The organism is Streptomyces sp. NPDC046197, from assembly GCF_040646295.1.
Taxonomy (GTDB): domain Bacteria; phylum Actinomycetota; class Actinomycetes; order Streptomycetales; family Streptomycetaceae; genus Streptomyces.
This window is the reverse complement of sequence record NZ_JBEYZY010000008.1, coordinates 57,138-113,533: the sequence shown is the minus strand read 5'-3', so window position 1 is coordinate 113,533 and position 56,396 is coordinate 57,138. Positions and strand designations below refer to the sequence as shown.

General features: G+C 72.9%; 46 protein-coding genes and 3 pseudogenes (1 of these 49 only partly in view). 20 read left to right on the top strand and 29 right to left on the bottom strand.

From position 1 onward, the window contains the following. Together AB0A61_RS13885 and AB0A61_RS13880 are read right to left on the bottom strand one after the other, a co-directional pair. A protein-coding gene (locus tag AB0A61_RS13885; protein ID WP_361291539.1) for a zinc ribbon domain-containing protein crosses the window boundary here: on the bottom strand, window positions 1-75 show its beginning. It extends 339 nt beyond the left edge of the window; 75 of the gene's 414 nt are visible here — the first part of the coding sequence; its start codon is at window positions 73-75; its stop codon lies beyond the left edge, outside the window. Window positions 76-260: 185 nt separating this feature from the next. Continuing rightward, a complete protein-coding gene (locus AB0A61_RS13880; protein WP_361291107.1) occupies window positions 261-998 on the bottom strand; it encodes a TetR family transcriptional regulator in 738 nt (245 codons plus the stop codon). 143 nt (window positions 999-1,141) lie between these two features. Here AB0A61_RS13880 and AB0A61_RS13875 point away from each other — a divergent pair, with 143 nt between their 5' ends. From AB0A61_RS13875 to AB0A61_RS13865, 3 genes are all read left to right on the top strand, one after another. Continuing rightward, window positions 1,142-1,975 carry a hypothetical protein gene (locus AB0A61_RS13875; protein WP_361291104.1) on the top strand — a complete coding sequence of 278 codons (834 nt, stop codon included), beginning with the start codon at window positions 1,142-1,144 and terminating at the stop codon, window positions 1,973-1,975. An 87-nt stretch (window positions 1,976-2,062) separates the two neighbouring features. Continuing rightward, window positions 2,063-2,818, top strand: coding sequence for a peptidoglycan-binding protein (locus AB0A61_RS13870; RefSeq protein WP_361291101.1), 756 nt, complete (start codon window positions 2,063-2,065; stop codon window positions 2,816-2,818). A gap of 80 nt (window positions 2,819-2,898) precedes the next feature. Further along, window positions 2,899-3,390 carry a flavin reductase family protein gene (locus tag AB0A61_RS13865; protein ID WP_361291098.1) on the top strand — a complete coding sequence of 164 codons (492 nt, stop codon included), beginning with the start codon at window positions 2,899-2,901 and terminating at the stop codon, window positions 3,388-3,390. Between the two features lie 384 nt (window positions 3,391-3,774). Here the strand turns inward: AB0A61_RS13865 and AB0A61_RS13860 are convergent, their stop codons facing one another. From AB0A61_RS13860 to AB0A61_RS13845, 4 genes are all read right to left on the bottom strand, one after another. Then, complete coding sequence (locus tag AB0A61_RS13860; protein WP_361291537.1) at window positions 3,775-6,144, bottom strand: SpoIIE family protein phosphatase; 2,370 nt, start codon at window positions 6,142-6,144, stop codon at window positions 3,775-3,777. 169 nt (window positions 6,145-6,313) lie between these two features. Beyond that, window positions 6,314-6,880 (bottom strand): antibiotic biosynthesis monooxygenase, encoded by a 567-nt coding sequence (locus tag AB0A61_RS13855; RefSeq protein ID WP_361291095.1) that lies wholly within the window; start codon window positions 6,878-6,880, stop codon window positions 6,314-6,316. A gap of 189 nt (window positions 6,881-7,069) precedes the next feature. Beyond that, a complete protein-coding gene (locus AB0A61_RS13850; RefSeq protein WP_361291092.1) occupies window positions 7,070-7,450 on the bottom strand; it encodes a hypothetical protein in 381 nt (126 codons plus the stop codon). 430 nt (window positions 7,451-7,880) lie between these two features. Further along, window positions 7,881-8,804 (bottom strand): MurR/RpiR family transcriptional regulator, encoded by a 924-nt coding sequence (locus tag AB0A61_RS13845; RefSeq protein WP_361291089.1) that lies wholly within the window; start codon window positions 8,802-8,804, stop codon window positions 7,881-7,883. A 304-nt stretch (window positions 8,805-9,108) separates the two neighbouring features. Between AB0A61_RS13845 and AB0A61_RS13840 the strand changes: the two genes are divergently transcribed. Further along, on the top strand, window positions 9,109-9,507 hold the full coding sequence (locus AB0A61_RS13840; RefSeq protein WP_361291087.1) for a DUF3662 domain-containing protein: 399 nt from the start codon (window positions 9,109-9,111) through the stop codon (window positions 9,505-9,507). Window positions 9,508-9,522: 15 nt separating this feature from the next. Here the strand turns inward: AB0A61_RS13840 and AB0A61_RS13835 are convergent, their stop codons facing one another. Then, window positions 9,523-11,244, bottom strand: a complete 1,722-nt coding sequence (locus AB0A61_RS13835; protein WP_361291535.1) for a phospholipid carrier-dependent glycosyltransferase — start codon at window positions 11,242-11,244, stop codon at window positions 9,523-9,525. 285 nt (window positions 11,245-11,529) lie between these two features. Between AB0A61_RS13835 and AB0A61_RS13830 the strand changes: the two are divergent. Beyond that, a pseudogene (locus AB0A61_RS13830) lies at window positions 11,530-12,213 on the top strand (hypothetical protein); the annotation flags it as partial. Between the two features lie 3 nt (window positions 12,214-12,216). On the opposite strand, the gene AB0A61_RS13825 reads toward AB0A61_RS13830, so the two are convergent. Continuing rightward, window positions 12,217-12,900: a nucleoside/nucleotide kinase family protein gene (locus AB0A61_RS13825; RefSeq protein WP_361291084.1), complete on the bottom strand. Its 684-nt coding sequence runs from the start codon at window positions 12,898-12,900 to the stop codon at window positions 12,217-12,219. A 182-nt stretch (window positions 12,901-13,082) separates the two neighbouring features. On the opposite strand from AB0A61_RS13825, the gene AB0A61_RS13820 reads away from it, so the two are divergent. Both AB0A61_RS13820 and AB0A61_RS13815 read left to right on the top strand, forming a co-directional pair. Then, entirely contained in the window at window positions 13,083-13,838 is a 756-nt protein-coding gene (locus tag AB0A61_RS13820) for a beta-phosphoglucomutase family hydrolase (protein WP_361291081.1), read from the top strand. Then, on the top strand, window positions 13,835-16,177 hold the full coding sequence (locus AB0A61_RS13815) for a glycosyl hydrolase family 65 protein (protein ID WP_361291078.1): 2,343 nt from the start codon (window positions 13,835-13,837) through the stop codon (window positions 16,175-16,177). The genes AB0A61_RS13820 and AB0A61_RS13815 overlap by 4 nt, the downstream gene beginning before the upstream one ends. Window positions 16,178-16,225: 48 nt before the next feature. Here AB0A61_RS13815 and AB0A61_RS13810 read toward each other — a convergent pair whose 3' ends face one another. After that, window positions 16,226-17,119: a M56 family metallopeptidase gene (locus AB0A61_RS13810; RefSeq protein WP_361291075.1), complete on the bottom strand. Its 894-nt coding sequence runs from the start codon at window positions 17,117-17,119 to the stop codon at window positions 16,226-16,228. Next, entirely contained in the window at window positions 17,116-17,499 is a 384-nt protein-coding gene (locus AB0A61_RS13805; protein WP_361291072.1) for a BlaI/MecI/CopY family transcriptional regulator, read from the bottom strand. The genes AB0A61_RS13810 and AB0A61_RS13805 overlap by 4 nt, the downstream gene beginning before the upstream one ends. 221 nt (window positions 17,500-17,720) lie before the next feature. On the opposite strand from AB0A61_RS13805, the gene AB0A61_RS13800 reads away from it, so the two are divergent. After that, entirely contained in the window at window positions 17,721-19,295 is a 1,575-nt protein-coding gene (locus AB0A61_RS13800) for a hypothetical protein (RefSeq protein ID WP_361291069.1), read from the top strand. Here AB0A61_RS13800 and AB0A61_RS13795 read toward each other — a convergent pair. From AB0A61_RS13795 to AB0A61_RS13785, 3 genes are read right to left on the bottom strand one after another with little or no spacing between them, the layout of a single operon-like run. Continuing rightward, a complete protein-coding gene (locus tag AB0A61_RS13795) occupies window positions 19,281-20,009 on the bottom strand; it encodes a phosphatase PAP2 family protein (RefSeq protein WP_361291066.1) in 729 nt (242 codons plus the stop codon). The genes AB0A61_RS13800 and AB0A61_RS13795 overlap by 15 nt on opposite strands. Further along, window positions 20,006-20,161 (bottom strand): hypothetical protein, encoded by a 156-nt coding sequence (locus tag AB0A61_RS13790; protein ID WP_361291064.1) that lies wholly within the window; start codon window positions 20,159-20,161, stop codon window positions 20,006-20,008. Before AB0A61_RS13790 ends, AB0A61_RS13795 begins: the two co-directional genes overlap by 4 nt. Further along, complete coding sequence (locus AB0A61_RS13785; protein WP_361291062.1) at window positions 20,158-20,826, bottom strand: DedA family protein; 669 nt, start codon at window positions 20,824-20,826, stop codon at window positions 20,158-20,160. Before AB0A61_RS13785 ends, AB0A61_RS13790 begins: the two co-directional genes overlap by 4 nt. Before the next feature lie 341 nt (window positions 20,827-21,167). On the opposite strand from AB0A61_RS13785, the gene efeU reads away from it, so the two are divergent. Continuing rightward, window positions 21,168-23,273, top strand: coding sequence for an iron uptake transporter permease EfeU (efeU, locus tag AB0A61_RS13780; RefSeq protein ID WP_361291059.1), 2,106 nt, complete (start codon window positions 21,168-21,170; stop codon window positions 23,271-23,273). A 62-nt stretch (window positions 23,274-23,335) separates the two neighbouring features. Further along, window positions 23,336-24,616 (top strand): iron uptake transporter deferrochelatase/peroxidase subunit, encoded by a 1,281-nt coding sequence (gene efeB / locus AB0A61_RS13775; protein WP_361291533.1) that lies wholly within the window; start codon window positions 23,336-23,338, stop codon window positions 24,614-24,616. Between the two features lie 349 nt (window positions 24,617-24,965). Here efeB and AB0A61_RS13770 read toward each other — a convergent pair whose 3' ends face one another. Both AB0A61_RS13770 and AB0A61_RS13765 read right to left on the bottom strand, forming a co-directional pair. Beyond that, the gene (locus AB0A61_RS13770) at window positions 24,966-25,925 is read right to left on the bottom strand and encodes a hypothetical protein (protein ID WP_361291056.1); all 960 of its coding nucleotides are present in this window, start codon (window positions 25,923-25,925) and stop codon (window positions 24,966-24,968) included. Window positions 25,926-25,936: 11 nt separating this feature from the next. Beyond that, window positions 25,937-27,409 carry an APC family permease gene (locus AB0A61_RS13765; RefSeq protein ID WP_361291053.1) on the bottom strand — a complete coding sequence of 491 codons (1,473 nt, stop codon included), beginning with the start codon at window positions 27,407-27,409 and terminating at the stop codon, window positions 25,937-25,939. A 311-nt stretch (window positions 27,410-27,720) separates the two neighbouring features. Between AB0A61_RS13765 and AB0A61_RS13760 the strand changes: the two are divergent. Next, window positions 27,721-27,975 (top strand): annotated as a pseudogene (locus AB0A61_RS13760) (DUF5709 domain-containing protein); the annotation flags it as partial. A 42-nt stretch (window positions 27,976-28,017) separates the two neighbouring features. On the opposite strand, the gene sthA reads toward AB0A61_RS13760, so the two are convergent. Further along, window positions 28,018-29,421, bottom strand: coding sequence for a Si-specific NAD(P)(+) transhydrogenase (gene sthA, locus AB0A61_RS13755; protein ID WP_361291050.1), 1,404 nt, complete (start codon window positions 29,419-29,421; stop codon window positions 28,018-28,020). Between the two features lie 391 nt (window positions 29,422-29,812). Further along, on the bottom strand, window positions 29,813-30,016 hold the full coding sequence (locus AB0A61_RS13750; protein WP_361291047.1) for a hypothetical protein: 204 nt from the start codon (window positions 30,014-30,016) through the stop codon (window positions 29,813-29,815). A 253-nt stretch (window positions 30,017-30,269) separates the two neighbouring features. On the opposite strand from AB0A61_RS13750, the gene AB0A61_RS13745 reads away from it, so the two are divergent. Both AB0A61_RS13745 and AB0A61_RS13740 read left to right on the top strand, forming a co-directional pair. Continuing rightward, window positions 30,270-32,114 (top strand): glycoside hydrolase family 15 protein, encoded by a 1,845-nt coding sequence (locus AB0A61_RS13745; RefSeq protein WP_361291044.1) that lies wholly within the window; start codon window positions 30,270-30,272, stop codon window positions 32,112-32,114. A 120-nt stretch (window positions 32,115-32,234) separates the two neighbouring features. Beyond that, complete coding sequence (locus AB0A61_RS13740) at window positions 32,235-32,471, top strand: hypothetical protein (RefSeq protein WP_361291041.1); 237 nt, start codon at window positions 32,235-32,237, stop codon at window positions 32,469-32,471. Window positions 32,472-32,568: 97 nt separating this feature from the next. Here the strand turns inward: AB0A61_RS13740 and AB0A61_RS13735 are convergent, their stop codons facing one another. From AB0A61_RS13735 to AB0A61_RS13720, 4 genes are all read right to left on the bottom strand, one after another. Next, complete coding sequence (locus AB0A61_RS13735) at window positions 32,569-33,411, bottom strand: chitosanase (RefSeq protein ID WP_361291038.1); 843 nt, start codon at window positions 33,409-33,411, stop codon at window positions 32,569-32,571. 152 nt (window positions 33,412-33,563) lie between these two features. Beyond that, a complete protein-coding gene (locus AB0A61_RS13730; RefSeq protein WP_361291035.1) occupies window positions 33,564-36,323 on the bottom strand; it encodes a SpoIIE family protein phosphatase in 2,760 nt (919 codons plus the stop codon). A gap of 95 nt (window positions 36,324-36,418) precedes the next feature. Beyond that, a complete protein-coding gene (locus AB0A61_RS13725; protein ID WP_361291032.1) occupies window positions 36,419-38,959 on the bottom strand; it encodes a SpoIIE family protein phosphatase in 2,541 nt (846 codons plus the stop codon). 148 nt (window positions 38,960-39,107) lie between these two features. Next, entirely contained in the window at window positions 39,108-39,800 is a 693-nt protein-coding gene (locus AB0A61_RS13720) for a GAF and ANTAR domain-containing protein (RefSeq protein ID WP_361291029.1), read from the bottom strand. Between the two features lie 457 nt (window positions 39,801-40,257). On the opposite strand from AB0A61_RS13720, the gene AB0A61_RS13715 reads away from it, so the two are divergent. Both AB0A61_RS13715 and AB0A61_RS13710 read left to right on the top strand, forming a co-directional pair. After that, entirely contained in the window at window positions 40,258-41,685 is a 1,428-nt protein-coding gene (locus AB0A61_RS13715) for an alkaline phosphatase family protein (protein ID WP_361291026.1), read from the top strand. 272 nt (window positions 41,686-41,957) lie between these two features. Then, on the top strand, window positions 41,958-42,491 hold the full coding sequence (locus tag AB0A61_RS13710) for an SRPBCC family protein (RefSeq protein WP_361291023.1): 534 nt from the start codon (window positions 41,958-41,960) through the stop codon (window positions 42,489-42,491). A gap of 40 nt (window positions 42,492-42,531) precedes the next feature. Here the strand turns inward: AB0A61_RS13710 and AB0A61_RS13705 are convergent, their stop codons facing one another. Both AB0A61_RS13705 and AB0A61_RS13700 read right to left on the bottom strand, forming a co-directional pair. Then, window positions 42,532-43,365, bottom strand: a complete 834-nt coding sequence (locus AB0A61_RS13705; protein ID WP_361291020.1) for a fructosamine kinase family protein — start codon at window positions 43,363-43,365, stop codon at window positions 42,532-42,534. Between the two features lie 41 nt (window positions 43,366-43,406). Beyond that, window positions 43,407-43,871, bottom strand: a complete 465-nt coding sequence (locus tag AB0A61_RS13700; protein WP_361291017.1) for a low molecular weight protein-tyrosine-phosphatase — start codon at window positions 43,869-43,871, stop codon at window positions 43,407-43,409. Between the two features lie 228 nt (window positions 43,872-44,099). Here AB0A61_RS13700 and AB0A61_RS13695 point away from each other — a divergent pair, with 228 nt between their 5' ends. Continuing rightward, window positions 44,100-44,912 carry a VC0807 family protein gene (locus tag AB0A61_RS13695; RefSeq protein ID WP_361291531.1) on the top strand — a complete coding sequence of 271 codons (813 nt, stop codon included), beginning with the start codon at window positions 44,100-44,102 and terminating at the stop codon, window positions 44,910-44,912. On the opposite strand, the pseudogene AB0A61_RS13690 reads toward AB0A61_RS13695, so the two are convergent. After that, window positions 44,852-45,683 (bottom strand): annotated as a pseudogene (locus AB0A61_RS13690) (lysylphosphatidylglycerol synthase transmembrane domain-containing protein); the annotation flags it as partial. The gene AB0A61_RS13695 and the pseudogene AB0A61_RS13690 sit on opposite strands and share 61 nt — an antisense overlap. Before the next feature lie 385 nt (window positions 45,684-46,068). Continuing rightward, the gene (locus AB0A61_RS13685) at window positions 46,069-46,833 is read right to left on the bottom strand and encodes a metallophosphoesterase (protein ID WP_361291014.1); all 765 of its coding nucleotides are present in this window, start codon (window positions 46,831-46,833) and stop codon (window positions 46,069-46,071) included. Window positions 46,834-46,994: 161 nt separating this feature from the next. Between AB0A61_RS13685 and AB0A61_RS13680 the strand changes: the two genes are divergently transcribed. Then, a complete protein-coding gene (locus AB0A61_RS13680; protein ID WP_361291011.1) occupies window positions 46,995-49,292 on the top strand; it encodes a catalase in 2,298 nt (765 codons plus the stop codon). Window positions 49,293-49,505: 213 nt separating this feature from the next. Next, on the top strand, window positions 49,506-50,033 hold the full coding sequence (locus AB0A61_RS13675; RefSeq protein ID WP_361291008.1) for a hypothetical protein: 528 nt from the start codon (window positions 49,506-49,508) through the stop codon (window positions 50,031-50,033). Between the two features lie 134 nt (window positions 50,034-50,167). On the opposite strand, the gene AB0A61_RS13670 is transcribed toward AB0A61_RS13675, so the two are convergent. Both AB0A61_RS13670 and AB0A61_RS13665 read right to left on the bottom strand, forming a co-directional pair. After that, window positions 50,168-51,766, bottom strand: coding sequence for a glycerol-3-phosphate dehydrogenase/oxidase (locus tag AB0A61_RS13670; protein WP_361291005.1), 1,599 nt, complete (start codon window positions 51,764-51,766; stop codon window positions 50,168-50,170). Continuing rightward, window positions 51,763-52,389, bottom strand: a complete 627-nt coding sequence (locus AB0A61_RS13665) for a helix-turn-helix domain-containing protein (protein WP_361291002.1) — start codon at window positions 52,387-52,389, stop codon at window positions 51,763-51,765. The genes AB0A61_RS13670 and AB0A61_RS13665 overlap by 4 nt, the downstream gene beginning before the upstream one ends. Window positions 52,390-52,484: 95 nt before the next feature. Here AB0A61_RS13665 and AB0A61_RS13660 point away from each other — a divergent pair, with 95 nt between their 5' ends. Beyond that, the gene (locus AB0A61_RS13660) at window positions 52,485-54,080 is read left to right on the top strand and encodes an FAD-binding oxidoreductase (RefSeq protein ID WP_361290999.1); all 1,596 of its coding nucleotides are present in this window, start codon (window positions 52,485-52,487) and stop codon (window positions 54,078-54,080) included. Window positions 54,081-54,128: 48 nt separating this feature from the next. Continuing rightward, a complete protein-coding gene (locus AB0A61_RS13655; RefSeq protein ID WP_361290996.1) occupies window positions 54,129-55,010 on the top strand; it encodes a YegS/Rv2252/BmrU family lipid kinase in 882 nt (293 codons plus the stop codon). Between the two features lie 69 nt (window positions 55,011-55,079). Here the strand turns inward: AB0A61_RS13655 and AB0A61_RS13650 are convergent, their stop codons facing one another. Together AB0A61_RS13650 and AB0A61_RS13645 are read right to left on the bottom strand one after the other, a co-directional pair. Further along, a complete protein-coding gene (locus AB0A61_RS13650) occupies window positions 55,080-55,733 on the bottom strand; it encodes an alpha/beta hydrolase (protein ID WP_361290993.1) in 654 nt (217 codons plus the stop codon). Window positions 55,734-55,987: 254 nt separating this feature from the next. Beyond that, window positions 55,988-56,353 carry a transglycosylase family protein gene (locus AB0A61_RS13645; RefSeq protein WP_361290990.1) on the bottom strand — a complete coding sequence of 122 codons (366 nt, stop codon included), beginning with the start codon at window positions 56,351-56,353 and terminating at the stop codon, window positions 55,988-55,990. Window positions 56,354-56,396: the final 43 nt, after the last annotated feature.

Here is a 56,396-nt window from a genome sequence, read left to right as displayed (position 1 = left end):
GCGGGCCTCGGGCTCCAGGAGGCCCGTGGCGGACCCGGCTGCCGGATGAGCGGCGATTCCTGAGTAGTGGTACACGCTGGTCAACTCCCTGCGCTCGGCCGGAATGCCGCGTGCGCGGTCACCCGTGCACGCACGTGCGCGGCTCACCGTGCCGCCGTGCACGGCCACAGCGTATGGCACTCAGTGCCACTCGTAAAGGCACTCCGTACCCTCAATTTTCGGGCCGGGTACCGGGCTCCGCCGCGAGGTCGTCCCTGCGGTCAGCCGTTGCCCAGGGCCGACTCGATCTCCTGCACGACCCGCCACAGGGGCGCCCCGCGTCGCGAGACGATCACCACCACGTCCTCCTCGGGCCGCCCGCCGGCGGGAGCCGCGGGGGAGTGGCCGAAGGCGGCCTGCACATGCCCGAGCGCGTGGTCGACCGCCGCCGACGCGTCGCCCTGGCCGTCCGAACGAAGCCAGGAGCGCAGCGCGTTGTTGTGCGCCGCGACCACGGCGGCCGCGACCACGTCGGCCTGAAGGGTCCCGTCGCGCCGCCCGGCGAACCGGCGCCGCAGGTACTCGGCGAGGGCGCGCTCATAGCGCCACACCACCGACAGCTCGTACGCCCGCAGCCCCGGTACCTTCTTGGTGAGCCGGTAGCGCTGCACGGAGAACGTCGGGTTCTCGGCGTACATCCGCAGCACCAGCCGGGCCGCGTCGCAGACCCGCTGCACGGGATCCTCCTCCTCGCCGCCGGAGGCGAGGAAGGCGGTCATGTCGGCCAGGCACCGCTCGTGGTCGGGGAAGACCACGTCCTCCTTCGACGGGAAGTAGCGGAAGAACGACCGCCGTCCGACTCCGGCGAGCGCCACGATGTCGTCGACGGTGGTCTGCTCGTACCCCCGTTCCAGGAACAGCTGGAACGCCGCCGCCACCAGGGCGTCCCGCATGGGCGGCTTGGTGGTCGCCGCCTCCGCCTTCTCGCCGCGACGGGACGCCGCCCTCCTTGAGCTCATGGACGCGAACGTAGCATCCGACCAGCACGGATGGCACTCAGTGCAGCGATCCGGGGAACGGAGTGCCCACGGTGGGGTTCCCGGCCGGGCGAAGTAGTCTTTCCCGACCCGTCGCGCCCCGCACCCAGGCCCAGGAGCTCCGTATGCCGCCCGCCCGTCCCCGCCTCCTCTACGTCACCGACCTGGCGTACCCGGCGCGCGGACGCCGCTACTGCGACGAGGACATCCAGCTGACCGCCCGCCTCCGCGAGGACTTCGACCTGGCCCTGTGCCACCCGCGGGACGCGGCCGCCCTGATGGACGCCTTCGACGCCGTCGTCGTCCGCAACAGCGGACCCGTCCTGGAGTACCGGGCCGAGTACGACGACTTCCGGGCGCGGGCCCTGGATGCCGGGGTGCGCGTGTACAACCCGCTCACCGGCAGGGCGGACATGGCCGGCAAGCAGTACCTGCTGGACCTGACCGCCGCCGGACACCCGGTCATACCCACGGTCGACCGGCACGAGGACCTGCACCGCCTGCCCGCGGTGGACCGGTACGTGGTCAAACCCGAACTGGGCGCCGACTCCATCGGCCTGCGGATCGTTCCGGCCGACCGGCTTCCCGGCCTCGTCGACGGCACCGTCCTGGTCCAGCCGTACATCGACTTCGCGTACGAGGTCTCGTTCTACTTCGTCGACCACGACTTCCAGTACGCCCTGTACGCGCCCGACCGTGACCGGCGCTGGCAGCTCGAGCCCTACCGGCCCACCGGCGACGACCTGGAATTCGCCCGGCGCTTCGTGCACTGGAACGGACTGGCCCACGGCATCCAGCGGGTCGACGCCTGCCGTGCCCCCGACGGCGGCCTGCTGCTGGTCGAACTGGAGGACCTCAACCCGTACCTGTCCCTGGACGCCCTCGACGGCCCGCGCAGGGAGGCCTTCGTCGCCGCCCTGAAGGCCTCCCTGCACCGCTTCCTCGCCTGCGCGCCCTGAGCCGCACCCGCCGCTGAACCCGCGAGCCCTTTCCCACGTATCACTTCCCGGGATGGGCACGTGCGCAGGGACGCAAAGGAGTGCAGTGTGTCTACACCGCCCGGACACGAGCAGCCGCACGGCGGGCCGCCCCTGGAACCGATCCGCGTCATCCGGCCCCGCCGGACCGACGCCCTGGCGGAGCTCATGAGGGAGTTCCGCGGCGACACCGCCGACCACGAGTCCGTGGAATGGCCGGCCCGCGCCGGAGGGGCGGACGACGCGACACAGGAGTTGCCGCCCGTAGCCGCCGCCGGGTCCCTCCGCCGGCCGCCGTCACCGCCCCGGGACGCCCACGCCACCGGTCCGGGCGTGCGCCGGGCCGCCCTGGCGATCGCCGTCGCCGCGGCCGCGCTGGCCGGTTTCGCGGGCGCCCTGCTGCTGCCCGGCAGGGGCGAGGCCGACGAGGCGCGGGCACCCCACCCGACCGCGAGTTCCGGCTCCGCCGCGACACCCGCCCCGTCCGGCACCCCACCTGGCACCGGCGCACCTGCCGCGACCGGCACCCGAGCGGGGACCGGCGCCCCCGCCACGACGGGCGCCCCCACCGGGAGTGCGGCGGTCGATCCGGACGGCCCCGGCACCCTGCGCGAGGGCGACTTCGGCCCGGAGGTCACCGAACTGCAGGAACGCCTGCTGCGTATCCCGGACATCTACCGCAACGGCTCGACCAGCGGCCGCTACGACGCCGATCTCAAGGCGGCCGTGGCGCGCTACCAGCTCTGGTACGGAATCAGCGGCGACGAGACCGGCGTCTACGGTGACGACACCCGCCGCTCGCTGGAATCCCGGTACGACGGTTGACGGCGGGTGAAACGGGCAGACGCCGACGTGATGTGCTGAGCTGGTGCCGCCGACGGGAGCGGTGGAAGGAGCGTGCGGGCATGTCGGAGGCGGACGCGTTCATCGGCCTGCTCGATCCCGCCATGTACGTGGTCACCGCCGCGGCGGGCGGCGAACGGGCGGGCTGCCTGGTGGGGTTCGGATCGCAGTGCTCCATCCGTCCCGTGCGGTTCGTGGTGTGGCTCTCCAAGGCCAACCGGACCTTCCGGGTGGCCGAGCGCGCGGACCACCTCGCCGTGCATCTGCTGACCCGGGACCAGCACACGCTGGCCGAGCTGTTCGGCGGCCGGACCGGCGACGACGGCCTGGACAAGTTCGCGCACGTCCGCTGGACGGAGCGGCCCGAGGGGGCCCTCGTCCTGCAGGACGCGCCGGCCTGGTTCGTCGGCCGGGTCGTGCTCCGCACCGACGCCGGGGACCACGTGGGCTTCGTGCTCGACCCGGTGGCGGCGGGCCGACGGGAGGGCGCCAAGGGGCCGTTGCTGCGCCTGGCCGACGCCCTCGGGATCTCGCCGGGGCATCCCGCGGGCTGAGCCGACCGCGCGGCACTCGAACGCAGCGCACGACGGGGGGAAAACTCTGGTGCCGGTGGCCCCGATGGGCCACCATGGCGCGCACGGCCGCCGCAGCCGCGGTGCCACCGGGCCCCGGCCCCGCACGTCCGCACCGAACCGAAGGCCATGCCGATGAACGGCTCCCGCGTCCCGGGCCTGGTACTGCCCGCCGTCTTCCTCGTCGCCCTCGTGGTGGGTGTCGTGTGGTACCTGCGCCACCGGAACGACGAGTAGCAATGAGCAACGGTGAACAATGGTGAACAACGATGAATAGCGGCGAATGACGATAGCGACGAACAGCGACGAATGACGACGGACGGGGCGCCATCGGAACGCCGTCCGCCCGGTGCCGACGGGCTACGGCTACCCCTGCTCCGTCGGCACCCGGATGTCCAGGACGCAGACGTCGTCCCGGCGTTCGCCCTCCAGCATCGAGGACAGCAGTGGCCCGAGGGAGCCGGGCGCGTCGGCGCGGTGGGCCGTGGCGGCCCGGGCGAGTCGGTCCAAGCCCCGCTCGATCACCTCGCCGGGCCGCTCGACCAGGCCGTCGGTGTACAGCACCAGCCGGTCGCCCGGCACCAGGCGACAGTCCGCCTCCTCGTACACCGGGGTGCCGGTCGCGCCGAGGAGCACACCGCGCGGGCGGTCGAGATAGCGGGGCTCGCCGTGGCGCAGCAGCAGCGGCGGCGGATGGCCCGCCTGCGCCCAGACCAGCCGGTGCTCGTCCGGCTTGTAGCGGGCCAGCACCATGGTGGCCGTGCCATGGGTGTCTCGGGAGTGCAGCAGCAGCGTGTTGAGTCGCGAGAGCGCCCCGGTCAGCGACGAACCCGTGATGATCATGCCCTTGGCGGTGAACCTGAGCTGGGCCATGGTGGCCACCGCGTCGATGCCGTGACCCGCGACGTCGCCCACGACGAACAGCGCGTCTCCGTCGGGCAGTTCGATCGCGCTGAACCAGTCGCCGCCGACGTGGATCCCGGACTGGGCGGGCAGATAGGCGACGTCCACCCGCAGCCCGGCCCGCCGCAGGGGATGTCGGGGCAGGGGGAGCAGGGCGTGCTGCAGCCGACCCGCGAGCATGCGCTCGGCCGCCAGGATCCCGTGCTGCGCGAGGATCGCCTGCTCGCTCTCGACCAGTGCCAGCTCCGCGCTGCGCTGCGCGGTCAGGTCCTGCATGAATCCGTGCACCTGCGCGGGAATGCCCGCGGAGTCCGGCACCGCTTCGGCGACGGCCCGAAGGTGCCGGACTCCGGCCGAGGTCCTGATCCGGAAGGGCACGTCGAAGGGCTTGCCGGCGTCCAGCAACTCCCGCACGACGCGGGCGAGTGCGGGTCCGTCCTCGGGCAGGGCGAGGTCGGGCAGCTCCTCCAGCCGGAGTGGACCGCGGGCGGGGTCGCGGCCCAGGAGGGCGTAGACCTGGGACGACCAGGACGCCTCATGCGTGACCAGGTTCCAGGTGGCCCAGCCGAGCCGACCGAGGCGCTGCAGGTCCGCCAGGCGCTGCTCCTGCCGGTCGGAGGAGTCGTGCCGCAGCCAGGTGACCACCAGTCCGTCGCCCAGCCGGACGGCCCGCACCGAGTACGTGGACAGCTCCTGGTTCCCGGCCACCAGGTCCTGCTGAGCGAACGGTTCGCCCTCGTACGGCTCCCCGGTGGCGAGCGTGCCCAGCCAGCCCTGCCACAGCGGTTCCTCCGCGAGGGCCGGCCAGCACTCCAGGACCCGCCGCCCCACCAGTTCGCGGCCGTCGCGCCCGACGACGTCGACGGTCTTCGCGGTGGCGGCGTCGATGCGGTAGTCCTCGACCACGTGCGAGGCGGAGCGCAGCGGGGTGAGCAGCAGGCTCGTGCCGGGCAGCACGTCGAACAGGGCCTCGACCGCGTTCGCGGCACCCTCCGCGGCGAGTTCCGGCCGGGTCCCGAAGGCGCGCAGCCGGCCCGCACAGAGCCGGCTCACGGAGCGCAGCAGTTCCCGGGTGGGCGGGGTGAACGGTCCCGGCCGGGTGCGCAGCACGCCGATGGCCACCTCCGCCGTGGCACCGGACGACACCGGGAGCCAGACGCGCCCCGCCCACCGCCTGGGAGGGTCGCCGATCAGCAGGTAGCGCTTCGAGTCCTCCTCCGCGTCCTCCAGCCAGCGTTCCTCGCGGGTGTGCAGGGCGTCGAGCACGGCGACCCCGCTCAGCGGAGGCACGTGACGCCACTGGCGGGCGAGCGTGTCGTCGATGCCCGCGTGCCCGATCAGGTCCAGGCCTCCGGCGGGCAACAGCCGGTAGATCATCACCGCGTCGGCCTCGACGGGCCCCGCGAGGTGCTCCAGCAGGCAGCGGGCGAGCTCGTGCGGGGTGCGGATCCGGGCGAGCGCCCGGCCGAGCGCGGCGAGGACGGCGGAGTCCACACGCTGCTCCACGCCCGGTGCCTCGGCGCGGGCGGGCACCGGATCGGAGGCGGCCCCGGTAGCGACGGGGGCGGCCGGCTGCGAGAGCGCCGTGGACTCGTCGGGGGCGGGCAACGGGGGCACGAGGGTCCCGAGCGTGATCCAGCACTCCTCCATGAGCGTGCGGCCCGCGGCCTTGGCCCGCTGCAGCAGCTCCTCGTGCGCCGCGTCCGGGGAACAGCCGGTCAGTGCCATCAGCGCGCCCTTGGCCCGCTCGACGACGGCCGAGGTCGCCGCCAGGTCCTGCAGCCGGTCCATTTCCGCGCGCTGCCTGGCCACGACCCTGGCCAGCGCCGCCATGTCGGGTACGGCGCCGGATTCCGGAGGGAAGACGGGCTCGCTCGTCACGGGACGAGCATTGCACATGGCACCCGGTCCGATCACAGCCTCGTCATACCGGATTTCCCCGAGGGCGATCCGGCCGCGTCCACCCGCCGCACCGTGGCCCCGCGGGGTGTGCGGGGCGCGCTCAGTCGTCCGGGGACGGGTAGAGCCACGGCCGTAGCAGGCGGCTGAGGCGTGGCATGACCAGGTAGGTCAGGATCGGCAGGAGCAGCACGGGGAGCAACGCCGCGCGCAGCGGCAGGGGCCAGGCGGCCGTCCGGGGTGTCACCAGCCACTGGATCAGCAGCGTGAACGGATAGGCGCCGAGCAGGGTGGTGAGCACCATCTTCCAGCGGGGCGGGGGCTGCACGGTGGTGCCGGGCAGGCTGAACCAGGTCTCCATGCCGGTCGTCGACTGGCGTTCGCTGCTGATCTCCCTGGCGATGCCCTCGATCCGGCGGTGCCACTCGGCCCGTTCCGGCGAGGTGAGCCATGCGCTGAGGCGCTGCGGATCGCAAAAGCGCAGCACCGCGTGGAACAGGTGGCCGTCCTCGGGGCGCAGCCAGGCGACGCCCTCATTGCCGGGGAAGCGCCGGGCGACGCGGGTGATCGCGCGCGTCCACTGCTCGAACTCGTCCTCGTGGCCCGGACGCACCTGCCAGGTGAGGACGGTGGTGACCGGCTCGGTGCACCGGACTCGGCTGCCGTTCATGTTCACCACGGGTGCCACGTACGGCGCGGGTCATGCCGCCCGCACCTGCCGGACGACCGGTCCGGTCGCGCCCCGGCATCCGCGGCGGGCGCCGGTCGTCGGCGGAGCCACATCACCCGGTCGTCGGCGGAGCACATCACCCGGCGGCCCTTGGGGCACATCACCCGGTGTCCGGCGCGGGCGGCTGCCTCAACGGCCGGCGGTGCGTCCCACCAGTGCTTCGGTCACGGCCCGGACGCTGCGGGCGATGTGCTGCAGTTGCAGCAGCTCGGCCGCGTACAGCTTGATGGTGTGCTCGATGACCGACTCGGGCAGGCCGAGCTGCGGCAGGTCGGCGCGTGCGGTCTGCAGGGCCGTGCGGGCCACCCGTATCTCCTGCTGGACCTGGATCTGAGCGTGCCGGGCGAGCAGCACGGGGTGACGGATCAGCGCGGGGTAGCTCCCGTAGCGCGCGGGCACCAGCTCGCGCAGCCACTTGGCCGCCGAGCGCTCCCAGTCGTAGCTTCCGGGGGTCTTGACCTGGCAGGGCCAGTCCGGGCTGAGGCGCGTGGTCATCAGGGGCATGGTCATCGCTTCCGGGTGTGCGGCGTCGTGGACGGTGGTCCGACGAGGGTGGGGCGGCCCCGGTCCAGGGGATGACCGGGGCCGCCGCGGGCGCTCGCGCAGGCGATGCCCGACCGAACAACCCGCGCGCCGACGTGGGTAGGAGACGGCGGCTCGGGGTGTCCGTGCAGGTGCCCTGGAAGCGGGCGGCGCCCGTGCGGGGAGCGGTGCGGGGTGCGCATGGGCGGGGCGTCGGCTTTCTCGGGGCGGGTGCGGTTGGTGCTGACAGGGATGCGGAACGCTCCTGGAGTGGGCCGGGGCGCGATCCGTGGAGCAGTATTTATATATGCCGTCTGGTTTGCAAGACGTATGAAAACATTCATGCCTGCTTTGAACGGCATCGTCCCTTGTGTGCCGCGTGTGTGCCCGAAGAGGCAGGCCGGCGCAGGGTCCCGGTTCAGTCCCTGAGGAAGAACTGGTGCTGGTCGGCGATCTGTTCGTACTCCTCCAGGCGGCCCTGGGTCCGCTCGGGGTCGGCGTCCGTCATGGCCTGCAGCAGCGCGGCGCACACCACGCCTGGTGCGGCGTAGGAGTCGAACACCAGGCGTGAACCGGTCCCGGTGGCGAAGGTGACGTCGGCCTCGTCGGCCACCGGACCGAGCGCCAGGTCGGTGATCAGGGCGACCTTGAGTCCGGCGCTGCGGGCCACCCGGACCGCGTTGAGCGTCTCGTGGGCGTGCCGGGGCAGGGAGAACGCCAGTACCCAGGTGCCGCCTGCCTCACGGGACTGCAGCAGGGCGTCGTAGGCGACGCTGCCGCCCCGGGTCACCAGCCGTACGTCGGGGTGGATGCGCCGCGCGGCGTAGGCGAAGTACTCGGCCAGCGACACGGAGATGCGCAGCCCGAGCACGGTCAACGGGGTCGACTGGGACAGCTTGCGGCCGATGTCGATCACCCGGTCGGGATCGGCGAAGTCGCGGCGCAGGTTCTCCAGGTTCTCGATCTCCGCGTCGACCGCGGCCTGCAGTTCGTTGCCCCGGTCCTCCTCGGCCGCGCCCGGTCCGCCGGCGAGGGTGCGCAGCGCGATGGACTGGAGCTTCTCCCGCAGCGCGGGGTAGCCGCTGAAGCCGACCGCGGCGGCGAAGCGTGTCACCGAGGGCTGGCTCACGCCGACCCGTTCGGCGAGGTCGGTGATCGACAGGAACGCCGCTTCGGCGATGTTCTCGATCAGATACTGGGCGATGCGGCGCTGCCCGGGAGACAGGTGGGGGCCGTCGAAGAGCGCTCTGAGCTGGGACGCCGGGGCAGCCTCCGCCTCGGGAACGGTCTTCCCCGAGGTGATCGCGGATGCCTGTGCCCGAGCCTGCTGCGACGTTGGCACCGAGGCGCCTTCTTTGTCTCCCACAGAGGTTCAACATAGCTCACTCACCGCCGTGACCAGGGCTTGTACGGGCTCATCCGGCGTCGTGAGGGCGGACGCCGGCTCTCGGACACCGGACGCGCGGAGGGATACGCGCCCGCTCCGCGGGAACCCGCCTCCATGGAAGACCCGGCGGAGGCGGAGGTCCGCACCGACGGCCTCGGGCAGGAGTGACCCCCGAGGAGGAGTGACCAGACCCGAGCAGCACCGGCAGCCCCCCACACGGTCCAGCACAGACGAACCAACTTGCGGCAGGTGAAACCGGATGAGCGCACTGAGCGCGCTGGAGCAGGTCTTGGAGAACCGGTGGGAGGCGCTGTGGGCGCGGATCACCGGCAAGGATCAGGTCGAACTCGTCGACGCGTTGCGCCGCGAGTGCGACACCAACGCCGTGGTGTGCAGCGAACAGCGGGTGATCGTGCCCAACGCCTACGACGTCGAACTCGCCGACTCCGTGCACGACCAGCTCACGCGGCACAAGAGCCGCGTGGGCCAGGCACTCACCGACAGTCTGGCCCGGCACGCCGATCGCCAGGGCTATGAGTGGGCCGGCCCGCTGGCCGTGCGCATCGTCCGCTCGCACAGCGTCCCCAACGGCCGCTACCGGGTGGCGAGCTGTGTCATGCCACACGTGAGCGCCGAAGGGTTCCGGCACCCCGCGTAGCCGCCGTCGGCCCGGTCACCGCCGGTAGAGCGTGAGGGAGTGGCCGACCTCGTCGACCGGGCGGCTGCCGTGCAGCAGCGCCGCCAGCCGCCCGCGCGCCTTGGCGGCCGCCGAGTCGGACACCACGAGCAGACCGTGCACCTGCCGCAGCGGCACCGCGCGCGGATCGCTCGCGTGGATACCGTAGAACGACGGCACGCCGCTGCCCTTGTAGACGAGCCAGACCCGCTCGTGCGGATACCGTGCGCGCAGCCGGTCGGCGAGCCGGCCGAGGTCCTGACCCCAGTCGACGTTGGAGTCGTGGAGCCACAGATGGGTCCGGGCCGGCCCGCCGAACGCCTCGTTGGAGTACGGCAGATAGTACGGATACGTCCGCAGGGAACTGACCGCGACGAACGCCACCAGCGCCCCTGTCACGGCGGGCAGCCACCTTCGGCGCACGGTGAGCACGGCGGCCCCCGCCACCGCCAGGAACATCGGCATGAACAGGGCGTACCGGGTGCCGAAGTCGCGCGAGGAGTGCATCGCCGCGGCCAGCAGCACCACCGGCGGGACGAGCACGTACGGTGCCACCGGTCGCAGCCGTCGCACCGCCACCAGCGCCGCCGCTCCGGCCGCCCACAGGGCGAGCATGCCGAGCGGGGTCTTCACCAGCAGCGCGGCGGGCAGGTAGTACCAGCGCGCACCGGTGTACACATGCCCGAACAGATAGCCCTGCCAGGGGTGGTCCTCCAGCCCGAACTGGGTCCGCATACCGTTGCGGTACGCCGCGGGGAGCGGCAGGAGGTCGACCAGCACCGCGCGCAGGCCGTGCACGGCGGGCACCGGCTCCCGGGACGTCCAGCGCAGCCGCGGGTCGACCACCAGGTAGACGGCCCACACGACGGCGACCGCGACCGCCGAGACCGCGGCGGCCCACCCGGCACCCACGGCCAGTGCCCTGCCCCGTGCGGCGCGAACGGCCGGACGGCGGCCGGCCCACACCGACACCACGGCGAGCAGCGACAGCACCGGAACCGCCGGCAGCGTGCTCATCTTGGTGGCCACCGCCGCGCCGAGTGCCACCCCGGCGAGCGGCAGGTACAGCCGCGGCCGCCGCCGCGCCCGCCACAGCAGCCAGGCCGACGTCAGCACGAAACCGGCCGCCGGCACATCCAGGGTGGCCAGCGAGCCGTGCGCGACGAGATCGGGCGAGAAGGTGTACAGGGCCAGGGCCGCCAGGCCGCCGTCCGTGCCGGCGAGTTCACGGGCGAACGCGAACACCACCAGCGCGAACAGCAGCGTCAGCGCGACCACCGGCAGCCGGGCCCACAGCATCAGCCGCCACGGGTCGTTGCCGGACTCGTACAGCAGATGACGCCCCAGCCGGGTCTGGTCCCCGGTGAACGAGGTGTCGACGTGCGGACCGGCGGCCGCGACCCCGACGGCGATCACCAGCTTGCCCAGCGGCGGGTGCTCCGGGTTGTAGGCCAGGCTGTGCTCGTGCAGGTAGACGGCCGCCGTGCCCACGTACACGGGCTCGTCGATGGTCGGCGTCTGCTCGGCCGCGGTGGTGACCATCGCGACGGCCATCTGGGCGAGCAGCGCGACCGCGAGGAACGGAACCAGCCACCGCCGGTGCCGCCGCAGCCGGGCGCCCAGGCGCGCCACCGCACCCCCGGCCCGCGGTGGCCCGGGGGGTGCCTCGCCGCCGTGGGTCTCGGGTTCCAGAACCATGTGCTGTTCGCGCGCCATCATCCGCCCCGCGGCGCCCGGGGCGGCGCCGGGGCGGGAGCGATCCGGAGCCGTGTCATGGCCCCACTGTCGCACCGGCTCCCGCCGCACGGGCGTCACCGCTTCACGAGTCGTACATGGCAGACCCTCTGCCATGTACACCGGTACGGCCCAGAGGCGTTGGGAGTTCACCCCGGTACGGCACAACCGGCGGCGCGGTGCCGAGACGGGGGATGAGAACCGTACGGCCGGTCCCCCGCAGGAGGCCGGCCGAAGGCATTGCCACCCCGGTCCCGAAGGGCGGATCCCGTGCACCTTCCCCACCAGCGCGGCCACCTGCACGACCTTCCCGACACCCCGGAGGCGTACGACGCCGTACTCGCCTCCGTCACCGACGAGGCACTGGCCCGCCTCCCCGCCGACGGCAGCCTCGAACATCCCGGCGCGGTCCTCGACATCGGCGACACCTCGCTCGGCGTCACCTCGCTGCTGTCACTGGCCAGGCGGCGAACGAAGGACCCGCGGATCCCCGACGCCTTCCACCGCAGTCTCGCCTTCCGTCTGCGCGAGCGCGTGTACACCGAGGACAACCCCGGCTACCCGAACCTCAGGGTGCGCAACTCCGGCCTGCCGTACGCCCGTTACACCGTCGAGTCCGGCGCGCACCCGCTCGGTGACTGGCCGAGCACGGTGTGGGCGCTGCTGCAGTTGGTCAACGTCCTCGACACGGCGGACCGGCTGATCCGGGACGAACTGCGGCACGAGCTCGTGCGGTTGGGCCACGGCTACTGGCGATGGCTGACCGAGACGGCCTTCTTCAACCCGCAGGAGGCGGGCAACCAGGCGATCGGCTGCGTGGTCGGCGGTCTGATGCTGGCCCGTCATCTTCCCTCAGCCGAAGGGGAGTCGGTGCGCACGCGGGCGCTGGGCCTGTACGCCGACGAGATCCACGCCCGCCGGGTGCGCGACCGGGGTGCGCTGCTGCCGTCGGAGCTGTCACTGCGCGGGTGAATCGCAGGCAGCACGCGCACCGAGCGGCACGGCCGTGGCGGGCACGACCAGATCCGCGCGGCCCCGGGTCGCCGCCACCAGGTCCGCGTTGCGCTGGTCGGTGCCCAGTACCCAGGCCTCCGCCTCCCGGTGCGACTTGCCGAACTCCTCATGACGTGCGATCAGGCGGCGGACGCGCTCCTGCTCGTCGAGCTCGCAGAACCACACCTCGTCCAGGGCGGGCCGTACCCGTGCCCAGGCACCCGTGTCCAGCAGCAGGTAGTTGCCCTCGGTCACGACCAGCCGGGCCGAGGGCGGCACCGGGATCGCTCCGGCGATCGGCTGCTCAAGATCGCGCTCGAAGCCGGGCGCGTACACCGTCTCGCCGTCCGTCGCCTCCTCGCGCAGCCGCCGCAGCAGCGCCGCGTACCCGGCCGCGTCGAAGGTGTCCGGCGCTCCCTTGCGCTGACGGCGGCCCAGCCGCTCCAGTTCGGCGTCGGCGAGGTGGAAGCCGTCCATCGGGACGTGGGCGGCCCATGCCTCGCCCGTGCCGTTCAGCGCCCGCACCAGGCACTCGGCGAGGGTCGACTTGCCCGCGCCCGGGCTGCCCGCGATCCCGAGGATGACACGCTCCCGGGTCCGTAGCAGGGTCCGTGCTCGGGTGAGAAGGTCGTCGAAGGTCAGCGGCACACGGCACAGTGTGGCACCGCTCCCGTGCGGACGAACCCCCGGTCCCGGCGACCCAACCGTGCGCCGGGACGAGTGACCCTTTCGACGCGGCGAGCGGAAAGTGGGCAGAAGCCTGTCGGAAAGTACGTCCGGTGTGGCACTCGACACCCTCTCAAAGCCGCCAAGCGGGGAAAGGTGCCTGTATGACTGAGCTCGGTCTGCCCGAAGAAATCCTGGCCTGCCTCTTCGACCTCGACGGCGTCGTCACCCGGACGGCGGTGGTGCACGCCGCCGCCTGGAAGGAGACCTTCGACGCGTTCCTGCGGGAGCGGGAGGGCGAGAACTTCCGTCCCTTCGACGCGGTCGCCGACTACGACGAGTACGTCGACGGACGCCCGCGTGCCGACGGGGTGCGCACCTTCCTCGCCTCCCGGGGCATCGAACTGCCCGAGGGCGACCCCGGCGACCCACCGGACGCCCCGACCGTGCAGGGAATCGGCAACCGGAAGAATGAACTCGTTCTGCGCAAAATCCGTACTGAAGGTGTGGAGGCGTACGAGGGCACACTGCGCTACATCGAGGCCGTGCGGGCCAGGGGCCTGCGGACCGCGATCGTCTCCTCCAGCGCCAACACCCGTGACGTACTGCGCTCGATCCACGCCGAGGACCGCTTCGACGTCCGCGTCGACGGCGTGGTCGCCGCCGAGCGCAGGCTGCCGGGCAAGCCGCACCCCGACACCTTCCTGGCCGCGGCCCACGACCTGGGTGTCGACGCCGAGCAGGCCGCCGTCTTCGAGGACGCGCTGGCCGGTATGGACGCCGGCCGCTCCGGAGGCTTCGGGTACGTCGTCGGCGTCGACCGGGTCGGCCAGACCGAGGCGCTGTACGCGCACGGCGCCGACGTGGTCGTGAAGGACCTCGCAGAGCTGCTCGAGGGAGAACGGGGAGGCACCGAGTGATCACCCACGGGTCGTACGTCGTCGAGCCGTGGACCGTGCGCGAGGCGGAACTCAGCCTGGACGTGCTGGCCCAGAGCGAGTCCGTCTTCGCCCTGTCCAACGGCCACGTCGGCTGGCGCGGCAACTTCGACGAGGGCGAGCCGCACGGCCTGCCCGGCTCCTATCTCAACGGTGTGCACGAGGTGCACGCCCTGCCGTACGCGGAGGCCGGCTACGGATACCCCGAGTCGGGCCAGACCGTCATCAACGTCACCAACGGCAAGATCATTCGCTTGCTCGTCGACGACGAGCCGTTCGACCTGCGCTACGGCCGGCTCGTGTCCCACGAGCGCACCCTCGACCTGCGGCGGGGCGTGATGGTGCGGACCTGCGAGTGGGTCTCGCCGGCCGGTTCGAGGGTACGGGTGCGCTCCACCCGGCTGGTCTCCCTCACCCAGCGCGCCATCGGCGCGGTGGAGTACGAGGTGGAGGCCGTCGACAGCCAGGCACGCGTCGTGATCCAGTCGGAGCTCGTCGCCAACGAGCAGTTGCCGGAGTCGAACGGCGACCCGCGGGCGGCGATGGCGCTCCAGGCGCCCCTGGAGCCCGAGGAGGACTTCGCCTCCGGCAACCGGCTGCGGCTGGTCCACCGGACCCGGAACAGCGGCCTGCGGGTGGCCGTGGCCGCCGACCATGTCGTCACCGGTCCCGAGCGGACCTCGACCGCCGCCGAGAGCCACCCGGACGTGGCCCGTCTGACGGTCACCTCCGTCCTGGACCCGGGAGAGCGGCTCCGGGTCGAGAAGATCGTCGCCCACGGCTGGTCCGGCGCGCGGTCCCTGCCCGCGATGAGCGACCAGGTCGACGCCGCGCTGGCCGCCGCCGCGCACGGCGGCTGGGCCGGGCTGGTGGACGAACAGCGGGAGTACCTCGACGACTTCTGGGCCCGGGCGGATGTCGAGGTGGACGGTGACGAGGAGATCCAGCAGGCGGTCCGCTTCGCCCTCTTCCACGTGCTGCAGGCCGGTGCCCGTGCCGAGCAGCGGGCGATTCCCGCGAAGGGCCTGACCGGCTCCGGCTACGACGGGCACGCCTTCTGGGACACCGAGATGTTCGTGCTGCCGGTGCTGACCTACACCTCGCCCGACGCGGTGGCCGAGGCCCTGCGCTGGCGGCAGAACACCCTGCCCGCCGCCCGCGAGCGCGCCGCCCAGCTCGGACTGCGCGGGGCCGCCTTCCCCTGGCGGACCATCGAGGGCCAGGAGGGGTCGGCGTACTGGCCCGCCGGCACCGCCGCCTTCCATGTGAACGCCGACATCGCGCATGCCGTGGTGCGCTACGTGGCGGCGACCGGGGACGAGGACTTCGAACGCGACACCGGGGTGGAACTGCTGGTGGAGACCGCCCGCCTGTGGCGGTCGCTCGGCCACCACGACCACCACGGCGCCTTCCACATCGACGGCGTGACCGGCCCCGACGAGTACAGCGCGATCGCCGACGACAACACGTACACCAACCTGATGGCCAAGGCGAACCTGCTGGCCGCCGCCGACGTGGTCGAACGCCACCCGAAGGCGGCGGAGCGGCTCGGCGCCGACGACGAGGAGAGCGCCACCTGGCGGGACGCCGCCGAGGCCATGAACATCCCGTACAACCCCGAACTCGGCGTGCACGAACAGCACGCGGGGTTCACCCGGTACCAGCGCTGGGACTTCGCCGGCACCCGCGCCGACCAGTACCCGCTGCTGCTGCACTTCCCCTACTTCGACCTGTACCGCAAACAGGTCGTCAAACAGGCCGACCTGGTGCTGGCCATGTACACCTGCGGCTACGAGTTCGACCAGGAGCACATCTCCCGCAACTTCGCCTACTACGAACCCCTGACCGTGCGGGACTCCTCGCTCTCGGCCTGCGTCCAGGCGGTCATCGCCGCGCAGGCGGGTCATCTGCGGCTCGCCTACGACTACGCGGCGGAGGCGGCCCTGATGGATCTGGAGGACCTGGAGCACAACACCCGGGACGGGCTGCACATCGCCTCGCTGGCCGGGACCTGGATGGCACTGGTGACCGGCTTCGGCGGCACTCGCCGGGCGGGTGACATGCTGGAGTTCGCGCCGCGGCTGCCGGAGAAGTTCAGCCGCCTCGCCTTCTCGCTGCAGTTCCGTGGCCGCCGGCTGCGGGTGGAGATCACCCCACAGAGTGCCACCTACCTGCTGCTGTCCGGCCCGGCGCTGGCGATCCGGCACCATGGCGAACCGGTCACGGTGCACCCCGACGCGCCCACGGCCCGCCCGGTTCCGCCCGCCCCCCACCTGCCGGCTCCCGAACAGCCCCCATATCGACGCCCGAACGTCCGCTGAGGCGAGCGACTCTCCGGCTCGGGCCCGGCGGCGCGGCCCGTCGCCGGTCTACAGGAGAACCCTCGTCAGCAGGCTCAGCAGGTCGCCCGTCGCGTCCGCGGCGCCCAGGACCGGGAGGGCGCCGAGCGCGAGGACGGCCGCCGCGACGGACCACAGGTGCGGGGGTGGGGCGGACTGGAGCGCCGCGATGCGACGCGTGACGGCGCGGTCGGTGAAGCTCAGCCCGCACGACGGCTGCACGCGCCCGGCGGTGAGCGCCGCCCGGGCCAGCGCGTGGGCGGTGGTGGTCCGGTCGCCCACCGCGTCCGCGGCCCGTTCGTCCGCCCATCGCTCGACGAGGAAGGCGACCTGGGTGCGGACCGGGCCGAGCAGCGGGTTGGCCGCGACCGCCAGGGTCGCCGCGGTCACCAACGCGGCGTGCCGGTACGCCAGATGGGCGCGCTCGTGGGCGAGCAGCACCCGTCGCTCCACCGGCCCAAGCGCACCGAGCATCGCGCTGGTGACCAGGATCCGGCCCGGCGTACCGGGAATGGCGAACGCCCGCGGCACCGGCGAAGCGGCGACGACCAGCTCGGTGTCCCCGGGATGCTCGTCGCACAGCCGCCGCAGCGCGCGGCGGGTCGCGTACTCGGCGCGTACCGCCCGCCCCACGCGATGGGCGACGACCGCGAGGGCCAGGCAGGCGACGACGCCCACGGTTTCCGGCACCGGCTCCGCGAGCCGCAGGCCGTTCTGTCTGGCCTTCGCGACCACCGGTGGCGCGTCGTCGAGGAGGGTGACGGCCAGCAGGACGAGGGACCAGACGGTGGCCGTGGCCGTCACCACGGCGGCGGCGGTCAGCACGCGGGCGGCGAGCGCGGGCGCCACCCGCCGGGCGACCACCGGGCTGATCGCCGTGAGCAGCAGGGACAGCAGCAGCGGGGTGTAGACGTCGACCCTCATGCCGCGCCCCCGCTGAGCAACTCGCGTAGCGCCCGCTCCTCCTCGGGGCTCAGCCCGGTGACGAACTGCTGCAGGGCGGCGATGGGGTCGGGGCCGCGGTCCAGGGCCTCGTGCATCGCCTCGGCGGTCAGCTGTGCCGCGTTCTTGGCGGGCCGGTACGCACCGCGCCGCCCGTCGACCTCGCGCCGTACCAGGCCCTTGTCGTAGAGCCGCCTGAGGATGGTGTGCACGGTGTTGTAGGCCAGGGTGCCGCCGATCTCCACCTGGATCTCGGCCGGGGTCAGCGGTCGGTCGGTGGACCACAGTGCTGCGAGGACCTCGCTCTCCAGCTCCCCCGAGCTGCGCCGTTCCAGCCTGCCATGAGGCCCTCCACCAGCCATGCCCTCAACCTTACAGTGCGTAGCGGATCAGGCGTCTGGCGGTATCAGACCCGCCGGACCCGCACGGGTGCGGGTTATTTTGTCCGTGACTTCCCTGATATCCGATTGCGGCGTCCGGCCTGACGGCGTCCGGCCCGACGACGTCCTACCTGACTCCTGCCGTCACCCCTACGGGCTGTGGGGTGTCAGAACCCTACATCGTGTAGGGGTGAGGGGTGGAGATGCCAGACAGCGCGAACGCCATACTCACCGGGGCCCGGCGCCCCGGCCCAGCGCGCGCGTCCGGCCGCGCGACCCGCGTCCGCGGCGACGGACTCCTCGCCCTGGTGGCGCTTGCCTTCATCCTGGCCCAGCTGCTCGTCGTACGCCCGGGCATGGGCCTCGGCTGGGACGAGACCGTCTATGTGAGCCAGGTCAGTGCCCACGCCCCGGCGGCCTTCTTCAGCGCCCCGCGTGCCCGCGGCGTGTCGCTGCTCGTGGCGCCGATCGCCTCCTGGTCCTCGTCCACCGCGCTGCTGCGCGTCTACCTCGCGCTGCTGTCCGGCCTCGCGCTCTACCTGGCACTGCGTGTGTGGCGAGGGATGTTCCCCTCCCGCGTCCTGGCCCTGGCCGGCGCCCTGTTCGCCTCCTTGTGGGTGACTCTGTTCTACGGCCCCCAGGCCATGCCCAACTACTGGGTCGCCGTCGGCGCCCTCGTCTGTGCGGGCTGCTTCCTGCGGGCCCGTGCGCACCGGGACGACCACGCGGCCCTGTGGGGTCTGGTCGGCGGCACCGCGCTCATGGCGTGGATGCGGCCCATGGACGCGGTGTGGGCGGCCCTTCCGCTGCTCGCGCTCGCGATGTGGAAGCGTCACTGGCTGCCGCTCGCCGCGCTGCTCGCCGGGCTGGTCGCCGGAGCCGCCGAGTGGGTGATCGAGGCCTATGTCGGTTACGGCGGACTGCTGCGGCGGCTGTCCGACGGCTCCGCCGTACAGGGCGGCCTGGGCTGGCACGTCGCGGTGGCCGACCAGCTGCGCAGCCTGGGCGGTCGGACCCTGTGCCGCCCGTGCACCGGGTCGATGCCGAACCCGGTGGTCACCGCCTGGTGGTACACCCTGCCGCTGCTCGCCCTGCTGGGCCTGCTGGTGGCCCGCCGCGGCCGACGGGCGACGCCCACACTGGTGGCGCTGGCCTGCGCTGCCACGGCCGCCTTCCCGTACCTGTTCATGATCGGATACGCGGCGCCCCGCTTCCTGCTGCCCCCCTACGCGCTGCTCGCCATCCCGGTCGCCGACGCACTGCTCCACCTGGTCGCGGCACCGGGCCGCAGATGGCGCCCGCTGGTGGTGTCCCTGGTCGCGCTGGGGCTGGCCGGACACCTAGCGGTCCAGTACGCCGTCCTCGCCGCCACCGTGCACCGCACCACCGCCGACCGGCGTGCCTGGGACCGTACGGCCGCCGAACTGCACCGCCTCGGCGTGCGCCCACCCTGCCTGCTGGCCGGTGACGAGGCCCTCCCCATCGCCTTCTACACCGGCTGCGGCTCCGCCGCGACCGCCGGCCCCAACGCCAACACCACCGAGGCCGCCATCGCACGTACCGCACGACGCATACCGGTCGCCTGCCTCACCCCGGCGAACGGCACGCCACCCCCGTACGCCCGCGCCTGGCCCTCCCACCTGGTCGGCCACAAACGCCTGTACGTCGCGCCGACGGCGCGGAAGGGCACCCGCGCATCGACGGCGCGGAAGGGCACCCGCGCATCGACGGCGCAGCAGGGTGCCCGCGCCCGACCCAGCACGTCACGCAGGGCGTGATCGTCCTCGACCGCCGGGATCTCCGGGCGAGTGTTCCCGCACCGGCCCCCCGGCCGACGTCGTCAGGTCGGCCACGAGACGGGTGGGCAGCCACCAGGCCGCCGCGCACAGACACACCCCGAGCCAGCCGACCGCGAACAGCCAGCCGCCCACCACGTCGGTGAACCAGTGCACCCCGAGATACACCCGGGTCAGTCCCACCAGCCCGGCCCAGCAGCCGGCCACCAGGCAGATCGCCGTCCGCCCGCGCGGCAGGCGCAGCAGCGTCGCCAGGATCACCAGCCCGGCGGCCATGGCCGAGGTGGTGGTGTGCCCGGACGGGAAGGCCCAGCCCGAGGCCTGCGCCTCCCAGTACTGCTGCGGCGGGCGGGGGCGCGCGACCACCTCCATCACGCCGTACCGCACGGCCTGGCCCGCGGCGAGACAGGCCAGGCCCAGGGCCGCCGCCAGGATCCGCAGGCGTGCCGTACGGGCCAGGAGGGTCCCGGCCAACGCCACGAGGACATAGGGGACGACACCGGTTCCGGTCGCGGTCAGCCCGCGGGCCACGGCCACCGCCACATCGGGCCGGTGGCCCACCGACCAGGACAGCAGGTCCTCGTCCAGGGACAGCGGGCCGCCGTGGCCGCCCACGACCAGGCCGAGCACCGTGAACGCCGCCCAGGCACCGAGCCCGGCGCTGCCCGTGAGGTCGGCGGTGTCCTTGCGCCTCATGACATCAGCAGCGGCCGCAGCCGGGTGGCGGTGAGGCGCCGGGCCGGACCGCCGGGCGCGGGCGCCGCCGGGGCCGGGGAGCGGCGGGCCGGGTCCACCAGGTCGAGGCACGCAAGACCGTCGATCGAGGAACCCGTGAGGACAGGAGTCATCCGCGTGCCTCCTTGGCCTTGGCGGCCCGGCGGGAGCGGAGCACCTCGGTGAGGAGCGGGATCAGCGACACGAGGGCGATCACGGCGACCACGGGCAGCAGGTACTTGTCGACATTGGGGATCGACGAGCCGAGCGCGTACCCGGCGAGGGTGAGACCGATGCTCCAGACGAGGCCGCCCAGGACCTGCCACATGGTGAAGGTCCGCGGCGGCACGCCGAGCGCGCCCGCCATCGGGTTGAGCACGGTCCGTACCACCGGCACGAACCGGGCCAGGACGATCGCCTTCGCGAACCCGTACCGCTCCAGGAGTTCCTCGGCACGCTGGGCGCCCTCGCGCAGACGCTGCGAGCGGCTGCGGGCGAGCAGGGCGCCGCCCGCCTTGCGGCCCAGCAGATAGCCGCACTGCGAGCCCGCGAGGGCGCCGACCGCGGCGGCGACCAGCAGCGGTCCGAGCGACAGCTTGACCGCGTGGTCGCCCGTGCCCGTGCACAGCAGCCCCGCCGTGAACAGCAGCGAGTCGCCGGGCAGGAAGAAGCCGATGAGCAGTCCTGTCTCGGCGAACATCACCACGCCGACGCCGAGCACGCCGAAGGCGGCCAGCAGCGACTGGGCGTCCAGCACGTTGACAGCGAGCTGCGACGACAGGTGCAGGGGTGCGATCATCGTCGCGGCCCTTTCCGTCGGTCGGCGGACGCGGGAAGCGGCGCCCGGCGAGTGACTACAGATCTGTAGACCGTCTACTGAACTGTAGACGATATCGGTTCGCGCACCGTTCTCGGATCGGCCCGACGGGTGAATCCCGGTCGGCGCCGAGTTCTCCGAGCCCTCCGGGTTCTCCGGGTGGGGGCGGTCGCACTCCCGTGCTTCGAGTTTTACCTCCCCATGACCAATTCATGACCAGTCGACTGCACGGCTGTCGTCATGATGGGTCGCGAAGTAAGGCATGCCTTCTCTAACTCGGGCCTAGGGTGGCCGGGGCGGCATGCCGGGGAGGGCCGCACCGCATGTGGGACGACGCGTTTCCGAGCTTCCTGATCGGACTGCGAGAGGGGCTCGAAGCCGGACTCATCGTCTCCATTCTGGTCGCCACCCTGGTGCGGGCCGATGCGAAGTCGCGGCTGCCGCAGGTGTGGACCGGTGTCCTCGCGGCGGTCGCCCTCGCCATGAGCTTCGGCGCGGTCCTCACCTTCACCGCGGCCTCCCTCTCCGCGACCGCGCAGGAGGCGTTCGGCGGCACGCTCAGCGTGGTGGCCGTCGCGTTCGTCACCGCCATGGTGTTCTGGATGCGCCGCTCGGCGCGCAGCCTCTCCGGCGAGATCAAGGAGAAGGTCACCGGCGCGCTCGCCATGGGCGCGGGCATGCTGATCGTGACCTCCTTCCTCGCAGTGGGCCGCGAGGGCCTGGAGACCGCACTGTTCCTGTGGACCACCGCGCGTGCGGCCGGTGAGTCCGCGGGGCCGCTGACGGGCGCCGGGATCGGCCTGGTCCTCGCGGCCGGCCTGTGCTGGGGCCTGTACCGCCGGGTGCTGAAGATCAACCTGACGAAGTTCTTCACCGCCACCGGCGCCGTCCTGATCGTGATCGCGGCCGGCGTCCTGGGCTATGGTCTGCGCGACCTCCAGGAGGGCGGGGTACTGCCCGGCAAGGCCGCGTACGCCGTCGATCTGAGCGGCAGCGTCGACGCGGGCTCCTGGTACAGCACCCTCGTCCAGGGCGTGTTCAACCTGACCCCGACCATGACCTGGCTCCAGGCCCTCGGCTACGTCACCTACCTCGCCGTCGTCATGACTCTGTTCGTCCGCGGAGTGCGCGCGACGGCGCCCGCGCAGCAGGCCGCGGCCGCCGACGCGGCGGAGACGAAGGGCAAGGCGGAGACGAAGGGCAAGGCGGAGACGAAGGGCAAGGCGAAGGCGAACGGCGCTGCATCGGCGGCGACGGCGGCCGTGTCGCGTCGGCGCCCCGCCTGGGTCGTCCCCGTCGCCGTCGTCGCGGTGCCCGCGGTGGTGGCCGGGCTGGCCGTCGCCCTCGGCCGTCCCAAGCCCGCCGGGGCGCAGACCGTCGCGGTCTCCCAGACGGAGTGCGGCAAGGGCTTCACCGCCCCCAAGCCGGGACGGCAGACCTTCCAGATGCACAACACCGGGTCCAAGACGTCCGAGGTGTACCTCGTCGACCCGGTCACCAACGCGGTCTACGGCGAGATCGAGGGCCTGGCCCCCGGCACCACCCGCGACCTGGTCGCCACCGTCGCGGGCGGCACCTACGCCTGGCGCTGCGTGCCCACCGGCGGCTCGGCCGTCACCTCCAAGTCCGTGCGGGTCAGCGGCGGGGGAGGGGCCAAGGCGGTCGTCCCCGTGTCCGAGCGCGACCTCGCCACCCCGCTGCAGCAGTACAAGCAGTACGTCGACCAGGGTCTGGCCACCCTCGTCGGCCAGACCCGCAAGCTGAACGACGACATCCAGGGCGGCAACCTCGACGTCGCCCGCACCGACTGGCTGACCGCCCACCGCACCTACGCCTCCCTCGGCGCCGCCTACGGCACCTTCGAGGACTTCGACCAGAAGATCAACGGCAGGCCGGACGGCCTGGCCCAAGGCGTGCAGGACAAGGACTTCACCGGCTTCCACCGGATCGAGTACGGCCTGTGGCACGGTCAGTCGGCGGACCAGCTCAAGGACTTCGCCCGCCGGCTCGCCGACGACACCGACGGCCTGCGCAAGGCATTCCCCGGCCAGGACTTCGACCCGGGCGACCTGCCGCTGCGGGCGCACGAGATCCTGGAGAACACCCTCCAGTTCGAGCTGACCGGCCACACCGACCAGGGCAGCGGCACCGAGCTGGCCACCACCGACGCCAACCTCACCGGTACCCGCGAGCTGCTCACCGTACTGAAGCCGCTGCTCACCACCCGCGCGCCGCACCTGCTGCCCACGGTCGACGCGGACACGGCCCGGCTGCAGAAGCTGCTCGACTCGGCCCACCAGGGCGACTCCTGGACGCCGGTGGACCGGCTCGACGAGACCACCAGGGCACGGCTGAACGGTGCCACCGGGCAGCTCCTGGAGGACCTCGCTCCCATTCCGGACCTGCTGGAGATCCGGAAGTCCGCCTGATGACCGCGCAGCGCGCCGAGACGACACGCCCCGAGTACGTACGCACCGAAGGGAACCGCACCATGCCGTCCGCCGAAACGCCCGCCTTCCAGGGCGGCTGTCCCGCCGGTGCCGGCCGCCGCTCCTTCGTGAAGACGGCCCTGGGAGCCGGAGCCGCGGGAGCGGTCCTGGCCGGCGGCGGCTTCGCCCTCAGCCAGAGCGACCTCACCGAGGCCCACGCCGCGGACGCCACCGATGCCGCCAAGATCCCCTTCCACGGCGTCCACCAGGCCGGCATCACCACTGCGGCCCCGGCCGCCGCCACCTTCGTCTCCTTCGACGTCATCGCCGACAGCCGCGAGGAACTCGCCGGCCTGTTCCGCACGATCACCGAACGGGCACGGTTCCTGACCGCCGGCGGCACCCCCGCCGACCTGGGCGTCGGCGCTCCGCCCTCCGACAGCGGCATCCTCGGCCCCGAGGTCCCGGCCGACGCGCTCACCGTCACCGTCGGCGTCGGAGCCTCCCTCTTCGACGACCGCTACGGCCTCGCCAAGGCCCGGCCGGCCCGCCTCACGCCGATGCGGACGTTCCCCAACGACAACCTGAACGCGGCCGAGTGCCACGGTGACCTGTCCCTGCAGATCTGCGCGAACCGGCAGGACACGGTGCTGCACGCGCTGCGCGACATAGCCCGGCACACCCGCGGCGCCATGCAGATCAAGTGGCGCGTCGACGGCTTCCAGAACACCCCGCGCCCCTCCGGCGCCCAGCGCAACCTCCTCGGATTCAAGGACGGCATCGCCAACCCGGACGTGGCCTCGGCCCGGGAGATGAGCCGCCTGGTCTGGGTGGGCGCCGGCCAGGGCGAGCCGGCCTGGGCGACCGGCGGCAGCTACCAGGTCGTCCGGATCATCCGCATGCTGGTGGAGTTCTGGGACCGGGTCTCGCTGACCGAGCAGGAGAAGATGTTCGGCCGCCGCAAGGACACCGGCGCCCCGCTGGACGGCGCCAAGGAGACCGACGTCCCGAACTACGCCAAGGACCCGCACGGCACGGCGATCCCGATGGACGCCCACATAAGGCTCGCCAACCCGCGCACCGCCGCCACCGACAGCTCCCGCATCCTGCGTCGCGGCTACAACTACGACCGCGGCGTCGACAACGTCGGGAACCTGGACATGGGCCTCGTCTTCTGCTCCTACCAGCAGGACGTGCGCCGGCAGTTCGAGGCCACCCAGACCCGGCTGATCGACGAACCCCTCGTCGACTACATATCCCCGACGGGCGGCGGCTACTTCTTCGCCCTGCCGGGCGTGCGGAACTCCTCCGACTGGTTCGGCCGCGGCCTGCTGGCCGCCTGACCCGGCGGTCCTCGACCGGCGGCACACCACCGGGCCGGGGACTTTCCCCGTCCGTGGTCAAGACCGGTCACGGGCTTTACTGCACATGACTTGCATGTACGGGAACTTGGCACAGGGCTGTGTGCCGCAGCCGCCTGCACGACATTCCCAAGGCAGCACCCTCCCGGTGACGGCCGCCCCTATCTCCACTCCGCACCTCCCCGCCCGGGCCCCGGCGAAGACCTCGGCCCGGCACCGCGTCCGCGGCTCCATGACGCGGCAGGAGTGGATCAGGGTCGGTGGGATGGCCGCCCTCGTGCTCGCCCTGCACGTGATCGGGTTCCGCCGAGCCGTCGCCCGGCGCACCCGTTCACGCCCGCAGACCCAACTCCTTGCGCCACCTGACCAGTTGCCTCGCCGGATCCCCGGTGTACGACCACGGCGTTCGCGTGACCCGGCGGCCCAGCATCCGCAGCAGGGCGGCGGCGACCTCGTCCGCGCCCGCGTAACAGGCCGCGTGCGCCAGGTAGTTGAGGTCCCGCAGCGCCACGGGGGTCACGGCGGCGTCCCCGCGGCCCAGGACCCAGCGCTGCCAGGTGCGCCGTACGTCGCTGACCGCGCCGTCGTGGTCCCAGTGCTGCCCCAGACCCATGGCGGCGTGCTGCCCCTTCGCGCCGTCCAGGACGTACCGGAACTCCTCGACCCGGGCGTACTGCACCAGCACCGGCAGCGCACAGCCGGGCGGCGCCACTCCGGCGGCATCCCGGGCGAAGTCGTACATCAGGCCGTGCGTTCCGTGCCACCGTGCGGAGTAGTAGTGCAGCACCTGCAGGTGACCCTCGACGCTGTAGCGGTCCCGCCCGTGCAACTCGTCCCACCACCGGGCCAGTTCCTGCCGCCGCACCCCCGCCGGATACAACCGGCCCACGGAGATCAGCGAGATCCACGGCGTGGGGTCCTCGGGGCAGGCGTCGGCGGCCTGCAGACAGGCCAGCACCGTGGCATCGAGACGGTCCTGCGCGATGGGCACGCCCCGGCCGGCGGCGATGGCCAGGGTGAAGGCCCGTGCCGTCTCCGTCGCCGCCCGCAGCACCAGCGCGTCGGTACTGTGCGGTTCGGCCGCCAGCCACGACTCCACGGTCGAACTGCCCGCGCACGCCTGCGCGAGGAGCCGGATCCGGTGGCCCCGCAGCGGCCAGTCGGACCCGGTGTCCCGCAGCAGGTCCCGCAGGCCCTGCCAGCGGCCGATGACGATGTCGTGGCGGGCGGCGCTGAGCGGCGCGTCCCCGCAGTCGGGGTCGAAGTCGGGTGTGTAGCGGTCTCGCGCCATCGGGGGCTTCCTCAGAAGTCGGTGGGAAGGCCCTCGTGCGACCGCGGCTGTGCACCGGTCGAGCCCCCGGGGACGTAGTCGGCCGCCACGGTGCGGGTGGCGTCCAGTTTCGCCGGCCGGTAGTAGTCGCTGCCCTGCCGCCAGTACCACAGCATCGGCACCAGTCCGACGGCGAGCCCGCCGATGCCGATCGCCACCGCGGCGGGGCTCAGCCGGCCCAGTGACTCGACGAAGATCCAGAACATGAACAGGGCGCCGAGCAGCGGCCACAGCCCGCCCAGCACGAAGTTGGCCGCGGACTTCAGCAGCAGCTTGCGGTAGGCGACCACCACCGCGAGGCCCGCCAGCCCGTAGTAGACCGCGATCTGCAGACCGATCGCGGAGATGGCGTCGGAGAGGATGTCGCCCACCGTGCCCAGCGCGTTGGAGGCGATGAACATCGCGAGCGCCACCGCGCCGACCACCGTGATGGCCACCCACGGCGTGTTCCAGGTGCGGTGCACCCGGCCCAGCGCGGACGGCATCGTACGGTCGCGGCCCATCGCGAACAGCGAGCGCGTGACCTGGATGAGGGTGGTCTCCAGGGTGGCGATCGTGGACAGCATCACCGACACGACCAGCAGCTTGCCGCCCCAGCCCGGCCAGACCGCCTCGCCGAGCACGGCCAGTACGTTCGCGTTGTTGTCCTGGATCTGCTGCGCGGAGAGGATGACGTTCACCGCGATGGTGAACACCTCGAACAGCAGGAACACGATGCCGACGCCGATCAGGCCCGCCAGTCCCGTGGTGCGGCGGCTGTTGCGGGTCTCCTCGCTGAGGTTGCTGGTGACGTCCCAGCCCCAGAAGTAGAACGCGGCGATGAGCGCTCCCGAGGCGAACCCGGACACTCCGCCGAAGTGGCTGAAGCCCAGCCAGGACCAGTCGAAGGCACGGGCGTTGTCCGAGTGGAAGAGGGCGAGTACCGCGAACAGCGCCAGGACGGCGAGCTCGACGCCTGACATCACCAGTTGCGCCCGCACGGTGAGCCGGGCGCCGCCGAGCACCACCAGCAGCATGATCACGAACCATGCGGCGCCGACCACCGTGGACAGGGCCGTGTCGCCCGCGAGCCGGACGTCGAACAGGGCGAGGGTCATCGACCCGGCGGGCAGTGAGCCGGCCACCATGAAGATGGTCGCCGAGATCACCAGCGCCCAGCCGCTGATGAAGCCCAGGAAGGGGTGCAGCGTCCGCCCCACCCACGAGTAGCTGGCGCCCGCGTTCACGTCGATGCGGCTGAGGTAGCTGAACGCGAGCGCGATGCCCAGCATGGGTATCGCGCAGTACAGCAGGGCCGCCGGGCCGGCCAGTCCCACCGCGCCGACCAGTACCGCCGTGGTGGCCGCCAGCGAGTACGCCGGGGCGCTGCCCGCCACGGCCATCACCACGGTGTCGAACGTTCCGAGGACGCCTGCCTGCAGCCCTCTGCCCCTGCTGTTGCTCATGGATGCGCTGCTTTCCGTCGTGCACGACGCAGGAGCCCGGGCGGCCCCGACGACGTAGGGGGTTGGGGGGTGGCGCCGGCGCGGACGGGCCCGGGGGGTGGCCCTGGGCCGGGCGCCGGAAGAGAAAGGGGTGGTCGACACCGGGGTGGACGCCGTCGAACCGCTGCGTCGGCGGACGGTCACACCGTGTGTGTGGGTGTGATGATAGCCGTGCTGGTTGTCCGTTCAAGGGTGACCGGAGGGTAATTCTCCGCTTGCTGTCCGGAGTTCGAACGGTGTATCCGCCAAGCATGTTGATTGAGGCGGGCGTAGGCGACGGCGTGGGCGACCTCCCCGGCGGCGAGGGCGAGACGGTCGACCCGGAGGCGGGGGAGCATCGCTCCGGCCGCCTGGTGGCCCCGGACGAGGGAGCGCACGCCGACACCACCAAGGAGGAGGTCGCGTCCGACAAGGGCATCGACGGGGGAGCCGCCAGTGCCGAGGAGGCCGCCGTCCACATCACCGACGACGACTTCTCGCCGCCCCGGGACGACCCGCTGCCACCGCCGGAGGACCCCCTGGCGTGACCCCGGCGCAGGTGCGCCGGGGTGGGCCGGGAGTGCGCGGGCTCAGTCGCGCAGCCGGTCGATCTGCCGGAGCCTGTTCGTCGCGTCCAGGGCGGCGACCTTGTACGACTCGGCGAGCGTCGGGTAGTTGAACACCGCGTCGACGAGATAGTCGACGGTGCCGCCGCAGCCCATCACCGTCTGTCCGATGTGGATGAGCTCGGTGGCCCCGGTGCCGAAGCAGTGCACTCCGAGCAGGGTGCGGTCCTCGGGCGACACCAGCAGCTTGAGCATGCCGTGCGAGTCGCCGACGATCTGCCCGCGCGCCAGCTCCCGGTAGCGGGAGACGCCCACCTCGAACGGCACCTGGTCCGCGGTGAGCTGGTCCTCGGTGCGCCCCACGAAGCTGATCTCGGGAATCGTGTAGATCCCGATCGGCTGCAGCTGGTGCATCCGGCCCACGGGCTCCCCGCAGGCGTGGTACGCCGCCGCGCGCCCCTGCTCCATGGAGGTCGCCGCCAGTGCCGGGTAGCCGATGACGTCGCCGACCGCGTAGATGTGCGGCACCTGCGTGCGATAGTGCTCGTCGACCGCGATCCGCCCGCGCGCGTCGGCCGTCAACCCGGCCTTGTCCAGGTCGAGTTCGTCGGTCAGCCCCTGCCGGCCGGCCGAGTACATCACGGCGTCGGCCGGTATCTTCTTGCCGCTGGCCAGCACGGTGAGGGTGCCGTGCGGATGCCGCTCGACCGCGGCGACGGTCTCCCCGAACCGGAAGGTGACGGCGAGGTCACGCAGGTGGTAGCGGAGCGATTCGACGACCTCGACGTCGCACATGTCGAGCATGCCGGGCCGCTTCTCGACCACCGTCACCCTGCTGCCGAGCGCGGCGAACATGGAGGCGTACTCCATGCCGATGACCCCGGCGCCGACGATGACCATGGACCGCGGCACCTGTTCGAGCGCGAGGACGTTGTCGGAGTCCATGATGGTGCGCCCGTCGAACTCCACGCTGCCGGGCCGGGCGGGGCGGGTGCCGGTCGCGATGACGATGCGGTCGGCGCTCAACACCCGCTCCTCGCCGGTCGCTTCGCGCAGCGTGATGGTGTGGTCGTCGACGAAGCGCCCGGTCCCGGCGAACAGGGACACCTGGTTTCGGGAGAGCTGGCTGCGGATGACGTCGACCTCGCGGCCGACCACGTGCTGGGTGCGCGCGGTCAGATCGGCGACGGTGATGTCCTCCTTCAGCCGGTAGCTCTGCCCGTACAGGTCGCGCTGGGTGAGCCCGGTGAGGTAGAGCACCGCCTCGCGCAGGGTCTTGGAGGGGAGGGTGCCGGTGTGGATGGAGACCCCGCCGACCATGTCGGGGCGGTCGACGACGGCAACCCGGCGGCCGAGCTTGGCCGCCGCTATGGCGGCCTTCTGGCCGCCGGGTCCGGATCCGATCACGAGCACGTCGAAGTCGGGCACCCTCGGGAGTCTGACAGCTCGAGGGTCCCGTCCGGAAGGGACCGGAGCCAAGATCCGGTCCCGCAACCGCGGTGGGCCGCTCCCAGCCGACACCACCTGGCCCTGCCATCGAACTCCCGCCCGTCCCGCGGGGTCGTGCACGCCCGCCCCCGCGGGGCCATGCACGCTCCCCGCGCCCGGTGTCGTTCGCGCGGGCGGTGCCCGACGCGGGGCCCGCCCTCCGGGCGGACGACGGGAGCTCGACGACAGGGCTCAGATCCTGTCGTCAAATGCCCGTCCGCCTCACGCCGCCATGCACGCTCGCCCAAGCTCTCGCCTTCGCTCGAGCAGGCGGACCCCATGACGCCGCGAGGCCGCCCTCCGGGCGACGACGGGCATTTGACGACACGACCTAGGGCAGCAGCTTCTCGATCGCGGCCGGTCCTTCCGCGGCCAGCTTGCGCCGGGCCCACTCGAGGTTCTTCGGGGTGAGGTCCCGTCCCGCGGCCAGCACCAGGTCGTCCGGCCCCACGGTGCCGGGATGTGTGTGGAGCATGCTGTCCGGGGTGGCGCGGTCCGGGGACGGACGGGATGCTTCGGGTTCTGACGTCGTCATGTCTCCTCCTCGGGCCCCGGGTCCTCCTGTGAGAACTGAGCGCCCCGCCGGCGCCCGCGCGGCGAGACCGGGGCCTTGTACCCACCATTGCCCGACCGGGCCCGCCGTGCATCCGGAAGGGGGAACGACACCGGGTGCCACGGTCGCCGCCCGGGCTGGGTGTAGGGGTACCTGCTCCTGCGGCCGGGAAACCCCCGGAGCCGCGTCGCCCCTAAGCTGGAAGCTGTCCGCGTGTCCGGACCGGGAGGCCGCCATGGTCGACATCCAGACGGGACAGACCCCACCGTCCGCGCCCCGCTACCTTCCGGTCGCCGATCACGGTCTGATCGGCGACCTGCGCACCGTCGCTCTGGTCGGTACCGACGGCACGATCGACTGGTACTGCTGCCCCTGCTTCGACGCCCCCAGCGTCTTCGCCTCGATCCTGGACGCGGAGCGGGGCGGCCGCTTCGAGCTCGCCGCCACCGAGGGGGCGCGGACCAAGCAGTTCTACTTCCCCGACACCAACGTGCTGATCACCCGGTTCTTCACCGAGGACGGCGTCGGGGAGGTGCAGGACTTCATGCCGGTGAACGCGAACGCCACGGGGCCCACAGAGGCCGAACGGCACCGGCTCATCCGCCGGGTGCTGTGCGTGCGGGGAACTCTTCCGTTCCGTGTCCGGGTCGCCCCGCGGTTCGACTACGGCGCCGCTCCGCACACCGTGCGCATGGAGGGGTGCGTGGCCGTGTTCGAGTCCGCGGACCTCTGCCTCGCGCTGACGGCCACGGTCGGCCTGGAGACCGACGGCACGGACCTGTGGGGGGACTTCAAGCTCGCCGAGGGCGAGTCCGCCGTGTTCGCGCTCGACCAGGTCGGCGGCGATGTGGCCCCGCGCCGGTGTGCCCGGGCCGAGGCGGAGGAGGAGTTCTGCGCCACGGTCGACTACTGGCGGCGCTGGCTGCACGCCTCCCGCTACCGCGGCCGCTGGCGGGAGATGGTGCACCGCTCCGCGCTCACCCTGAAGCTGCTCACCTACGCTCCGACCGGCGCCATCGTGGCCGCGCCCACCACGAGCCTGCCCGAACAGCTGGGCGGCGAGCGCAACTGGGACTACCGCTACGTTTGGGTCCGGGACGCCGCCTTCGCCGTCTACGCACTGCTCCGGCTCGGCTTCACCGGCGAGGCCGAGGCGTTCATGAGCTTCCTGACCCGGCACATCAGCCCGGGCGACGGCAAGGCGTCCGGGCCGCTGCAGATCATGTACGGCATCGACGGCCGTGCCGAGCTGCCCGAACGCGAACTGCGTCACCTGGAGGGACACCAGGGTTCCGCCCCGGTCCGGGTCGGCAACGCGGCCGCCGACCAGCTCCAGCTCGACATCTACGGCGCCCTGATCGACTCGATCTACCTCTACGACAAGTGGGCCCAGCCGATCTCCAGCGGCCACTGGGACGACGTGTGCGGATTGGTGGACTGGGTCTGCGAGCACTGGGACCAGCCCGACGAGGGCGTGTGGGAGACCCGCGGGGGCCGCCGGAACTTCCTGTACTCCCGCCTGATGTGCTGGGTGGCCATCGAACGCGCCATCCGGCTGGCCAACCGCCGCGGCCTGCCCGCCGACCTGCCGCGCTGGCGGCAGGGCCGGGACGCGATCTACCGCCGCATCATGGACCACGGCTGGTCCGCCCGGCGGCAGGCGTTCGTCCAGTACGAGCACGGCGACGTCCTCGACGCCGCGCTGCTGATGATGCCGCTGGCGAAGTTCATCGCGCCCACCGACCCCAAGTGGCTCTCCACCCTCGACGCCCTGACCGAGGACCTGGTCTCCGACTCCCTCGTCTACCGCTACGACCCGCAGGCCAGCCCCGACGGACTGCGCGGCGACGAGGGGACGTTCTCCATCTGCTCCTTCTGGTACGTCGAGGCCCTCACCCGGGCCGGACGGCTGGACGAGGCCCGGCTCGCCTTCGAGAAGATGCTCACCTACGCCAACCACCTGGGCCTGTACGCCGAGGAGATCAGCCACACCGGTGAGCAGCAGGGCAACTTCCCGCAGGCCTTCACCCACCTGTCCCTGATCAGCGCCGCCTACAACCTCGACCGGGCCCTCGGCTGACGCAGGCGGGCGGCGGGTGGCTGTTCCGGCCCGTTGGCGCAGGTGGAGTGTGCGCCGCGGGCCGGCGGGTACTCGGCGCGGCAGTACCACCGTTGAGGAACCACCGAGGAGGAGGTCCGCATGACCAGCGGTACCGAGACCGGTGACGTCACCGGCACGCGGGACAAGGACTACAACCTCATCTGGTACGTCGAGGCGTGCCTGAGCAACGCCCTGCGGCTGGAGCAGTACATCCAGGATGCCGAGCGCGACAAGGACAACGAGGTCGCGGAGCTCTTCCGCAAGGCCCAGTCGGACAGCAGGAAGGGCGCGGAGTTCGGCAAGCAGCTCCTGCGCTCCCGCCTGAACGGCGGCTGACGGCACGCGTAACGGGCCGGCCCGGGTCCCGAGAGGGGAGCGAAACCCGGGCCGGCCCGTGGTGTGCCCGGGGGGCCGTGCGGCGCAGGCGCCGTGGTCAGCCGATGTGGTAGCTGTCCCCGTACACCTTCCAGTCCAGCGGCGGGTTCAGGTCGAGGTTGTGCTGGCGCAGGAAGACCCGCTGCTCGGTGTCCACCCGGCTCGTGTCGCTGTGGGCCTCCTCCTGCTTCATGGCCCACACCCGCGCGTCCAGGAAGGCGTTGAGGTACGTCACCTCGTCGCCGCCCTGGGCCGGCGGCTTGGCGGTGCGCAGGGCCCGCTTGCGGATGTTGGGGAAGCTGGTCGGGTCGTCACCGTCGCCGTGCATGACGAGGGCGTCGTAGTAGGTGAACTGGCCGAGGGCACGGAGCCCGTCCGCCTTGCCCTGCTGCACTGCCGGGTTGAAGTAGACGCGGTCCCGCTCGTCGTTCTGCGCCTGCTGGAAGGCCGTGTCCTGCGCCGCCTTGCCCCAGTCCTTGGGGAAGTTCGGGTCCAGGCCCTCGTGCGAGTCCGAGCCGTTGACCCGCCGCAGCGCCGGCAGGTACTTGGCCAGCACGTTGCCCGGCTTGCGGTTGGTGTAGAGCTGGACCAGGTCGAGCATGTCGCCCGTGCCGGAACAGAAGCCGATGATGCCCGCGGTGTAGCCGCGGCCGTCGCCGATGTCCTCGATGTACTTGTACTGCGCCTTCCAGTCGAGCGAGGAGTTCTCCGCGCTCGACACCAGCTGCATGGCGATCTCCTTCTTCGCCGGGTCGTCCAGTCCCGCGGCGGCCGCCGGGGCCCCGGATGCCAGCGGGGCGTTCAGCAGGGGGACGGTGGCCAGGGAGGCGCCGAGAAGAATGAGGGCCGTGCGGCGGGAGGTGCCGCCACGGGTCGCTGCGTCGGTGTTCGGGTGCACCACGGGGTCTCCAAGTCGATGTGGGGGGTTGGGAGTTGGAACGTACCGCGTACTGATAGGAAGGTTTCCTATCAGATGCCGCGACAAGTGGTCACCCATCGAGCGGAAATTCGTAGGAATGAACAACAACCGGCGGTGGCCGGCCGGCAGCGGGCTCAGGGCAGAGCCTGCTCGGCCCAGATGACCTTGCCGGTGGGCGTGTACCTCGTGCCCCACCGTTCGGCGAGCTGCGCGACGAGGAACAGGCCGCGGCCGCCCTCGTCCGTGGCGGCCGCGTAACGCAGATGGGGCGAGGTGCTGCTGCTGTCGAAGACCTCGCAGATCAGGGACCGGTCGCACAGCATCCGGACGCGGATGGGCTCGCTGCCGTAGCGGATCGCGTTGGTGACGAGCTCGCTGAGGATCAGCTCCGCGGTGAACGTCAGCTCGTCAAGCCCCCAGTCCGCCAGCTGCCGGGTCACCCACCCGCGCACCTCTCCGACGACAGCCGGGTCCGCCGGGACCTCCCACTCGGCGACCCGGTCGGCACCCAGCGCCCGGGTACGCGCGACGAGCAGGGCGATGTCGTCGCCGGGGCGCAACGGCAACCGGGCGTCGAGCACGGCCCGGCACGTCTCCTCCGGCGACTCGCCCGCCCCGGCGAGCGCGCTGCGCAGCTCCTCGAGCCCGGTGTCGATGTCCCGCTCCCGGTCCTCGACCAGCCCGTCGGTGTACAGCACGAGCCGGCTGCCCTCCGTCACCTTCAGCTCGGCGGTCTCGAACGGCAGGCCGCCCACGCCGAGCGGGGGGCCCGCGGGCACCTCGGGGAACTCCACACTGCCGTCGGGCCCGATCAGCGCGGGCGGCGGATGGCCGGCGCGAGCCATGGCGCAGTGCCGGGAGACCGGGTCGTAGACCGCGTACAGGCAGGTGGCCCCGGTGACCGGGACGCCGCCCTCCGTCGCCTCGTCCTGGTCGATGCGGCCGACCAGCTCGTCCAGCAGACCGAGCAGCTCATCCGGCGTGAGATCCAGCGAGGCGAAGTTGTTCACGGCCGTCCGCAACCGTCCCATGGTGGCCGCGGCGTGCAGGCCGTGGCCGACCACATCGCCGACGACGAGCGCGACCCGCGCACCGGACAGCGGCAGCACGTCGAACCAGTCGCCGCCCACCGCCGCCTGCGCCGGCAGGTAGCGGTAGGCGATCTCCAGAGCGCTCTGCTCGGGCAGGCTGCGCGGCAGCAGACTGCGCTGCAGGGTCACGGCCATGCCGTGCTCGCGCGTGTAGCGGCGCGCGTTGTCGATGGAGACCGCGGCCCGCGCCACCAGCTCCTCGGCCAGGGCCAGCTCCTCGCTGTCGAACGGCTCCGCCTTCTGCGAGCGCCAGAAGTTGACCACACCCAGGACCTGGGATCCCGCCCGCACCGGGACCGTGATCAGCGAGTGGATGCCGTAGGCCACCACCTGCTCGGTGCGCTCCAGATCCTGTACCAGCCAGCCCGGGGCCGCCTCCAGCTCTGCTTCGAGGATGGGCTGGGCGGTCCGGAGGCAGCGCGCCTGCGGGGCGGAGGCGACGAAACGGATCTGCTCGCCCACCGCGTACAGCGGGGCGTCGTCGCGGATACCGCTGCACGCCGTACGCCGCAGGGCGGATCCGGGCTCCGGGTCCTCTCCGTCGAGGACGGCTTCGTAGAGATCGACCGTGGTGAAGTCGGCGAACCGCGGCACGGCCACCTCCGCCAGCTCCTCGGCGGTCCGGGTCACCTCGAGGGTCGTTCCCACGCCCACCCCGGCGTCGTACAGCAGGGTGAGGCGTTCCCGCGCCACCTCGGCCCGGCCCGACAGGGCACGCAGTTCCGTGGAGTCGCGCAGCGTGGCCACACTGCCCGACGGGCCCCCGTGCAGGTCCGTGGGCCGCTGGTTGATCGCCAGCAGCCGGTCGCCGACCAGGTGCACCTCGTCGGTGGCGACCCGCCCCGAGGCCAGCAGGTCGGCGGTGTCGGGATCGAGACCGAGTTCGAGGACGTTCCGCCGCTCGGCGTCCTCGGGCAGGTCGAGCAGACGGTGCGCCTCGTCGTTGGCGAGCAGCAGATCGCCGTCGTCACCGATGATGATCACGCCCTCCCGGACGGAGTGCAGCACCGCGTCGTGGTGCTCGTACATCCGGGTCATCTCGCGCGGGCCGAGGCCGTGCGTCTGGCGCAGCAGCCGTCTGCTGACCAGCCCGGTCCCCACCGTGGCGAGGGCGAGAGCCAGGGCCGCGGCGAGCAGGAGAAGTGGCAGCTGCCGCTGCGCCGCGCCGCCCACGTGCGCGGTCGTGATGCCGGCCGACACCAGGCCCACCACTTTGCCGTCGGGCGCCTTGACCGGAACCACGGCCTGCACCAGCGGCCCGATGGTGCCGTTGACCTGCTCGACGACGGTTCCGCCCGCCAGCGCGGGCCCGATGGTGCCGACGAACTTCTTGCCGATGCGGTCCCGGTTCGGATGGGTGTAGCGGATCCCGGCGTTGTTCATCGCGACGATGAAGTCCACGTGTGCCGCCTTGCGCGCGGCCTCCGCGCGCGGCTGCAGGATGACCGTCGGGTCGGGGGAGCTCAGCGCCGCCTGGATGCCCGGCGAGTGGGCGAACGTCTGGGCGACGGCCACCGACCGGTTGCGGGCCTCCTGGGAGGTGTCGTGGCCCACCTGGAGCACCAGCGCCACCACCGCCGCCACGACCAGCAGCAGCACGATGACGACCTGCAGCACGAACACCTGGCCGGCAACGCTGCGACCGGTCAGTGCCGCCCGCAGGCCGGAGGCGCGTCCCTCGGCGGACCGCAGCCCCTCCGCCCGCTCGCGCGCTCGCCGAGCCGGGCCAGTCGCGTGCCGTGAGCGCTGACCACTGGGACGACGGGTCGACCGGGTGCCGGTTCGACCCGGAAGCCGGACCATGTGCCATGTCTACACTGCCGGGCCCCGCGAGGCGAGGGGCGGCACATCACATGGGGCTGAGCCGGGCCCGGCCACCGGGAACGGCCCGTCGGCGGTCAGGCCCCGGGCCGCCGCACGGCCAGCAGGAGCGCGATGTCGTCGGGCCGGTCGGCGGTGTGCCGGGCGGTCGCGGTGAGCTGGTCGGCGACGGCCGTCAGGGAACCTCCGTCCGGACCGGCGGCGGACGCCCCGGCCTCCGCCAGGACCGCCCGCAGGGCGGCGATGCCGTCGTCGATGTCGAGACCGGGCTGTTCGACGAGCCCGTCGGTGTACAGGGCCAGGATGGCGCCGCGCTCCAGCCGCAGCTCTCCCACGGGGTACTGGGCGTGCGGGTCGACCCCGAGGACGACACCACCGGGCACCTCGCAGAGTGCGGTGCCACTGTCCGGGTGGCGCAGCAGAGGCAGCGGATGCCCGGCCCGGGCGGTCCGGGCCAGCCCGGTGGCGGGATCCAGGCGGATGTAGCAGCAGCTCGCGAACTGGCCCGGGTCGAGGTCGATCAGCAGGCGGTTCGTGCCGCTCATCACCTCGTCGGGCGGACGGTCGTCGAGCGCGAAGGCCTTGACCGCGCTGCGCAGCTGGCCCATCGTGGCCGCCGCCTGCACCCCGTGCCCCTGGACGTCCCCGATGACCAGCGCCAGGCCGTCCCCGGCCGTCACGACGTCGTACCAGTCCCCGCCGACCTCCATACCCTGGGTGCCCGGCAGATAGCGTCCGGCGGTCTCCACCTCGGGGTGCACCGACAGGCGCCGGGGCAGGAGGGCCTGCTGCAGCCCACGGGCGAGCGCGGCCTCGGTGTCGTACCGGTGCGCCTTCTCCATGGCGTGCGCGATCAGCCCGGCGAGTGCCGTGAGGACCGTACGGTCCTCGCTGCTGAAGCTGCGCGGCCGGTCGAAGCCCAGGATGCAGGAACCGACCGGGCGCCCCGAGGCGATCAGCGGCAGGAAGGCGCGGGAGCCCTTGTCCGCGTCCAGGGCGAGGCCCGGGTAGGTGGCCGCCAGCTGCCGCATGGAGTCGAAGAAGAGCGGGCGCCCGGTGGTGAGCGTCTCGACACCGGGGATGTGCGCGTCCAGCCCCACTCCCTCGAACGGGCGGAGGAAGCCCTCGGGGAAGCCGGTCTCCCAGGCCAGGTACAGGTGCTGTTCCTGGAGCAGGTAGATGGCGAGCCGGTTCCCGCCGAAGGCGGGCAGCAGTTCCTGCATGACCACGGCCGACACCTGCCGTGCGGTGACCGCCTCGGACAGCGCTATGGCGAGGACGATCGGCCGGTACAGATGCGCCGCCGGGCCGGCGTCCGGAGTCGGGCCGCCGGGGTCGGCGGCTGGAGCGGCCGTGGCCGCCGCGTCGGACACCGTGTCCAGGGCGACGGATGCGTCCGCCATCCGGTCGGCCGGGCGGACCGTGCAGGTGAGGTGGTCCGGGGCGGGATGAATGGACATGGCCAGTCGGCCGCTCCCGTGCCGGTACGGCGGTGGCGTCCCCTCCTCGGCGGGCGGCCGGCCGACGTGGAAGTGGACAGGGGCGGGGGACAGCAGGGCCGCGCGGAGATGGTCCTCGTACGCCGGCTGGCCGAGCCACGGCACGCCCTCCCACAGCGAGCGGCCGACGAGGTGGGCCGGCGGCCTGCCCAGGAGCTCGGCTGCACGCTGATTGACGTAGACGATCACTCCGAGCCGGTCCAGACTGAACACGCCCTCGGGGAGCACATCGGCCGCCGCGTCCCCCAGCCCGCCCGGGCCCGGGTCCCGCACCACTCCGCTCACCCGGTACGCGCCCGGCGAGAGTGCGGCGGACGTCCAGAACTCCATCAGTCGCAGCGCGCCCCCCTGCGTGTACAGGGAGAGGGGCAGGGCGGGTGCTCGGCCGGCGGCCGCGTCGCGCAGCGCCGCCAGCAGGCGGTGGCCGTCCTCGGGCGCCACGGCGTCCGCGAGGTCCCGGCCGGTCCCGCGGAACTCCACCGCGGACAGGCCGAGCAGGGCGTGGAAGCGGTCGTCGGCGGTCACCAGGTCGGTCGAGGGGTCCCAGGTATAGCGCCCGATGCGCTGCTCGGATGCGCGAACGGAGGGTGGACGGATGCCCAGGGGCTCGTCGTTCCAGGCGACGGCCGACCCTCCGTCCGTCTCCAGCTCCGCCAGTGCCGCACCCAGCTTGTCGGCCAGCTCCATGAGACGGTCGCGCGCGGACAGGACATCGGCGGCGTCCGGGACGGAGGGGCGAAGCGCGGCGAGGACCCCGAAGGTCGCCTCCGCGTCCCCCACGGGCACGTACAGGGACCCGAACTGGAACGGCAGACCGGCGGCGAACTGGGGGTAGCGGCGCATGGTCTCGGTGGCGTTCGCAAGAACCACCGGACGGCGCAGCCGGTAGGCGTCGGCGACCGGGAACCGCCGGTCCACGTGCAGCCGCCACCAGGGGCGGAACAGCGGCCCCGGCAGGCCCGAGAGGACGGCGAGACGCAGCAGCCCGGGCGTGCCGGACCGCAGGTAGACGCCTCCCGTGTGGCCGCCGGAGGCATCGATCGCCGCCGTGGAGGCGTCGGCCAGCAGCCCGGTCAACCGCGCGGTCGTCCGGTCGGCTTCCTCGGCTCTGCCCTTCATCGGCCCTACCTCGTCCCTGCGACGCCACGAGGACGACACAGCAAGAATGCGCCACGACGCCCCCCAGCGCACCCGTCGTGACGAGAGGCGGACGCGAGGGGAGCACCGGGGCGCTCCGCCGCCGACCGCAACAACGTGCGGTGGGGGCTCAGGTCCTGTCAGGTGTGTCGCCCCGGATCGTCTGGGCGACGTCGCGGACCTTGATGTTGTGATGCTGGGAGATGCGGCGCATCACGGCGAAGGCGTCGTCCTCGCTGAGGCCGTGCCGCTCCCGCAGGATGCCCATGGCCTCGCCGATGGCGTGCCGGGTCTCCAGGGCGTGTTCCAGCTGGTCCACGGTCCGGGCGCTGGCGAGCGCCACGGCGGCGTGCGAGGCGAACAGCCAGCCGGCCGTCTCGCTGTCCCGGGTGAAGGCGCCGGAACGGCTGGAGTAGCAGTTCAGCGCCCCGAAGTCCTGGTCATGGGTGTAGAGCAGGAAGCCCATCATGCTGCCGATGCCCAGCTCACGGGCGGCCGGCGCGTAACGGGGCCAGGCCGGTTGCGGCTTCGTCAGGTCCCCGATGCGGAACATCCGGTCGCCGTTGACCTTGCGCGCGGCGTCGAAACAGGGCCCCTCGCCCAGCTCCCCCTGAAGCCGGTCGGACTCCTCGACCATGTCCCCGCGCGCGGCGAGGGTCACGGCGCGGCCCTTGCGCACCGCCAGTACGCCCGCGGCCTCGCATCCCTCGATCAGCTCGACGGCCGAGTCGACGATCGCGTCCAGCGTCTCCTCGGCGCCGTCCTGGGCCAGCAGGCCTCGGGCGAGCCGCGCCATCTGCTCGGCGAATTCGCGCCAGTCCATCCGTACCCACCGTTCTCCCGGCCGGCCGCTGCGGCCCCGGGGTCAGATCGCCCGCACGCCGCTCGCGCTGGCAGCCTACCTCGCGCCGCCGCCGCCCGGGGCAGCGACGATCAAGGTCTTCTTCCCCCTTCGGCACGGGTACGCCGGCGGGCGGCAAGATCAGCCACAGGACGTCGCAGACCGCCCCGGTCCGCACACCCAGGACGTTCCGCACGAGGACGTTCCCCGGCCCCGGCCATGGACCGGGGCCTCGCTTTTCCAAGGCGAGGCGACAACCCGGCAACGCCCCGGTGTCGTGGGTCACGGCTTGGCCAACCCCTTTCCGCACGTTGGCCACAAGTTCACCGGCATCCCCCGAAACGCTCCGCCGGGACGGGCAGGAAGGGAGCGGCGGTCGGTTCCTCACCCGGGCCGGCCGGCACGCCTGAGACCTTCTCCCGGTCAAGAAGAGGAAACCATGGCCGAGTTGACACGTCGTAGACTCCTGGGTTCGGCCGTCGGCGCGTTAGGCAGCGCCGCGGCCGCCTCCCTCCTCCCGCCGAGCGTCCAGAAGGCCGTCGCGGCCGCACCCCCCGCGCACAGCTCACTGCGCGACGTCGAGCACGTCGTCCTGCTGATGCAGGAGAACAGATCGTTCGACCACTACTTCGGCACCCTGTCGGGCGTCCGCGGATTCGGAGATCCGGACGCGCTGCGGCTCGACAACGGACGTTCGGTCTTCTACCAGCCGGACGCAAAGAATCCCAGGGGCTACCTCCTGCCCTTCCACCTCGACACCCACAAGTCCAGTGCCCAGGCCATCCCCTCGACGAGCCACGCATGGTCGGTGCAGCACGAGGCCTGGAACGGCGGCAGGATGGACCGGTGGCTGCTGGCCCACCGCAAGGCCGACGGCGTCAACGGCCCCTACGTCATGGGCTACTACACGCGCGAGGACATCCCGTTCCAGTTCGCGCTCGCCGAGACCTTCACCGTCTGCGACAACTACTTCTGCTCGGTCTTCGGCCCGACCTGGCCGAACCGCCTGATGTGGATGACCGGGACCATCGACCCCGGCGGCACGAAGGGCGGCCCCGTCACCAGCAACGCCGCGCCGACGCCCTACCGGTGGACGACGTACGCCGAGCGGCTGCAGGCCGCCGGGATCAGCTGGAAGGTGTACCAGCAGGACGACGACTACGGCTGCAACATGCTGGAGCAGTTCGCCACGTTCAGGAACGCGCGGCCCGGCTCCGCCCTCCACGAGCGCGGCGTACGCCCGCAGCCGGAGGGCACCTTCGAGGACGACGCCCGGGCCGACCGCCTGCCCGCCGTGTCGTGGATCATGCCGACCAGCTACCAGTCGGAGCACCCGGACTACCTTCCGGCCGCCGGCGCCGACTTCGTGGCCTCGAAGATCGAGGCGATCGCCGCCAATCCGAAGGTGTGGCGGAAGACCGCGTTCATCCTCAACTACGACGAGAACGACGGGCTGTTCGACCACGTGCCCCCGCCGATTCCGCCCACCGGCACGCCGGAGGAGTTTGTGAGGGGGCTGCCGGTCGGCGGCGGCTTCCGCGTCCCGGCGATCGTCATCTCGCCCTGGACGGTGGGTGGCTGGGTGGCGACCGAGGCCTTCGACCACACCTCGGCGCTACGGTTCCTGGAGCGGTTCACGGGCGTGGCGGAGCCGAACATCAGTGCCTGGCGGCGCGAGACGTTCGGCGACTTCACCTCCGCCTTCCGCTTCTCGGACGCCCGCCCGGTCCCGCCGCGGCTGCCGGACGACACCGCCGAACAGCTTCAAAAGGCGCAGGAGGAGGTGGCGACGCTGCCGAAGCCGACGCTGCCCGGCGCGGACCAGACGTTCCCGCACCAGGAGAAGGGACGGCGACCGCACGTGTGACCCCGGGCCGGGTCACGGTTGCGGTCCTGGCCGGGGTTTGTGCGCGGCCCTGGTCACGGTTGCGTCCTGGTCGGGAGCGCGGCCACGGTCCGGTTGCGGCCGCGGACCTGCGTACGGACCCGTCTCCCCGTGACCACGCGCGGTCCGGTGCTCCGCGCCGGGCCGCGCGGTCTTCGGGTCCCGCGTGCGTCGCCGTGCGCAGCCATTCGGCGCCGACCGTTGTGCGTGCGCCGTCGATGCGGCCACGGCCGCGCGAGCAGTACGGTGCGACCATGTACGCCACGAGAGTCTCCCGGCGCGTGAAGGCGGCCCCGGCCCGGGTCTACCGGGCGCTCGTCGACCCGGAGGCGGTGGTGCGCTGGCGCGTGCCCCACGGCATGACCGGTCATGTCCACGCGTTCGACGCCCGGGAGGGGGGCGCCTTCCGCGTGTCCCTCACCTACGACGGGCACGGCGGGCATGACGGGCACGGCGGGCATGACGGGCATGACGGGCATGCGGGGCATGACGGGCACGGCGAGCCGAGCGGCACCGGGAAGTCGGATGCCCGCACGGACACCTACCACGGCCGCTTCGTACGACTGGTGCCCGGTCAACTGGTCGTCGAGGTGAGCGAGTTCGAGACCGACGACCCCGCGCTGCAGGGCGCCATGACGATGACGACCTCCCTCACCGAGGCCGACGGAGGCACCGAGATCGTCATCGTGCACGAGGGCATCCCCGACGCCGTTCCCCGCGAGGACAACGCGCTGGGCACCCGGATGGCCCTGGACAATCTCGCCCGGCTGGTGGAGGAGGACGAGTAGTCCTCACCCGTCGGGGCCGGGGCCAACCGCCCTCAGGACGTCACGGGCAGGCGCTCCGGGCCGCCGCGACCGCCTGCTCCGCGTATCCCCGTCCGAACAGCACCGTGTGCACCAGCAGCGGGAAGAGCTGGTGCAGCCCGATGCGGTCGGCCCAGCCCGCGGCGAGCGGAGCCGCCTCCTGGTACCCCTCCAGCACCCGCTCCAGGTACGGGCAGCCGAACAGCCGGAGCATCGCCAGGTCGGTCTCCCGGTGCCCGCCGTGCGCGGCCGGGTCGATCAGCCAGGCCCGCCCGTCGGCGCCCCACAGCACGTTGCCGTTCCACAGGTCGCCGTGCAGCCGTGCCGGCGGTTCGGCGGGGCCGGCCAGCTCGGGCAGCCGTTCCAGGACGCGTTCGATCTCGCCCGCCTCGGTGCGGCGCAGGGTGCCCTCGTCGACGGCGCGGCGCAGGTAGGGCAGCACCCGGTGGTCGGCGTACCAGCGCGGCCAGTCGCTGCCCGCAACGTTCCGCATCGGGGCCAGGCCGATGCGTGCCTCCTCCGGGCCGCCCGGCGGCGGGGACCCGAACGCGGGCGCGCCGGCCGCGTGCAGCGCGGCCAGATCGCGGCCGAACCGAACCGCCGCCCGCGCATCCGGCTGCCCGGACGGGACCCGGTACGTCACCAGCCAGCGCCCCTCGTGGCCGTGCACCGCGGGGACCCGTACGGTGTGCGTCCCGGCGAGCCAGCGCAGCCCCGCGGCCTCGGCGCGCACGGCGCCGGGATCGTCGCCGCGCTTGACCACCACCACGTGTCCGCCGTCGAGGGTGACCTCGGTGAGCGCCGCGGACAGTGGGCGCTCACCGGTCGCCCGGCGCCCGGTCAAACGGGCCGCCACGGCACCCGGGCCCTCGCCGGGACCGGTCGGCCCGGGGCCGTTCACGAGGGGAGGCGCTCGCGCACCCAGGCGAGCAGGCCGGGCATGGCGGCCTCGATCATGTCCAGCACCTCGTCGAACTCCTCCGGGCCGCCGTAGTACGGATCCGGCACGTCCAGGTCGCCGGTCGCCTCCGGATCGAAGGACCGCAGCAGCCGCACCCGGGACGGGGCGTGGACGTGGTGCCGCAATTCCTGTTCGTGACCGCGGTCCATCGCCAGGAACAGGTCGGCGTCCAGGTGCTCGGTGCCCAGTTGCGCGGCGATGTGCTCCGCCGGGTAGCCGTGCCGCACGAGCACCTTGGCGGCCCGCTCGTCGATGGGCCTGCCGACGTGCCAGGGCCCGATGCCCGCGCTGCTCACCCGCACCGCACCGTCCAGCCCCGCTCGGCGCAGGTGCCCGGTGAACACCAGCGCCGCTGACGGCGAGCGGCAGATGTTCCCGCTGCAGACGAAACAGATGTGCACGGGCCCAGCGTACGAGGACGATACGAGGACGATACGAGGACGATCGGATGCCCACCCTGCTGCGAGAAGTCCTCTACGCCGGGGGCGCGCACGCCGTCATCGGTGTGTCGCCGGACAACTGGCGGCCGCGCCCCCACCCGGGGGTGGAGCGGTGCGCGGCGAGAAATCCACCCGCCTCTCCGCTCCCGGGTTGATCACGAGGCCGTGCGTGCTCCATAGCCTCGCAACATGGACGCGAATCGGCTCGAAGGAAGCAGCGAGGCCGTGGCTCACCCGAGCGGCACCGGGGTCACGCAGAGGGCTCTGTCGCCCGGCACCGCTGGGAGGACCGGCCCGGCGCACTCGGCATCCGGCGCACGCGCCGAGCCGGACGTGCGCCCGGACGTGCGGAGCCGGGCGGGCTCCGGACACGGCCCCGGCCGGGCCGGCCGCCTGGGCCTCCTGCTCGACCTAGGCCTGTCACCGGGTGTCTTCTACGGCGCACAGGCACTGGGCTCGAGCATCACCGCCTCCCTGTTCGCCGCCACCGCGGCCGCGGGCACCCGCCTCGCCTGGACGACGGCCCGCAGACGGCGGATCGACGGGCTGAACGCCCTCATGCTCTGCAGCTACGCACTGATGCTGATCATGGCACTGCTCGCCCGTGACGAACGCGTCCTGCTCGCCCGTGATCCGGCCACCAGCGCCCTGGCCGGCCTCGTCTTCCTCGCCAGCTGCGGCATGCGCACCCCTGCGCTGGCCTGTCTCTCCCAACGGCTCCACCCGCACCCGAGATTCGCCTCGCCGCGAGTCGAACGCGCGCTGCGCCTGGAGACCGCCGTGTGGGGGGCTGCCCTGACGGCCGAGGCGGCCGCCCGGTTCGCCCTGCTCCTCAGCCTCCCGACCGCCATCGTCCCGGGGCTGTCGACAGGCCTCGAACTCGCGGTCATAGCCCTGCTGTTGCCCTGGACCGTCTGGCACCGCCGCCGCTCGACGGCCGTCAGCGCCGAGAGCAGGAGCGCGCCGGGCAGCAGCGGCAGCCACACTGTCAGTACGCGGTAGCCGATGACGGTCGCGGTGGCCAGGGCGAGCGGCGCGCCGTACAGGACGAGGGTGAACACCAGCGCGCCGTCCACGGGACCGATGCCGCCCGGGGCGGGGATCGCCCCGGCCGCGGTACCTGGCGGCGAGATACGCGAAGACCACCTGCGCCCAGGTGAGCGGCAGGCCGAGGGAGTCTCCGACGGCGGCGATCACGCTCGCCTGGATCACCGGGAAGGCGGCCGCCCCGCCCCACAGGGCGAGCACGCGGCTGGGCCTGGTGTGCAGCAGTCGCGCGTCGGTCAGGGCGGTGCGGACCACTCGGACCACCGGGCCGCGCAGCCCGCGGGCGACCGTCAGCAGCAGGGCGGCGAGACCGGCCGAGACGAGCACCGCCGCGACTACCAGGCGCAACGTCCTTGCATCGGAGACCAGTTGACCGAACCGCAGCAGGTCCGGAGAGGCTGCCAGGAACACCAGGAGTACGAGCGTCTTCGCGACCGGCCTGGCCGGCGAGTACAGGGCCAGCGAGGCGGTGGCCCGGGCGAGCGGAACGCCGTGGCGCTGCAGGAAGCGCAGGGTGACGGCGTGCGCGCCGATACTGGCGGGCAGCACGTGGTTCGCGGCCCCGGCGGCGATCTGCGAGGCGAGCAGCGGCCCCGGCGGCAGCCGCTCCGGCACGGCTCCCTGCCGGGAGCAGGCGGCGGCCACCCAGCCGAGGAAGGTGATGCCGGCGCCGGCCGGCAGCCACCCGGGGTCTGCCGACCTCAGCCGGGCGGCACCCTCGTACATGACGGGCCGGTGGGCCACCGACCAGGCGCCGATGACCAGGAGCGGAAGCAGACACAGGGCGACGCGGACGGCGCGTGCCGCCGAGGGCGGCCACACCGCGGGGGCGCGCGCGGGCAGCGCGGCCGCGTCGGACGGGACTGTGGACACGGCGCGCCGTCCTTCCGCAGCGCGCCAAGCGATGTACCGGGGGCCTGCGAGGCGATGTGGGACGAGGGGGGGCGAGGGGGGACGAGGGGGGACGCCAGCGGTGTCCCCGTCCCGCGTGACGCGCGGGTGACCGCAAGCGAAATGCGTACCGGCGGGACGGTGCCGGGGATCGCCCCACCGGGCCCCCGGCCCGCCGTGGACCGATGTCCGGAGCGGGAGCGCGTGGTCGGCCGCGGCGTCAGCCGGAGCTGTCGGTGGGCGCGCCGGCCGCCAGCGGCTCGCGGGCGTGCAGGTGGTAGACGTGGAAGGCGCGCCCGATCACCGGCTGCGCCACGTTGCGCACCCGCACACCGCCGCTGGTCATGCCGTTCTCCGTGCCGGCGTGCGCGTGCCCGTGCACCGCGAGGTCGGCGCCGGCCGTGTCGATGGCCTCGGCCAGCAGATAGCTGCCGAGGAACGGATAGATCTCCAGGGGCTCGCCCGCGAGCGTGTCGGGCACGGGCGAGTAGTGGGTCAGGGCGATCCGTACGTCGCAGCCCTGCTCGGCCAGCTGCTGCAGCGAGGTCCGCAGGGCGTCGGCGCTGTGCCGGGTGTCCCGGACGAACGCCTTCATGAGCGGCTCGCCGAACTCCCCGGCACTGCGGCCGACGAAACCGCCGCCGAACCCCTTGGTGCCGGCCACGCCGACGCGCGCCCCGCCGCAGGGCACCACGACTCCGCGTCCCTCCAGGACCTGGGCGCCCGCGTCCTCCAGGATGGCGGTGACCTTCTGCGGACGTTCGTCGTGGTGGTCGTGGTTGCCGAGGACCGCGACCACCGGGACCGCCAGGCCCTTGACCTCCCGCGCCACCACCCGGGCCTCCTCCGGCGTGCCGTGCCGGGTGAGGTCCCCGGCCAGCAGCAGGACGTCGGCACACTCGGGCAGTTCCTCGAAGGCGGGGCGGAGACTGCCCTGGGTCTCGGGTGCCATGTGGATGTCCCCGACGGCTGCGACCCGGATCATGCGAGGTCCTCCGCCTGGTCGGGCGACGACGTGTCGGCGACCACGACGTCGCAGTGGACCGGGTGCCCGGCTGGCCCCGGAGGTGCCGGCGTCCGCATGCCTCGGTTGCCCGCGCACGGGTACGCGGGTGGGGCTGTTGCCCGAGCGGAAGGACGCCACCGATGGCCGAGGCCAACCCCATCAAGCAGGCAGCCCAGAAGATCAGCGAAACGGTGCACGGCGACGGTGCGGGACCGGAGGGGGGCATCCCCGGGAAGCCGGGGCCCCGGTCGCCGTCCGTCGCGGAGCCCACGGAGCCCCACGAGCCCCTGCCGCCGAAGCGGGACCAGAGCGGGCCCGACACCTATTCGCCGACGGGACAGCCGACCGGCGCGGACCAGGGGCGGGTGGCCCAGGCCGGGCCCTACCTGACCACCGCCCAGGGCGCCCGGCTGTACGACACCGACCACTCGCTCAAGGCCGGCCCGCGCGGCCCTGTGCTGCTGCAGGACCACCACCTGCGCGAGAAGGTCATGCACTTCGACCACGAGCGCATCCCCGAGCGCGTGGTCCATGCCCGGGGCGCGGCGGCGCACGGTGTCTTCAAGAGCTACGGCACGGCGGCCTCGGTGACCAAGGCCGCGTTCCTCGCCAAGGGCGTCGAGACGCCGGTGTTCGTACGCTTCTCCACGGTGCTGGGCTCCCGGGGATCCTCCGACACCGTGCGCGACACCCGGGGATTCGCTACCAAGTTCTACACCGGCGAGGGCGTCTTCGACCTGGTCGGTAACAACATCCCCGTCTTCTTCATCCAGGACGCCATCAAGTTCCCCGACGTCATCCACGCGGGCAAACCGCACCCGGACCGGGAGATCCCCCAGGCTCAGAGCGCCCACGACACCTTCTGGGACTTCGTCACGCTGCACACCGAGGCCACCCACCACACCCTGTGGAACATGTCCGACCGGGGCATCCCCCGCTCGTTCCGGACGATGGAGGGCTTCGGCGTCCACACCTTCCGCCTGGTCGACGCCGAGGGGAAGACCACGCTGGTGAAGTTCCACTGGAAGCCGAAGCTGGGCGTGCACTCCCTGGTGTGGGAGGAGGCGCAGATCATCAACGGCGTGGATCCGGACTTCCACCGCCGGGACCTCGCCGACGCCATCGAGGCGGGCGCGTACCCCCAGTGGGAGTTCGGCATCCAGACCTTCCCCGACACGCCCGACCAGACCTTCGAGGGCATCGACCTGCTGGACCCGACGAACATCGTCCCCGAGGAGCTCGCCCCCGTGCAGCCGATCGGGCTGCTGACCCTCAACCGCAACCCCTCCAACTTCTTCGCCGAGACCGAGCAGGTGGCCTTCCACGTCGGTCACCTCGTCCCCGGCATCGACATCACCGACGACCCGCTGCTCGCCGGGCGCCTGTTCTCCTACCTGGACACCCAGATCACCCGCCTGGGCGGGCCCAACTTCCCGCAACTGCCCATCAACCGTCCCCACGCGCCGGTCAACGACATGCTGCGCGACGGCATGCACCAGACGGCCGTGCACCGGGGAGCCGCCCCCTACCGGCCCAACTCCCTCGACGGCGGCTGCCCGTTCGCCGCCGGGGCGGACACGGGCGCGTACGTCGAGGCACCCGTGCGCGTGCCGGAGGCGAGCAAGGTGCGTGAGGCGCCCGAGTCGTTCGCGGACCACTTCAGCCAGCCCCGCCGGTTCTGGCTGAGTATGACCGCGGTGGAGCGCGAGCACATCATCGGTGCGTACACCTTCGAACTCGGCAAGTGCTACGAGCAGGCGGTCAAGGAGCGGGCGCTGCAGGTCCTGGCCAACATCGACGCCGAGCTGTGCGCGCAGGTCGCCGCCGGACTCGGACTGACGGCGCCGGAGCCGACCGTGCCCCTGGCCGAGGTCGAGCCGAGCCCGGCACTCTCCCAGGTCGGCCGGACCTGGCCCACGGACGGTCGGGTCATCGGCATCGTCACCGGCCCGGACGGCGACCTGGACGGTGTGCGGGCCGTGCGCGAGGCCGTGCTGGCCGCAGGCATGGTTCCGCTCGTCGTGGCACCGGCCGGCGGCACCCTCGACGGGAGCAACCGCGCCCTGACGGTGCAGCGCACCTACGCCACCGCGCGGTCGGTCGAGTTCGACGCGCTGCTGCTGGCCGGCCCGCCGGGGGTGGGCAGCGACGCGTACGGCGCCCGCGACGCCAAGGCCGGGCTCGGCTCCGCGGCCGGACCCGGCGCCGCAGGGCAGGCCGCGCACGACCCCCGCGTGAGTCTGCTGGTGTCCGAGGCCTTCCGGCACGGCAAGGCCATCGGTGCCTGGAAGGGCGCCGAGGCGGCCCTGGAGGCCGCGGGAGTGCCCGCCGACGCCCCCGGCGTGATCGTCGGCGACAGCGGCACCTCCGCCTTGGACCAGCTCACCGAACTCCTGGGCGCCCACCGTGTCTGGGACCGTTTCACCCCCGCCGTCTGACCTGCGCCGTCAGACCCGGGCACACCCGTCTCGGCACCGACTGCCACCTTCCTCGCACGGACTGCCATCCCGGGCCTTCTCCGAAGTGTGGCCGAAGCCACGTCCCGGAGGAGGCCTGGGCCATATGGCCGCCGGGAGTCACGGGCTACCGTTTCGAGCGTCCTTTTTGTCCGTCCAACGGTTCGTCCGTCCCACAGCTCGAACGGTTCGCCAGTGCTCGAAGACCTCTCCCCGCTCATCGCGGCGACCGCCCAGTGGCTGACCGCGGCGTTCCCGTCCTCCGGCGGCGCCATGGCCAATGTCCTGTGCGAGATGCAGGCCCGCCAGGCAGTGACGGTCGCGGCACGGCTGCGCTACCCGACGTCCATGGACGCCGCCCTGGTCGGCATGTCCGGGCCCGGCGGTTCCGCCCGCCTGGACTGGATCACCGGCGCGGACGGTGCCGGGGACGACGACCCGGAGGCGTACGCCTGGCGCACATGGGTGGACGAGGTCGTGGCGAGCTGGGCCGTCTGCCTGCTCGTCGACCCCGAACTGGCGGAACGGGCGGTGGCCGCGGTCGCCGGTGACGATCACACGGCGGGTACGCCGGTGGACTTCCGCCGCCTGGTCACACCGGACGAGCACGACAGCCGGGCGGCCGCACTGCTGCGCCACCCCGATCTCGCGGCCCCGGTGGCGGACCTGCACCACGCCCAGCTCCTGGCCCGCCTCGAACCGGGACCGGCGCTGGCCGCCTGAACCGGGACCGGCCCCGGCCGCCCGACACCGCCCGCGACGCGTCCCGCGCGGCGCCGTCCCACCGGCCCCGGCGCCGCTACGCCGGCCCGCTCACCCGTCGCCCGGGTCCCCGCGCCGCGTGTGCCACGGCAGGCTCACCGGGCCCCCAGCGTCTCGCCCACCACCTCCTGGGCGGTGGCCAGCGCCGTGGCCCGGTCGCCCGGGACCAGGCCGATGCGCGTGCGCCGGTCGAGGAGGTCCGCCGCGTCCAGCGCACCCTCGTGACGCACGGCCCACACGAGCTCCGCGCGGGTGACGGGATGACCCTCCAGCACCGGTTCGGACAGCCGTTGGTCCCGCCCGCCGAGGGCGTGCACGGCCGGTGCCTCGGTGCCGTACCGCCGGACCAGGCGGCGGGGCGCCCGGAGCGCGGCGAGCACGTGCGGCGGTGCGGCCCCGACGAGGGGGAGGGAGGCCGTCGGAGAGGCGCCGACGGCGAGGCGGTGCCTGGCGACGGCGGCGTCGACGGCGTCCTCGGCCATCCTCCGGTAGGTGGTGAGCTTGCCGCCCACCACGGTGATCACGCCGTCCGGCGAGGTGAGCACCGCGTGCCTGCGGGAGATGTCGGCGGTGCGGGGGGCCTGGCCGTTCCCGGCCGCCGCAGTGGTGTCCAGCAGGGGGCGCAGGCCGGCGAAGGCACCCACCACGTCCTCCCGGTGGACCGGGACGTCGAGCGCGGAGCTCAGCACGTCGAGCAGGAAGCCGATGTCGGTCTCGGGAACCTCGGGAACGTCCGGGATGTCTCCGTCGACGGGCTCGTCGGTGAGCCCGACGTAGACCCGGCCGTCGCCCTGCGGCAGGACGAGGACGAAGCGGTTGGTCTCCCCGGGGACCGGGATGTGCAGTCCGGCGGGCAGCGGACCGAGGCGGTCGGACCGCAGCACGAGGTGGGTGCCGCGCGAGGGCCGTACGCGAATGCCCTCCACCAGGCCGCCGGCCCACACCCCGGACGCGTTGATCACGGCACGCGCCCGGATCTCGCCCTCCTCGCCGGTGAGTTCGTCGCGTACCCGCGCCCCGGATCCGGTGAGCTCCAGCGCCCGCACCCGGGTCAGGACGCGGGCGCCGCGTGCCGCCGCCGTGCGGGCGATCGCGGTGACCAGGCGGGCGTCGTCGGTCAGCCGGCCGTCCCAGGACAGCAGGCCGCCGCGGAGCCCGGTCCCACGCAGTGCGGGGGCGAGGTGGCGGGTCTCCACGACGGACAGCCGACGCGGTGCCGGCAGGGTGGCGCGGGCCGTGCGCGCGGCCAGGCGCAGGCCGTCGCCCGCACGGAAACCGGCCCAGGCCAGGGCGGCCTGGCCGCGGGAGACGAGCGGGGTGAGGGGCAGGACGAAGGGCTGGGCGCCGACCAGGTGCGGAGCGGTGCGTTCCATCAGCACACCGCGCTCGACCGCGCTCTCGTGGGCGACGTCGAGCTGTGCGGAGGCGAGGTAGCGCAGGCCGCCGTGGATGAGCTTGGAGCTCCAGCGGGAGGTGCCGAAGGCGAGGTCGTGGGCGTCGACGGCGGCGACGGACAGACCGCGGGCCGCTGCGTCCAGGGCGACCCCGGCGCCGGTCGCGCCGAGGCCGACGACCAGGACGTCCACCGTCGCACCGCCGAGGGCCTCGGCGAGTTCGCGCGAGCGCCGGGCGGCGGTCAGGGAGGATCCCGGGGCCGGGTGTGCGGGAACGGCCGGGCTGGTGTGGGGGCTCATGGCGTCAGGGTCCTCTCCAGGATGGTCCGCAGTTCCGCGAGAAAGGCCGCGGGAGCCAGGTCCGGGTCGGCCTCGTCGGTCATCGTGCGCAGCGACAGGGTGAAGGACTGCACGACGAGGAGCAGCGCCCGGGCCTGCCGCTCGGGGTGACCGGCGCGTACCGAGCCGTCGGCGTGCCCTTCGCGCAGGGCGTCGGTGAGCAGTGCGAGGAGCGCCTCCTGGCTGGCCCCGCGCCGGTCCAGCACGTAGGGGAGGAGCAGTTCGGGGTCCACGTCGACGATCTTGAGGAAGAGCGGATGGGCCCGGAACGCCTGCACGCCGGCCACCAGTCCGTCGACGATCAGCGTGCGCGTGGCCGTGTCGGGCCGGCGCTCGGGCATCGCCCCCGTGGCCACCGCGACCCACTCGCGGGTCATCAGGTCGCCGACCAGGGACCGCACGTCGGGCCAGCGCCGGTACAGGGTCATCCGGGAGACGCCGGCGCGGCGGGCCACGTCGGTGAGGGTGGTGCGGCGGACGCCGACGGCGAGGACGCAGTCGCGCACGGCGTCGAGCACCGGATCGCTGTCGGAACCTCCCGAGCCGCCGGAGCCGTCCGAGCTGTTGTGACGAATAGGCGTCATGTGTCACAGTGTAACGCCCCGTGCGGCCACGCAGGCCATCTCCGCGGGACCGCGAACAGCACGGCACCCTTCGACACGACCGGTGAGGAACCCCCATGGACATGCTGTGGAGCGGCTGGGGCGACCCGGCCAAGGCCGCACCGCTGCCCGACACGGTGATCGGGCTGCTGCGCGATCTGCTCGGGGTCGAGCCCCGCGGGGGCGAACCGGTCGCCCTGGAAGAGATCCGCGTCCCCGAGTCACCGCTGAGCCCCGCCGCCCGCCGGGCGCTGCTCGACGCGGTCGGCGACGAGGCGTACGTCCGCACGGACACGGAGACCCGGATCCGTCACACCCGCGGCAAGTCCACCCCCGACCTGCTGCGGATCCGCTGCGGCGACGCCGACGACGTCCCGGCGGCGGTGGTGCTCCCCGCCGGACACGACGACGTCCTCGCCGTGCTGGGCGCCTGCGCCGAACACGGCCTGGCCCTGGTGCCGTTCGGCGGCGGCACGTCCGTCGTCGGCGGCCTCGCCCCCGAGCGGCGGCGCCCCTTCGTCGCCCTCGACCTGCGCCGCATGGACGGCCTGCTCGCCCTCGACCCCGTCTCCCGCACCGCCACCCTGCAACCCGGGCTGCGCGCCCCGCACGCCGAGGCGCTCCTGGCCGAACACGGCTTCACCCTCGGCCACTTCCCCCAGTCCTACGAGTGGGCCACCATCGGCGGGTTCGCCGCCGCCCGCTCCAGCGGGCAGGCGTCCGCCGGCTACGGCCGCTTCGACGAGATGGTGCTCGGCCTCACCCTGGCCACGCCCGAGGGCACGGTCGACGTCGGCCGGGCCCCGCGCTCGGCGGCCGGGCCGGACCTGCGCCAGCTCGTCCTCGGCTCCGAGGGGGCCTTCGGCGTCATCACCTCGGTGACCGTGCGCGTGCGCCCCCTTCCGGAGACCCGCCTCTACGAGGGCTGGCAGTTCGCCTCCTTCGAGGAGGGGGCCGCCGCCCTGCGCCGCCTCGCCCAGGACGGGCCGCGGCCGACCGTACTGCGGCTGTCCGACGAGACCGAGACGCTGATCGGCCTCGCCCAGCCCGACGCCATCGGCGGCCCGGGCGCGCAGCAGTCGGCCGGGTGCCTGGCGATCACCGGCCACGAGGGGACCGCGGAGGAGACCGCGCACCGCAGGGAGCGGGCCGCCGCCGTCCTGCGCGACTGCGGCGGCACATACGTCGGCAAGGGTCCGGGGGAGCGCTGGGCGGAGGGCCGCTACTCGGCGCCGTACCTGCGCGACTCCCTCCTGGACGCGGGCGCGTTCGCCGAGACCCTGGAGACCGCCGCGTTCTGGTCCCGCATCCCCGAGCTGTACGCCTGCGTCCGCGAGGCGCTCACCGCCACGCTCACCGAGGCCGGCACCCCACCGCTGGTGATGTGCCACATCTCGCACGTCTACGAGAACGGTGCCTCCCTGTACTTCACCGTGGTCTCGGCCCAGGGCGACGACCCGGTCGCGCACTGGGCTCCCGCCAAGCACGCCGCGAACGAGGCGATTCTCGCCGCGGGTGGCACCATTAGCCACCACCACGGTGTGGGGACCGACCACCGCGACTGGTACGTCCGCGAGGCCGGACCCCTCGGCATCGAGGCCCTGCGCGCCGTCAAACGACGCCTGGACCCGTCGGGCCTGCTCAACCCCGGCGTTCTCCTGCCCCTCGACTGACCGTCCGCCCCTCGCCACCCACACCTCTTCCGCCCCGGAGGCCCACCGATGCGACAGTTCACGGCCATCGTCAACCCCACCGCGGGCGGATCCACCGGGGCCGCGGCGCTGCTCCAGGTGGCGCGGCTGCTCCGGGAGGCGGGGGCCGAGCTGGAGACCGAGTACAGCCGCAGCCTGGCCCACGCACAGGAGCTGGCCCGGGAGGCGGGGGCGCGGCAACGCGTGGTCCTCGCCGTCGGCGGCGACGGAATCGCGGGCGGAATCGGCGGGGCGCTCAGCGGCACCGGCACCCTCTTCGGCATGGTCCCGGCCGGCCGCGGCAACGACTTCGCCCGCGCGCTGGGACTGCCGAGCGAACCGTCCGAGCTGGCCCCCGTCCTGCTCCACAACGCCCCACGCCTCGTCGACACCATCGAGGTCGAGTCGGCCGTCCACCCGCGCACCGTCGTCCTGGGCAGCGTCTACGCCGGTGTCGACGCGCTGGCCAACCGCCACGCCAACCAGGCGAAGCTGCTGCGCGGGGCCGCCTCCTACTACGCCGGCGGGCTCCGGGCGGTCACCACCTGGCGGGCCGCGACCTACCACGTCACGGTCGACGGCGAGGAGCACACGCACCGCGGGTACACGGTGGTGGCGGCCAACTCGGCGTACTACGGATCCGGTCGCATGATCGCCCCGGGCGCCCGCGTCGACGACGGTCTGCTCGACGTCGTCATGATCCGGGAGGCACCGCGCCGGCTCTTCTTCGCCCTGATGAACGAACTCAAGTCGGGCACGCACGTCGACCGGCCCGAGGTGCGCGTCCTGCGGGGCAGGGAGATCCGTATCGCGGCCGACCGCGAGGTGCCCTACGGCGCCGACGGCGAGGTGGAGGCCGTCCTTCCGGTCACCGCGAGAGTGCTCCCCGGGGCGCTGTCCGTGCTCTGCTGAGGGACCTCGTGCGGGTTGCCCTCGCCCCGCCGACTCGCCTGCCCCGCTCGCGGACCGGTCCGTCGCGGGTCAGTCGGCCAGATGGCGCTCGAACCACTCGCGGGCCAGCCGGGCCACCTGCTCCAGGGTTCCCGGCTCCTCGAACAGGTGGGTGGCCCCGGGAACCACCTCGATCCGCACTTCGCCGGGGATGCGCTGCGCCGCCTCGCGGTTGAGCTCGACCACGTGGTGGTCGGCCTCACCGACGATGAGCAAGGTGGGCCGATCGACCCGCTCCAGGGACTTGCCCGCAAGATCCGGCCGGCCGCCACGGCTGACCACCGCGCGGACCGTGTCCTGCCGCGCCGCCGCGGCGACCAGGGCCGCCGCCGCACCCGTACTGGCGCCGAAGAGCCCGAGGCCGAGGTGCATGGTGGGCTCGTAGTTCTGGAGCCAGTCGGAGAGGTCGACCAGCCGCGCCGAGAGGACGCCGATGTCGAACCGCAGGGAACCGGTCACGGCGTCGAGGACGTCCTCCTGGCGGGTGAGCAGGTCGGCCAGGACCGTCCCCAGGCCCACCGTCTGCAGCTCTCCGGCGACGTAGCGGTTGCGTGGACTGTGGCGGCTGCTGCCGCTGCCGTGCGCGAACAGCACCACGCCCTTGGCCGCCTTCGGTATCACCACGTCCGCCTCCAGCTCCACGCCGGCGGCGGGTATCCGGACGCTTTCCATCACAGCGTTCACAGCATCCTCCTCACGCCGTCGACCCGGCGCCGTCACACCCCGGCCGGACAGGTTTCGGGCGGGGTTCCTTCACCGGGACCACCGAAACCGACCTTGTCCGGAAATTCAGGTCATTACCGACTTCCATCCTCCGCCCTGCAGGGCGAACGTCGGGGCGACGGGGCGTCTGCCGTTCGGTGAACGAAATCTCACCAGGCGGACAGGAGGCGCCTGTGGGCCGGATCCGCACCGGCATGCGGGCCCGCGGCCGGATCTCAGGCGCAGGCCCAGGCCGACATGCCCTGCAGGATGGACAGCCGCCGGGCCACGGCGATCTGCTCGGCGCGCGTGGCCAGGTCGGCGCGGCGGGCGTACTTCAGGCCCCCGGCCGCGATCCAGCTGGACTGGCGGAACTGCAGCCCGCCGTAGTACCCGTTGCCGGTGTTGGCCCTCCAGTTGCCGCCGGACTCGCACCGGGCGATGGCGTCCCAGTCCGGGGTGAGCGCCCGGGAGGGGAGGGCGGTCGCCGCCGGTCCGCCGGCGAGTGCGGCGGTGGTCGTGAGCAGGAGCAGTGCCGTCCGGACCCCCCGGCGACGACCGTGACGGCTGGTGGCCATTTCGGTGTTCTGCTGCAAGATCATGCGCAGACTGTTACATAATATGAACGTTAAGTAGCAGGCGACG

Excerpts from the sequence above, each read along its gene's own strand:
- AB0A61_RS13840 (WP_361291087.1), top strand. The coding sequence starts at position 9,109 with ATGAGCGCACTGAGCGCGCTGGAGCAGGTCTTGGAGAACCGGTGGGAG.
- AB0A61_RS13855 (WP_361291095.1), bottom strand. The coding sequence starts at position 6,880 with ATGAACGGCAGCCGAGTCCGGTGCACCGAGCCGGTCACCACCGTCCTC.
- AB0A61_RS13665 (WP_361291002.1), bottom strand. The coding sequence starts at position 52,389 with ATGACGCCTATTCGTCACAACAGCTCGGACGGCTCCGGCGGCTCGGGA.
- AB0A61_RS13680 (WP_361291011.1), top strand. The coding sequence starts at position 46,995 with ATGGCCGAGGCCAACCCCATCAAGCAGGCAGCCCAGAAGATCAGCGAA.
- AB0A61_RS13795 (WP_361291066.1), bottom strand. The coding sequence starts at position 20,009 with ATGAGGCGCAAGGACACCGCCGACCTCACGGGCAGCGCCGGGCTCGGT.
- AB0A61_RS13850 (WP_361291092.1), bottom strand. The coding sequence starts at position 7,450 with ATGACCATGCCCCTGATGACCACGCGCCTCAGCCCGGACTGGCCCTGC.
- AB0A61_RS13865 (WP_361291098.1), top strand. The coding sequence starts at position 2,899 with ATGTCGGAGGCGGACGCGTTCATCGGCCTGCTCGATCCCGCCATGTAC.
- AB0A61_RS13810 (WP_361291075.1), bottom strand. The coding sequence starts at position 17,119 with ATGAGGGTCGACGTCTACACCCCGCTGCTGCTGTCCCTGCTGCTCACG.
- efeU (WP_361291059.1), top strand. The coding sequence starts at position 21,168 with ATGTGGGACGACGCGTTTCCGAGCTTCCTGATCGGACTGCGAGAGGGG.
- AB0A61_RS13750 (WP_361291047.1), bottom strand. The coding sequence starts at position 30,016 with ATGACGACGTCAGAACCCGAAGCATCCCGTCCGTCCCCGGACCGCGCC.
- AB0A61_RS13820 (WP_361291081.1), top strand. The coding sequence starts at position 13,083 with ATGACTGAGCTCGGTCTGCCCGAAGAAATCCTGGCCTGCCTCTTCGAC.
- AB0A61_RS13740 (WP_361291041.1), top strand. The coding sequence starts at position 32,235 with ATGACCAGCGGTACCGAGACCGGTGACGTCACCGGCACGCGGGACAAG.
- AB0A61_RS13745 (WP_361291044.1), top strand. The coding sequence starts at position 30,270 with ATGGTCGACATCCAGACGGGACAGACCCCACCGTCCGCGCCCCGCTAC.
- AB0A61_RS13645 (WP_361290990.1), bottom strand. The coding sequence starts at position 56,353 with ATGATCTTGCAGCAGAACACCGAAATGGCCACCAGCCGTCACGGTCGT.
- AB0A61_RS13860 (WP_361291537.1), bottom strand. The coding sequence starts at position 6,144 with ATGGCGGCGCTGGCCAGGGTCGTGGCCAGGCAGCGCGCGGAAATGGAC.
- efeB (WP_361291533.1), top strand. The coding sequence starts at position 23,336 with ATGCCGTCCGCCGAAACGCCCGCCTTCCAGGGCGGCTGTCCCGCCGGT.
- AB0A61_RS13655 (WP_361290996.1), top strand. The coding sequence starts at position 54,129 with ATGCGACAGTTCACGGCCATCGTCAACCCCACCGCGGGCGGATCCACC.
- AB0A61_RS13835 (WP_361291535.1), bottom strand. The coding sequence starts at position 11,244 with ATGATGGCGCGCGAACAGCACATGGTTCTGGAACCCGAGACCCACGGC.
- AB0A61_RS13670 (WP_361291005.1), bottom strand. The coding sequence starts at position 51,766 with ATGAGCCCCCACACCAGCCCGGCCGTTCCCGCACACCCGGCCCCGGGA.
- AB0A61_RS13880 (WP_361291107.1), bottom strand. The coding sequence starts at position 998 with ATGAGCTCAAGGAGGGCGGCGTCCCGTCGCGGCGAGAAGGCGGAGGCG.
- AB0A61_RS13805 (WP_361291072.1), bottom strand. The coding sequence starts at position 17,499 with ATGGCTGGTGGAGGGCCTCATGGCAGGCTGGAACGGCGCAGCTCGGGG.
- AB0A61_RS13765 (WP_361291053.1), bottom strand. The coding sequence starts at position 27,409 with ATGAGCAACAGCAGGGGCAGAGGGCTGCAGGCAGGCGTCCTCGGAACG.
- AB0A61_RS13725 (WP_361291032.1), bottom strand. The coding sequence starts at position 38,959 with ATGAAGGGCAGAGCCGAGGAAGCCGACCGGACGACCGCGCGGTTGACC.
- AB0A61_RS13695 (WP_361291531.1), top strand. The coding sequence starts at position 44,100 with ATGGACGCGAATCGGCTCGAAGGAAGCAGCGAGGCCGTGGCTCACCCG.
- AB0A61_RS13790 (WP_361291064.1), bottom strand. The coding sequence starts at position 20,161 with ATGACTCCTGTCCTCACGGGTTCCTCGATCGACGGTCTTGCGTGCCTC.
- AB0A61_RS13800 (WP_361291069.1), top strand. The coding sequence starts at position 17,721 with ATGCCAGACAGCGCGAACGCCATACTCACCGGGGCCCGGCGCCCCGGC.
- AB0A61_RS13785 (WP_361291062.1), bottom strand. The coding sequence starts at position 20,826 with ATGATCGCACCCCTGCACCTGTCGTCGCAGCTCGCTGTCAACGTGCTG.
- AB0A61_RS13685 (WP_361291014.1), bottom strand. The coding sequence starts at position 46,833 with ATGATCCGGGTCGCAGCCGTCGGGGACATCCACATGGCACCCGAGACC.
- AB0A61_RS13710 (WP_361291023.1), top strand. The coding sequence starts at position 41,958 with ATGTACGCCACGAGAGTCTCCCGGCGCGTGAAGGCGGCCCCGGCCCGG.
- AB0A61_RS13875 (WP_361291104.1), top strand. The coding sequence starts at position 1,142 with ATGCCGCCCGCCCGTCCCCGCCTCCTCTACGTCACCGACCTGGCGTAC.
- AB0A61_RS13720 (WP_361291029.1), bottom strand. The coding sequence starts at position 39,800 with ATGGACTGGCGCGAATTCGCCGAGCAGATGGCGCGGCTCGCCCGAGGC.
- AB0A61_RS13730 (WP_361291035.1), bottom strand. The coding sequence starts at position 36,323 with ATGGTCCGGCTTCCGGGTCGAACCGGCACCCGGTCGACCCGTCGTCCC.
- AB0A61_RS13770 (WP_361291056.1), bottom strand. The coding sequence starts at position 25,925 with ATGGCGCGAGACCGCTACACACCCGACTTCGACCCCGACTGCGGGGAC.
- AB0A61_RS13660 (WP_361290999.1), top strand. The coding sequence starts at position 52,485 with ATGGACATGCTGTGGAGCGGCTGGGGCGACCCGGCCAAGGCCGCACCG.
- AB0A61_RS13715 (WP_361291026.1), top strand. The coding sequence starts at position 40,258 with ATGGCCGAGTTGACACGTCGTAGACTCCTGGGTTCGGCCGTCGGCGCG.